Origin of the sequence: Paenibacillus artemisiicola (assembly GCF_017652985.1) — a bacterium.
GTDB lineage: Bacteria > Bacillota > Bacilli > Paenibacillales > Paenibacillaceae > Paenibacillus_Z > Paenibacillus_Z artemisiicola.
Map to the genome: position 1 here is coordinate 1 of NZ_JAGGDJ010000049.1, position 42,287 is coordinate 42,287.

The window sequence follows — 42,287 nt, forward strand, 5'->3', positions numbered from 1 at the left end:
CAGGTTGCCTACGTGTTACTCACCCGTCCGCCGCTAACCTTCCCCGAAGGGAAGATCCGCTCGACTTGCATGTATTAGGCACGCCGCCAGCGTTCGTCCTGAGCCAGGATCAAACTCTCCATAAAAGCGGATTGGTTTGCGTGTACAACCGAAGGTTGGACATGCGATATTCCGCTGAGATGAATTCGCTTGTTAGCTCATTCAAAAAACTAGCTTGTTCAAACCTTTTGACAGGTCGCTCATTGTTCAGTTTTCAAGGAACAAAGTCGTTACATTCATCGTCCGGCTCATGACCGGAATTAGAATATATCATATCTCGAAACAGTTTGGCAAGCCTTAATTTCGGGCTTGTTTCGTTTTCGATCACCGCGCCGTTTCTCGTTCGTCCCGGCCGGAATTAGAATATACCATAGTTCGAATGATATCTGCAAGCACTTTTTCGAAAAATGTCGAACGCAAGCCGCGTTTCTCCAACTAAATTCGCGAAGTATAAGAAAACAGCTGCCGGAGGCAGCCGTTTAGCGTTCATTTCTATAGCCAAGCCTACGCTAGCAATTTCAGAAATTCGCGCATAAAACCGGGCAAATCCGGCCATGCGTGACCGGAAACAAGTTTGCCGTCGACGTGAAGCGTCTCTTTGGCGTAGCTTGCACCAAGCCGTTCGACATCCAGCCGGCACGCATTGTAGGCCGTCATCGTCCGGCTGCGGAAGTAACTCGTGTCGCTCAACGCCGCAAAAACCTGAACGCCGTGGCAGATGGCCCCGACCGGCTTATCCGCTTCTAGGAAGTGGCTCAGTATGCGTGGAAGATCCTCGTTGCCCCGAATGTATTCGGGTGCCCGGCCGCCGGGAATCACCAAGCCGTCGTACTGGGCGGGATCGACGTCCGCGAACGCGATATGGGCCGGCAGCAAATGGGCCGGTTTCTCCGTGTACGTTTCCCAGCCTTCGACGAAATCATGCACCACGGTGTGAAGCACCTTTTTGGCCGGCGCCGCCAGAACGGCCTCGTACCCTTCCTCCAGCACGCGAAAATAAGGATAGTAGACTTCAAGTACCTCCGCGGCGTCTCCGGTGACGATGAGAATGCGCTTGGACATGCGTTTTCGTTCCTCCTCTTAATGGCTTGCCTACTCAAAATCAGTATGAATGAGCTTCCATAATGTGTAAACGGGAGGTTTTGACGCCTGATGTCGAACTCGCCGAAGATTCGCTCAAAACAAAAGACGCCGGGTCAGGCCCGGCGCCTTCGGGATAACGAGTTGCACGATATGCTGGATCAGCTTAATTGAAACTGGTCGAAAAATTGCGCCTTGTCCGCCCCGTCGATCGCAAGCGATCCATTCGCCGCGGTCGGGGACAGCTTGAAATGCGCGGCGTCGAGCTTTATCGCTTGAACGGCAACGGTGGCGTTTTGCAGCTGCCGATTCAGATCGGACACAAAAGCATCTATGCTGGCATATGCCCTTTTCAGTTGAATCGTCGCCGTATGGGCGCCGTCGCCGACCGTGAACGTCCGGTTCTTGCTCGTATCCTCGTCCGTGCCGGAGAAATGATTCGACCCGAACAGCGCGTCATACCCGCCGCCGAGCGTCACGGATGCTTGCGAGCCGGTCGCGAAGGTCGTGACGAAGAACGTATCCCCGAAGCCCATCGCCGCCAGCGTACGCTGTCCCAGATCGATGTGATGGTCGTTGCAATATTGTTGAATGAAGCTGTCGACCGCCGAGCCCACCGCCTGTCCGGTCGTGAAACCGTTCAGCGGGATGTTCCAGGTCAGGTCCACCGGAATCGTGACGTTGCCGTCGCTGATCGTAAAATGGACCGGATGGTCGCCGAAATTCGTGTCCGCGATTTGAAAGCTCTCGCCTCTTGCTTGCGTCGCGTATGCCGTACTGAAGTCAAACGACGTCACGGCCTTGCTGCCAATAAACCACAGCTCGGCGATCCGGGCTTCCGCCGCGGTCAGCTTGGCTTCGTTCGTCACGAGGACTTGCCGCGCGGACGTTAACCCGTCATATGCCGCGCGCGCCGACGCAACGGCGGTTTTGTCTGCGAGCGTGATGGCGTCCGGCGCCTGCAATGCGTCGATGAGCGCGATCACGGCGGCCGCGGCCCGCAGGTCGGCTTCGTGCTCCGCCTTCAATTGCCCGATCCGGGCGACCGCGCCGGTCAATTGGCTGTAGTTCGATACCAGCGCTTGCTGCGCGCTCGTCAAGGCCGCGTAAGCGTCGTTAGCGGCGTTGACCGCCGCTTCGTCGAATCGCGTCAACTGGGCGATCGCCGGAAGCGCCGCGATCTGCGCAACGACGGCGTCAGCCGCCGCCTTATCGGCTTTAAGCTCGACGATTCGGTCGGCGGCGGCCGTCAGAGCGTCGCGATTCGTGACCAGCGCTTGCCGGGTCGCCGTCAGGGAGTTGAACGCGTCGGCGGCCGCATTCACAGCCGTCTCGTCGGACAGCTTCAACTGCGCGACGGCCGGGAGCGCCGCGATGAGCGCGGTGACGGCGTCGGCCGCTTGGAGATCCTCCAGCGCAGCAATTCGTGCCAGCGCGTCCGTCAGCTTGGCCTGATTCGTCACCAGCGCCTGCTGCGAGACCGATAGCGCTTGGAAGGCCGTATTGGCCGCGACCACGGCCGGCTTATCGGACAGCTTGAGCTGGGCCGTGTCCGGCAGCGCGACGATCAGCGCGACGACGTCGTTGGCTTCCGCGATCAGCGCGTCGATCTTCGCCAGCGCGTCCGTCAGCTTGGCGTGGTTCGTTACCAACGCCTGCTGGGAGGCCGACAGCGCGTCGTAGGCGGTTTTCGCCGCGGCTACGGATGCTTGGTCGTCGAGCGTGATCGCCGCGTTCGAAGGCAGCGCGTCAATCAGCGCGACGACGTCGTTGGCCGCCGCGAGCAGCGAGTCGATCTTCGCCAGCGCGTCCGCCAGCTTCGCGTGATTCGTTACCAGCGCCTGCTGGGAGGACGACAGCGCGTCGTACGCGGACTTCGCCGCGTCCACGGTCGCTTGGTCGGCCAGCGTGACCGCCGAGGCCGACGGCAGCGCGTCGATCAGCGCGACGACGTCGCTCGCCGCCGCGAACAGCGCGTCGATCTTCGCCAGCGCGTCTGTCAGCTTGGCGTGGTTCGTTACCAGCGCCTGCTGCGAGGCCGACAGCGCGTCGAACGCGGTTTTCGCCGCGGCTACGGATGCTTGGTCGTCGAGCGTGATCGCCGCGTTTGAAGGCAGCGCGTAAATCAGCGCGACGACATCGTCGGCCGCCGCGATCAGCGCGTCGATCTTCGCCAGCGCGTCCGCCAGTTTGGCGTGGTTCGTCACCAGCACTTGCTGGGACGACGACAGCGCGTCGTACGCGGACTTCGCCGCGTCCACAGCCGCCTGGTCTGCCAGCGTGACCGCCGAGGCCGACGACAGCGCGTCGATCAGCGCTACGACGTCGCTCGCCGCCGCGATCAGCGCGTCGATCTTCGCCAGCGCGTCCGTCAGCTTGGCGTGGTTCGTCACCAACGCCTGCTGGGAAGACGACAGCGCGTCGTAGGCGGACTTCGCCGCGGCTACGGATGCCTGGTCGTCGAGCGTGATCGCCGCGTTCGAAGGCAGCGCGTCAATCAGCGCTACGACGTCGTTGGCTGCCGCGATCAGCGCGTCGATCTTCGAAAGCGCGTCCGCCAGCTTCGCGTGATTCGTCACCAGCGCCTGCTGCGAAGCCGACAGCGCGTCGTACGCGGACTTCGCCGCGTCCACGGTCGCTTGGTCGGCCAGCGTGACCGCCGAGGCCGACGGCAGCGCGTCGATCAGCAACACGACGTCGCTCGCCGCCGCGATCAGCGTGTCGATCTTCGCGACGGCTTGCGCCAGCTTGTCCTTGTTCGCGACCCGCGCCTGCTGAGCGGCGGACAAGGCGGCGAACTTCGCGTTCGCGTCCGCCACCGCGCCGCGGTCGGCGAGCGTCGCCGCGGCCGGCTCCGGAAGCGCCGCGATCAACGCCGCGACCGCGTCGGCGTCCGCCTTGCGCGCGTCGATCCGCGCCAGCGCCGCGGCCAGCTCGTCCGCGTTCGCCACGAGCGCCTGCTGCGCCGCGGTCAACGCGTCGAAGGCGCTCTTGGCGGCCGTGACCGCCGGCTCGTCCTCGAGTTGAACCGCCGCGGCGTCAGGCAGCGCGTCGATCAACGCGACGACCGCGTCCGCCGCGGCCTTATCCGCCTTCAGCTCGGCGATCCGGGCGACCGCGTCGCTCAGCTTCGTCCGGTCGGCCGTCTTCACGAGCGCCTTCTGCGACGCCGACAGCGCGGCGAACGCCGTTTCGGCGGCCTTCACGCCGGCTTCGTCGCCGGCCAGCGTCAGATCCGCGGTCGCCGGAAGCGCCGCGATCAGCGCCGTCACCCGGTCGGCCGCCGCGCGGTCGATCTGCTCCTGGCTCGGACCGGACGGGGGCGGCGGCGGCGGATGGATGACCGCGCCGGTTTCGTCCAGCAGCTTGTTCGGCTGCTTCTCGAAGCTGCTCGACTGCTGCGCTTCCTTGCTCATCGTGGCGGTTTCGATCGTGCCGCCGCCCGTGACCTTGACCGCCGCGTTCAGCACCAGGTCCACGATCTTCGCGCCGCTGCCGAGCGCGATGGCGTTGCCCGTCGCCTCGTCCGTGACCGTGATCTGCTCCACGCTCCCGCTCGGAATGTCGATGCGGACCTGGATGCCGGAAACGTCGACGTCGTCGAACGAGCCGAGCAGCGTGACCGTCGTCCCCTTCGGCAGCAGGCGGCTAAGCTGGACGTCGGTGAAGCCTTCCCCCGTCAGATCCGATTCCTCGAGCGTCGCGCCGCTCTGCATGACGGCCGAAGCGACCGTCGTCGTGCCTTCCGCTACGATCCGGACGAGCCCCGCCGCCTTGTCCACCACGACCGTGAGCAGCACGGAATCCTCGAAGTGAATGCTGTGCGCGCCGCCGCCCTGCACGAGCGTCGTGCCCTTCACCGTGACCTGCCGCAGCGCGGCGTCGCCCTCGCCGATGCCCGGGGCGAACGTCAGGCTGCCTTCGATGACCGTGTTCCGCAGCGTGACGCCCGGCGCGGCGATCACGACGTCGCCCTTGATCGTCTGCGTGCCGGTCTCCGGACCGTACGTCCCTGCTTTGTCGAATGCGATCGGCGCGGCCTTGACCTTCAGTGCGTGGCTCAAAATGACGACGGCTTCCGCGCGGGTCGCGTGATTCGCCGGGCGGAACGCATGATCCTCGTAACCGCGCATGATGCCGGCGTCCTCGACCGCGCCGACGGCGCCCTTGCTCCACGGCGGAATCGATGCCGCGTCCGCGAAGGCTTGGGCGCTAGCCGCCGAAGGTGTCAAGCCGAGCAGCCGCTGGGCGATGACCGCGATCTCCTGGCGCGTGACCGGCGCGTTCGGATGGACCGTCCCGTCCCCGTAGCCCGCGATATAGCCGGCCGCAGCCGCCTTCTGAAAATCCGCGTAGCTCCAATCGCCCGCTTCCAAATCGCCGAACGCCGCACCGCCGGTCCGCGCGAAACCGAACGCCCGGTTGACGAGCGCGACGAATTCCGCCCGCGTGACGGCCTTGTCCGGCCGGAAATTGCCGTCCTCGTACCCGCCGATCAGGCCTTGCGCGATCCATTGCCGGATCTCCTGCTCCGCCCAGTGTCCGCCGATATCGGCGACCGGGCCCGCGCCGCCCGCCGCGCCGTTCGCCGTGCCGAGCAGCGAGAGCGAAAGCGATCCGGCCAGCGTGAGACTGACCATTTTTTTGCCGAATGATGCCTTTCTCATTACTTGCCTCCCCGTTCTTGTCTAAGGCTTGACTTCCGCCGCCCAAAGCGATGAAACGCCAAGTCCACACTCATTCGACGAACGGGGCGGCAAGTCCTCCAGCTTTATCGAAAAATGTCGAAATTTCCCGCGCATTCGGGGCAACCCCTGTGAACGGGCTGCGAAAGTCCCGATCTTCATGGCCTCCGCTACTTCCGTTCGACCTGCAAATAGGCCACGTCCTTGACCGTGTACGTGTCCTTGAGCCGCTCTTCCGAGAGGACGCCGAGCTTCACGAGCTGCGCGATTTTGGCGGTGTCCGGGCTCGACAGCAGACGCCACAGCTCCAAATCCGGGAGCGCCTCGAACAGCTTCGTCTCGTCGTACTCCTTCCTCCGGTGCGGCACGACCTTGACGGCATAGCTGCCGACTTCGAGCGTCGTCGTCCCGTTCTCCGCGCAGTGCGCCAAGATTTCCTCCCGCAGGCCGGCCAGCTCCTGCTCGAGCTCCTTTTGTTTCTTCTTCAGCCGATAGTAGCTTCGGACCTTGTCGTTCACCTGTGCTCACGCTCCTTTACGCTGATATATATGCCGCCCGAAGGCGCATTAGAGCGAAAAGCGGCGTTCGGCCGGGCGGCGAGCGGAGACCTGCGCGATAACGCGAAAACCCTTCAAGCGCGGCAGGCCGGTTGGCCGAGGCGGCATGGCGCCCGCGATGCAAGCCGTTGCAAAGTCCGGCGTACGCGCCGCCCTGGCGACAGCGGATCCGATCAACTCCGCATTGCGACGCAAAAAAGGCTTCCTCCCCGAAAGGAAGAAGCCTCGCATCCGAACTTGGCCGCCGATTCGCGACGCGGCGCGCCTTACGTCCGGTATTTCTCGATCAGCGCCATCTTCAGCTCCCACGCCGTCTCGCTCAGGTTGACGCGGTACTCCGCCGGGTTCATCTTGCGCAGCACCTGCGGCCAGAAGAGCTTCAGCTGCTCGCGGTGATAGCGGCGGATGTCGTCGAGCGACGGCAGCTCGTAGACGAGCTCGCCGTCCGCGAAAATTTCCGCCAGCAGCGGCACGGCGTCATAGCGTTGGATAACCTTCTGAATGTAATGATGCACGGGATCGAACAGCCGCAGCGGTTCCTCGGTAAGCATCGGACCTTCCTCGACCAGCGTCACGTAGTCGCCTTCGGCGATGCCCGTCTCGCGGTTGACGATCCGGTATACGTCCTTGCGCCCGGGGGTGGTGACCTTCTCGGGATTGCCGGAAATTTTGATGACCGGCACGAACTCGCCGTCCTTCTCCCGCGCCGCCAGCTTGTAGACGCCGCCGAGCGACGGCTGGCCCGCCGAGGTGATCAGCTGCGTGCCGACGCCCCAGACGTCGATTTTGGCCCCCTGCGCCTTCAGGCTGAAAATCAAATCCTCGTCCAAATCGTTCGAGGCGACGATGCCGACGTACGGGAGCCCCGCTTCGTCCAGCATCCGCCGGGCTTCCTGCGACAAGTACGCCAGGTCTCCGCTGTCGAGCCGAATGCCGTTCATCCGCTTGCCCTGCTTCTCCAGCAGCTTCCCGACGCGGATCGCGTTCGGCACGCCGCTGCGCAGCGTATCGTACGTATCGACGAGCAGCGTCACCTGGTCCGGCAGCACCTCCGCGTATTGGCGAAACGCCTCTTCCTCGCTGTCGTGGCCCTGCACCCAGGCGTGCGCGTGCGTGCCTTTGGTCGGGATGCCGAACAGCATGCCCGCCCGCAAATTCGACGTCGCGTGAAAGCCCGCGATGTACGCCGCCCGCGCGCCCCAGACGGCCGCATCGGCTTCCTGCGCGCGGCGCGTGCCGAATTCCAACAGGCCGTCTTCGCCGGCGACCTGCTTGATGCGCGAAGCTTTCGTCGCGATTAGCGTCTGGTAGTTCACGAAGTTGAGAATCGCCGTCTCGATCAGCTGGGCCTCGAAAATCCGCGCCGTCACGCGCAGCAGCGGCTCGTTCGGAAACACGATCGTCCCTTCCGGCACGGCGTCCAGCCGGCCCGTGAACCGAAAGGCGCGCAAAGCGTCCAGGAACGCCTCCGCGTACCCTTCCTCCTGCGTCCGCAGGAACGCGATCTCCTCGTCGCCGAATCGGATGTTCCGGATATAGCCGACGACCCGCTCGAGGCCCGCGAACACCGCGTACCCGTTGCCGAAGGGCAGCTTGCGGAAGAACACCTCGAACACGGCCTGCTCGTCGTGCGTCCCCTGCACCCAATGGGCGTACATCATGTTGATCTGGTATTTATCGGTATGCAGCGTCAAATGCTCGTTCGTCATCTGCGTTCGTTCCCCTCTATGTCGAATCTAGGTCGTGACCGGCTTCCCGCCTCGCAAGAGCTCCGCGCCCAGCGTGTGCCGGAAGTGGCCCAGCGCCCAGTCGTGTCCCTGCGGATTGAAGGTCGCGACCGCGTCGGCGTGGACGGCGATGCGATAGCCCCGGTTGTACGCGTCCACCGCCGTGTGCAGCACGCAAATATCGGTGCAGACGCCGATGAGATGGAGCTCCGCAATGCCCCGCATGCGAAGCTGCAGCTCCAGGTCGGTGCCCGCGAAGGCGCTGTAACGGGTCTTATCCATCCAGTAGACGCGATCCCGGTTCGCCTCGTACGCGTCCTTCAGCTTCCCGTATAGTTCACGGCCGCTCGTGCCCGCGATGTTGTGCGGCGGGAAAAGCTTATGCTCCGGATGCAGGACGTCCGCTTCGCGGTGAAGGTCGACCGCCATGACGACGAAATCGCCCGCCTCCGCGAATTGGCGCGTCAATGCCGCCATCCGGTCCTCGATGTCGATGCCCGGCTGGCCGCAGGGCAGCTTGCCGACGATAAAATCGACCGTATAGTCGATCACGATAAGTGCTTTCATGGCGAAGTCCGCCTTTCCTAATAAAGTGGGAAATCGAGTCGGAGCCGCCCGCCCCGCGGGAGCGGAACGGCAGGACTAGCCGTAAATCGACAGCTGCGGAACGTAATCCGTGAACCGGTACAGCTGCGCCGCCCGCTGGGAATGGCGGTTGGACTGCTTCAGCTCGCCCTTGCTGTCGCGGACCTCCTCGATGATCCCCTTGCGGCTCTGCGTCGACGTGATCTTGCGGATGAAGTTCTTCTCTTCGAAATCCGGCACGACCGCTTCGATCACCTGGTACAGCTCGCCGATCGTGAATTCCTCCGGCAGAAACGAACGCGCGATCGTCGTGGTCAGCATCTTGATCCGGATCTGCTCCAGCGCGTCCTCGAGAATGCGCCGGTGGTCGAACGCGAGGTCCGCCGCCAGCGCCTCCTGCACCGGGAAGAGCCGCACGTCCGCGGCGTCGTCCGCCGCCCGCCGTCCGGCGAGCGCATGCTCGTGCACGAGCGCGAAGAAGGCGTGCGAGATCATCCAGCCGCGGGGGTCGCGGCCCGGCTCGCTGTAGACGCCGAAATATTCGATGTGCACGTCGGCGACGCCCGTCTCCTCCCGCAGCTCCCGCAGGGCGCTCTCGAGCATCGTTTCGGTCTCCTTGGAGAAGCCGCCCGGCAGCGCCCAGTGTCCTTGAAACGGCCAGCCCTTGCGCTGGATCAGCAGCACCTCCAGCCGCCGCAGGGGCAGCGATTTCTTCGCGGTGTTGCGTTCGGTCGACGTGATCGTGAAGATGACGATGTCGGCCGGCGCCCCGTCCGGCGTGCGATAACGGCCGGCGGAATAGGCCGCCGCCTCGTCAAGGGTCTCGTGCATCGCGGAATCACCTGCTCCGTTTTTTATATTGTCATTTTGACATAATTAAAAATAAAGTCAATAGGCCACGCAAAAAAATCCCCGTTCGGCGCGAACGCCTCCTTCATCAGCGTTCGCGGAACGAGGAAAATTATACGTGCCCGTTCGTTATTTGGCAGTGCCCGGGCCGGAGCCCTTGGCGCTTCCGGCACCGGACGCGACGGAATTCCCCGCGTCCTCGGGCTTCTTCGTGCCCTTGCTCTTGTACGGCTTCGGCGCGCTCTTCACGCGCCGCTCGCCCGCCTGCCAGCGGTTCCAGCCTTTCTTGTCCGTGCCGCGGCCCGTGCCGCCCTTGCCCTTGGCCATGGCCGGCTACCTGCCGGACAAGGACGCCCACGTCCGCTCGAGCCATGCGTCGAACTCGTCGTCCTTGTCTCCTTCGTACGTATCGTACACGTCGGAGCGCATGTTCTTCAGCTTCTCCTTGAACGCCGCGTAATCGTGGCCCGCGGGCAGGCTCTTCTTGATCCGGAGCAAAATCTTGCCCGTGCCCTTAATCGGCTCGCCCTTCCGTCGTTCCGGCGCCGCCGCTTCCACGCCGAGCGCCGTCAGCGCGCGGTACGCGGCCTGCTGCACCCGGTAGACGGGGTCGTTCTTCGCCAGACGCTCGAGCACGTCCACCGCGGGCTGGCCGCCCAGCTCGCCGAGCGCTTCCGCCGCCTTCGCCCGCTCCCGCCAATTCGACATGCGGCCGGCGGCTTTCTTCAGCTCGTCCAGGCTTGGCGCCGCGTCCGTCATGGATTCCGTATGTTCCACGTTCATCAAACTCCCTTGGTCGACCGACGTTCTTCGTCAACCCGCGCGAACCGGCGCGGGCGCGAGGCATCCGTCGTCTTCGTATCATTCCTTACCACGCTACCGTTTATCGCCGCGAAAGTCAATTCCGCCGGCAGGCGCGCGGTCGGCCGCAGTCGCCGGTCGACTGCCGCGATGCGCCCCCAAAAGCAAAGAGCCCGCTCCGGTCTCCCGGTGACGGGAGCCGAAACGGGCGCTGATCGTTCGCGGCCGCGAACGGCTATCCGTCCGCCGGGACGCCATCCGCCGCGGGGCGCGGTGACCGCGCCGACCGCGGCAAGGCCGCGAACCGGCCGCCGGGCATGCCGTCGCAGCATCGGCGCAGGTTCCGCTAGCCGAGCGGGATCCGGTACGCCGAACGTTCCTCGACGATATGCTCCCCGCCCTGGCCGAAGACCCAGCGGAATTCGAAGACGTCGCCTTCGTAGCCCGTCCGGCTGCGGATGTCCGGCAGCACGGCCGCCTCGAAGTGGTCCAGCAGCTTCTGCTGCAGCTCGTTCAGGCGCAGCTCGTTGGCATCCCGCTGCCGCAGCGCCTCCTCCTGCGAGACCGCCGTCTGCAGGAAATACGCCAGCGCGACTTGATCGGCCGTCAGGTCCTCGGGCAGCGGCTGCCCGGAGCCCCGGAACACCTGCTTGACCGTCTCCACCCAATCGCCGTACAGGTCGATCGCGATCTGATGATTCATCGTGCGGCACGCCCCTTTCTTCATCTTCTTCGTTACCGTCCATTGTAGGGGGAAGCGCCGCCGGCCGCAAGTGCGGCTCGCTCGATCCCTTCAAGAACGATCCGCGAAACAGGCGGGACGGCAGTCTGCCGGGGAAGCGGCGGTTTTCGTTAATCGGCGCGGGATCGCGGGCTTACTTGACCGCGCCGGCCGTGATGCCGCTGGCGATTTTGCGTTGGAAGACGATGTAGACGAGCAGCACGGGCACGATCGTGAAGAACAGGGCGGCGAACAGCGGTCCCCATTCGGTGCGGTACTGCATCTCCGCCTGCATGACGCCGATCTCCACGGGCAGCGTGTACTGCTTCGGGTCGTTGACGAGAATCGTGCCGACGATGTATTCGTTCCAAATATTCAGCACGTTGACGATCGCCACCGTGATGAGCCCCGGCTGGGACAGCGGCAGCATGACGCGGAAGAACGTGCCGAAGTACGACGCGCCGTCCATGATCGATGCTTCCTCGAGCTCCTTCGGCAGCGATTTGAAGAAGCCGACGAGCACGAAGATGCCGAACGCCAGCACGCTGGACGTGTAGACGAGGATGAGGCCGATCTTCGTATTGATCAGGTGGAACGAATTCATCAGGAAGAACAGCGGGATGAGCGCCAGGATGAACGGCACCATCATCGACGCGATGTAGAGCAGGTAGAGCGCGCCGCTGCCGCGGAACTTGTAGCGCGCGAGCACGTACGCGGTCGTCGCCGCGAGCAGCAGGCCGAGCAGCGTCGAGCCGGCCGTGACGACGATTGAATTCAGGAAGTACGCGTCGAAATTGTATTTGTTCCACACGTACGAGAAGTTCGACCACAGAAGCGGCGCGTCGGGAAGCGCCCACGGCAGGTGGCGGAAGAACTGGTCGTTGTTCTTGAGCGCGTCGAGCAGCGTCCACAGCAGCGGATAAAGCACGGAGACGCTCCAGACGATCAGGACGGCGTAGGCGCCGTAGCGCAGGATCGGGTTGCGGATGCCGTTGTTCATGGTGAAGTCCCCCTTAGCTCAGCTCGACCGTCTCATGACGAAGCAGCCGCTGCAGCACCACTGTCGTTATAAGCGAGAGCACCAGAATCAGGACGCCGATCGCGGCGCCGAAGCCGAAATGGTATTGGCGGAACGCCATTTGGTACAAATACGAGCCCATGACCTGCGTGCTGTTGTCCGGCCCGCCCTCGGTCATGATCCAGACGATGACGAAGGAGCCGTTCAGCGTCGTCATCATGATGTTAATGACGGATACCTTCATCTGCTCCCAGATGAGCGGCACGGTGATGTCCTTGAACTGCTTCCACTGCGACGCGCCCTCGAGGTCGGCCGCTTCGTAGTAGGAGGCCGGGATGTTCTGGATCGCGGCGATGAGCAGGATCATGTAGAAGCCGATGCCCGCCCAGACGGCCGGCGGCAGCAGCATCCAGATCGTATGGTTCGTGAAGCCGAGCCACGTGATCGTCACCTTCTCGTCGGTGAACAGGGACAGGAACGCGTTCAAAAAGCCGATTTGCGGATTGTATATGAAATTCCACAGCACGCCGATGACGACGACGGAAATGACGTTCGGAATGAAGAAGATCGACCGGAAGAAGCCGGCCATCTTGAATTTGAACCGGGTCAGCGCGACCGCGAAGAACGTCGCGAGCACCATGATGCCGACGATTTTGCCGACGACGAGGAAGTAGTCGTTGCCGATCGCCCGCCAGACGATGGGATCCTTGAACATGTCCTTGAAATTGCCGAGCCCGATGAAATCCTTCGTCTGCGACATGCCGGACCAGTCGAACATCGAATAATAGAGGCCTTTGACGACGGGATAAATCGTGAAGACGCCGAAGAACACGAACGTCGGGATGATGAACGTAGCGATGAATAGGTTTCTCTGCCACTTGGCGCTGCCTGCTTCCATGACGCGACCGCCCTTCCTGTAAATTCGCGAAAGGATGACCGGGTGCGGTCCGGCCATCCTTCGCTTTTGTCATCTGTGAAACCGCCGATAGGGCTTAAGGGGCGTTTGCTTATTTCGCGACTTTTTTGACGACGTCGGTCACGCGCTTGATCCAACCGTCCGGATCGATCTTGCCGATCGTCAGGGCGTCGGTCGCGTCCTGCATCGCCTTGTCGACGTCCGCGTTGAACGTGATCGTCGGGATGACGACGGTGTTCGGGTCCGTCAGGTACTTGGCCGCGTCCTTGACGAAGTTCGGCGCGTTCGACGCGCTGATGTCGCCCTTGATGTTGGACGGCGCGCCGCTCAGCTCGGCCCATTGGGACGCCTGCGCCTTGGAGAAGACGAACTGCAGGAACGCTTTGGCCGCGTCCTTGTTCTTCGCGTTCTTCGCGACCGCGACGGTAGCCGTCGACGTGTTGGCGACGATCTTCTGGCCCGCGTCCTGCGTGATCGACGGGATGAAGCCGAAGTCGAAGCCTTGCGGAATGTCCTTGGACATCTCGTTCGGCAGCCACAGGCCGTTCGGGATGAACGCGTCCTTGTTTTGCAGGAACAGCATTTGCGAGTCGGTGTGGTTGATTTGAATCGACGCTTTATCGATGAAGCCTTTGTCGCGCAGCGTCACGATCTTGCCGAGCGCCGTCTTGACCGCGTCGCTCTCGAACGCTTCAAGCTTGTTCGCCGCCATGTCCTGCAGGACGGTGTAGTCGCCGTTATTCGCGGAGACGATCGCCGGGTACAGGAAGGCGCCGTTGATGTAGTACGGGTATTTGCCGGTATGGATGAAGGGCGTGACGCCGGCCGCTTTGATCTTGTCGCTCACGTCGAGGAACTGCTGGAAGTCCTGCGGCTCCTGCCAGCCCTTCTCCTTGAAGAGCGCCTTGTTCCAGAAAATGCCCCACGAGTTCAGGACGAGCGGGATGTTGTAGATCTTGCCGTCGTACTGCTGAGGCTGCTGCGCCAGCATATCGAGGATTTTATCGCCGTCGACGTTCTTCGCATCCTTGATCCAGTCGGTCAGGTCTTCGAGCTGGCCGTCTTCGACCATCTGGCGGTCGTTCAGCTCCGGGCCGTCGATGTAAACGAAATCCGGCGGGTTGCCGCCGATCCAGCGCGGTTTGTTTTGTTCGTTGATTTTCGGGCCGCCGAGCGCTTTCACGTGCAGATCGGGGTTCGCTTTTTGGAAATCGTCGATGACCTTGGTCCACCACTTGTCGCCGTAGCCGCCGACGAAGTACTGAATCTCGAAATCGCCGGTCAGCTTGGGCGTATCCGTCGCGCCGGCGTTCGCGCCGCCCGCGTCGGTGCCGCCCGCGTTCGCGGCATCGCCGTTTGTCGCGCCGGCGTTCGCGGATCCGCCGTTCGTCGTGCCGCCGTTCGTCGTCGTCCCGTTGTTCGTCGACGCGGCATCGTTCCCGCCGCCGTTGTTGTTCGAGCCGCAGCCCGCGAGCGACAGCGAGGCGAGCAAGACGGCCGCGCCCATCGCGGCGTATGTTTTCTTGTTCATCATGAAGCGTACCCTCCTACTAGGTGTGGTTGGAGCGCCGGGGCCGGTGCGTCCGATCCCTCGTGCAGCCTCGCTGCAGCGCTTGTATTCATCATAGTGGGCGGGGGCGTTTCGCTGAATCGAATATCTTCCATGAATTCTTTATTATTTTCTTCTTGTAAAAAATGCAGGCTTGGAGGACAGGGCGTGCTGGAGGGCTAAGGGGGCTGGTTGGGTGTGTAAGCGATTGGTTGAGGGGCGAAGCTGAGCCGGGAGTGCGGGGGCTAGCCGGAAGCGCACGCCAGAACCGCGGCGCGAGGCGCGAGGGGTACCCGAGTGTGAAGGGCTAGACGGAAGCACACGCCAGAACCGCGGCGCGAGGCGCGAGGGCTTGTCCCAAGATGCGAGAGGCTGGCGGAGGTGCGATTTTAAAGTGACGGGTGCTGAAGGAAGGTGCCGAATGGCTACCATATACCGTATCTGATTCCGTGCCTGCTCTCTTGACCGCTGAACTCCCGGTATGTACCGTACTACGTACCCTTCTTGCGTTCAAAATCGCCGATTTTTCGCTATGTACCGTACTACGTACCGCTCTTGTACCCAAAATCGCCAGATCTCCTTCATGTACCGTACCTGGTACCGCTCTTGCGCTTAAAATCACCGAATTCCCGCTATGTGCCGTACTACGTACCGCTCTTACGTCCAAAAACGCCGGAGCTCCGCCATGTACCGCACCCGGTACCGTTCTTGCGGACGTGCCTTCCGGTTCTTGCGGACGCACCTTCCGCCGATTTCGAGACGGCGGCACTGGCCGCCACCCGGGTTAGCCGGCTCCGTTCGGCCGGCCAGACCCGGCCGGCCGCCGCCGGCGCGCATGCCGAGCGGCGCGCAAAAAACCGGTCCGCAATATTCGCGGACCGGTTACGTGCGCCTCCGGCTAAGCCTGCGGCTACGGCTGCCGCCGCAGCGCGGCGGCCGCGGCGGCCTGCTGCTTGCTGCGCGTCTCGGCGAAATGCTGCAGCTCGTCCAGCGCCGCCTTCGGCGCGAGGCCGTCGTACAGGACGGCGTCGCCCAGCTTGCGCGCGTAGTCCATGACGGCCTGCCAGGCCGGCTCCTGCACGGGGTAAAATTTCGCCCGGGTGAGCGCGAGCAGGTTCGCTTTCATCGCGTCGTCCTCCGCGGCGAGCTTCGCGCCGACCTGGGAGTTGGCCGGCAGGAACCCTTCGCGCCGGATCATCTCGAGGTAGGACGGATCGTCGTAGAGGAAGTCCAGAAACTTGGACAGCGCCTCCTTGTCGGTATGGTCCGTCTTGAAGGAGACGAGCACGTCGTGCACGCCGAACGAGATCGGGGCGCTGCCGTCCTTGACCGGAATCGGCCCGGAGCCCCACCGCAGGTTCGGGTATTCCTTCGGCACGACGGACGAGAAATAATTGCCGCTGATCATCATCCCGAGCTTGCCGTCGCCGAGGATGCGCTGCTTCTCGTCCCGGGTCGTGACCGTCGGCTCGGGGTCGGTCAGCCCCGCGTCGTACAGCTGCTTCAGGAACGTCAGCCCCTCCACGTTCTCCGGGGAATCGATCGTCCATTTGCCGCTCTGGATCCATCCGCCGCCCGCGCCGAAGAAGAAGTACGACAAGTACGCCTGCGTCTCGTTGTCGGTCAGGTCGACGCCGAAGCCGTACGCCCCGCCCGCCCGCTTGATCCGCTCCGCGTCGGCCTTCAGCTCGGACCAGGTGCGCGGCGGCGCCTGGATGCCGGCCCGGTCGAAAATCCCCTGGTTGTAATACAGGCTCCGCAGCGTCGCGACGTACGGGATCGCGTACTGATGGCCATCGATCTGATCCATGCTCATCAGGTTCGGATACAGCTTGTTCCGCAGCTCGGGCGAGAGGATGTCGTTGAAGTCGTTCAGCAGCCCGTCCTTGGCGAAATGGGCGTACACGTTCGTGTTCAGCAGATCCGGCGGCTGGTTCTGGCTGATCATCGTCGTGTAGATGCCGTCCAGAATATCCCAATTCGCCACCTGCAGTTCGATGTCGATCAGCGGATTCTTCAGCTCGAACTCCTTCACCAGCTTCTCCAGGATCGGCTTCGTCTCCGTGCTGTACTCCGAGGCGACGAACCGGATCAATGACCGCTTCTCCGGAGGCGGCGCCGTCCGGCCGCCGTCCCCGCCGCCGCACGCCGCGAGCAGCGCGGACAGCGCGAGCAGCGCCGCGGCCGCGGCGATCGGCCGCCTCGTCCAACCCGGTTCTCTCATGTAATGGCCCCCTTGTGCGCGTGTGGCATGCTTATTGAATGACGGCCAGCGGGAACATGAGCCGCTGGATGACGGGATCGTTCATGTTCGCCTTGGTCACGACGGTCGAGCCGATCAAGGTCGTCTTGTCCGCCTTGCGGCCGTCGATGAGGCCCGCGGCCGTCTTGACGCCCAGGTAGCCGACGTTGAACGGCTTCTGGACGAGCAGCGCGTTCACGGTGCCCTCCTCGAGCAGCTGTATCTCGTAGATCGAGCTTTCGAAGCCGATCAGCTTGTAGACGTCCGTCTTCTTCGCTTCCTTGATCGCCTTGGCGACGCCGAGCGTGGCGCTCTCGTTCAGCGCGACGAAGACGTTCACCTTCGGGTTCGAGCGCAGCAGCGCGACGGTGAACTCGTACGCCAGCTGCTCCGAGTCGCCGCTGTAATACAAGCCGGCGACGCGGCCGCCGTGTTCCTGCGCCGACTGCCGGATGCCCTCGATCCGCTTGACCGATACGGACGACCGCGGCGCATCGCTGAAGACCGCGACCGCCGGGGCGCCGTTCGCCGCGCGGGCGGCCGCGTCCCCCGCGAGCCGGCCGGCCTGCAGGTGGTCGTTCGCGACGAAGACCGGCGGTTCGGCCAGCGTCAGCGGCGTATCCATCACGACGAGCCGGATGCCCGCCTTGCGGACGTCGTCCAGCAAGACCGGCATCCGCGGGTCGTCGTCGGGCGCCACCGCGATCGCGTCCGGCCTGCGCCCGATCGCGTCGCGCAGCGCCCGAATCTGCCCGTCCGCGTCCGATTCCTGCAGCGGACCTTGGACGTCCAGCTTGGCGCCGAGCTCCTTCGCCGCCGCCTGGGCGCCCGCGATCATCGTCTGCCAGTAGTCCGAACGGACGTTCAGCGACTTCAGCACGACGGTGACCGTCTTGCCGCCATGGTCTGGCGCCGGCAGCAGCTTGGCGAAGAAAGCCGCGTAGACGGCGAGCGTCAGCAGCGCGAGTATGAGCAGTAGCGTAAGGCGTGGCTTGCGCATGGGGCGTTCTTCCTTTGGCTTAGAGTGTGGGAATCGTAATCGTCACGCAGGTGCCGGCCTCGAGCTCGCTGCGGATCTGGACGCCGTACTCGCGGCCGAAATACAGCTTGATCCGTTCGTTGACGTTGCGGATGCCGATGCCTTTGCGGCTCTGGCCGTCGTCCGGCAGGAACAGCCGCTGCAGCTGCTCCGGCGTCATGCCCTGCCCGTTGTCCTCGACCTCGAACACGACGTTGTCGCCCTGCCGCGAGCCGCGAATCGCGATCCATCCTTTGTCCGCGCTGCCCCGGATGCCGTGATAAATGGCGTTCTCGACGAACGGCTGCAGCAGCAGCTTGAGCGTCTTGTGGCGCAGGATGTCGTCAGCGATGGCGATCTCGTAGTCGAGCTGGCTGTCGTAACGCATCTTCTGGATGAGCAGATAGTTCGCGATATGCTCCGCTTCCACGCGGATCGGGACGATCTCCTGGTCCTTCGTGATGCTCGCCCGGAACAGCTTCGCGAGCGCGGACGTCATCAGGACGACCTCCTCGTGCTGCTTCTGCTCCGCCATCCAGACGATGGAATCGAGCGTGTTGTACAGAAAATGCGGGTTGATCTGCGCCTGCAGCAGCTGCAGCTCGCTCTTGCGCTTGCTCTCCTGGTTCTGGATGATCTCGTCCATGAGCGTCTTGATGCGTCCGACCATCATGTTGAACGTCCGGCCGAGCTGCCCGATCTCGTTCATCTGCCGGATCTCGGTCTGAATGCCGAAGTTGCCGCGCTCGACGAGCTTCATGTCGGCCTGCAGATTGCGGATCGGCCGCGACAGCCGGTACGACAGCCAAAACGAGATGAGCAGCGAGACGCCGAGACCGAACAGCGCGTACAGCAGAATCGAATTGCGCAGCGCGCCTTTGCTCGCGATCAGATCATCCGTATAGGCGACCCCGACGATCTTCCAGCCGAAGTTCGTGTCCCGGATCGAATAGATCCGCTTGCCCTCGGCGTCGTCGGCGATGAAGGACGTGCCGCTCGGCGACCCGGTGACGCGGGAGATCAGCTCCGTCCGCAGGTTGCCGTTGATAAGCTGCTGCTGCGGATGATAGACGAGGTTGCCCTTCTGGTCCACGATGAAGACGTAGCCGCGCTTGCCGAGGTTGATGTCGCTCGCCAGGTCGTTGATGACGCTGAGGTTCAGGTCGACGAGAAACACGCCCTCCGCCGTGATGCCGTCCGTGCTCTTCAGCTCGCGGCTGAGCGAGACGACCCAGCGGTATTCGTTTTGGATGATATTCTGGATATGCGGCGCCGAGATGACCGACTTGCCGCCGGCCGCCTTCGCGTCCTTGTACCACGCCTGCTCCGCGATGCCGGCGTTCGGGTTCAGGTCCGTGATCCGGCGGTCGGAGACGAACCGGCCGTTGTAGCCGAACACCATGATGTTCGCGATGTCCTTGCGCGTGTAGAGGATCGCTTGAAACAAATCGGATATCCGCTTCTCGTACGGCCGCCGCTCCTCCGCGCTGATGAAGCTGTTGTCCGAGATGTAATATTTGACGTCCTTGCTCGTCATCGCGAGCAGGGAGATGTTCTCCATGTTGTCGACGTAGGACTGGATGTTCGTGTTCACCTGCTTGATGATTTCCTCGATGTAGCCCTGCGAGTTCTTCTCGACCGCGTGCACGGACAGCCGGTAGCTGATCAGGCTGATCGCGACGATCGCCGCGAGAATTACGCACGAGAACGCGAACGAGATGCTAGACTGGATGCTCTTGAGCGGAAAAATCGGCAGGCGCAGCGCGCGTTCCTTCGCCATCTTAAGCACCGCTCTCCTTCGCGAGCCGTTCCCGGTACTCCTTCGGCGTCATGCCGGCCCGTTTCTTGAACAGGAGGCTGAAATAATTCGGGTCGCCGTAGCCGACCTGCGCCGCGATCTCGTAAAACTTCAGGCCCGTCGCCTGCAGCAGCTCCTTCGCCTTGGCGATGCGGACGCCGGTCAAATACTCGACGAACGTCTCGCCCGTATGCTGCTTGAACACGAGGCTGAAGTAGCTGGTGCTCATGTGCACGTGGCGGCATAGGTCCTGCAGCGACATTTTGTCGTCGGCATAATGCGTCTCGATGTATTCGACCGCCCGATGCATCTGCGCGTTCGCGAAATGATTCCGGTTCTCCGCGATCTCCGTCATGACGGCGCCGACGACCTGCTTGAGCCACGCCTCGATCTCGTCGAGCGTCTTGAACTTGTATACTTCCATCAGCATCATCTGGCTGTCGATCGACGCTTCGCGGTCGTGCGCCACGACCTCCTGGATCGCGTTCATGAGCGCCAGCACGACCTTCTGCATCTGCAGGAAGCACGTCTCGATCGGCACGCGCGAGCGCTTCAGCTCCGCGATGCCGTCCTCGATCAGCGTCTGCGCCTCGTGGACGGAGCCGGTCTTGACGGTCGAGACGAGCTTCCGGTCCCACGCGGCGTTCGCGAGCGGCTCGCCCTCCGGCCGGCCCTCCAGGTCGAGGATGCCGAGCACGCGGTTCTTGCCGTGCAGGAACCGGTAGTCGAGCGCGGACAGCGCGCCCTTGTAGGAGGCCGGCAGCAGCTCGGCGGACGGCACGACGCGCCCGACGCCGAACGTCGCCGTGAAGCTGAGGAACTTCTCGATGTGGTAGCGGACCTCCTCGGCGTACCGGAAAGCGGTTTCGTAAAGGTCGCTGCCGTCCCCTTCGCCGGCGAGAATCGCGACCATCCGCTCCTCGCGCGTGCGGAAGGCGATCGCGCCCTGCCGCTCGGCGACTTCCTCGAAAATATCGAACGCGGCGAACCGCAAAAATTCCGCGTCGTGCTCGTACGACGGCAGCTCGCGGTCGCCGAAATCGTCGATGTCCGCCACGACGGCGACGGATCCGGCGGCGAGCGGCGCCAGGCCGAAGTACGCGAAACGGTCCGCGATCTCCGCCTTGCCGAGGCCGACGGCGACGAGCCGCTCCAGAAAGCGCTCTCGTAAAATCGGCAGGCTTTGCTTCAGCTGGCTCTGCAGCCGGCTCAGGTCCTCCCGGCGTTCCCGCTCTTCGTCCATCTCGGCGCGGACCTTGTCCAGCAGCCCCCGGATCTCGCGGGCGGTAATCGGCTTCAGCACGAAATCCGATACCTTCAGGCGCAGCGCCTGCCGGGCGTACTCGAATTCGTCGTAGCCGGTCAGAATGATCACTTTGATATACGGATAATTGGCGGCGATCAGGCCCGCCAGCTCCAGGCCGTCCATGAACGGCATGCTGATGTCGGAGATGACGAGGTCGGGCTTGCGCTGCTCGATCGCCTCCCAAGCGTCGCGCCCGTTGGCGTAGTCGCCGATCAGCGCGAAGCCGTGCTCCCGCCAGTCGATCGTGTTCTTCAGGCCGATGCGGACGACGGCTTCGTCGTCGACGATGATTGCGTTGTACATCTGCTCCCCCACCTCCCGCTTTTCCTAGATTAGCCGATCGGGACGGGAATCGTCCATGCCTTTTCTTCTTCCAGCCCGTGACGATTCGGCGAACGGGTCGGAGTACGACCCAATCTATGAAGGCGAGGCGCCGCCGCCCGCGCGAAGAAAGTAGTGCATGCGCCGTGCCTTGCGCCGATGTCCGCTCATATCCTACAAAGAACGCCTAAGGAAGCGAAACGATGCTTTCATATACGCCAAACGGAGATGACGACCCATGATTACCGTAGTCACCTGCACGATCCGCCGGAAGTGCATCGATAACGTGTTCGCGAACTACAGACGGCAGCGATGGAAGAACAAGCGAATGATCATCGTCCTGAACAACGACAAGCTGAACATCAAGCGTTACCGGAAACGGGCGAGGCGCTATAAGAAGAACGAAATCCGGGTGTACCGGCTTTCCCAGAAATACAAGCTCGGGAAATGCCTGAACTACGCCGTCAAGCGCGCGAGCAAAGGGCTCGTCGCCAAGTTCGACGACGACGACTATTACGGCCCGAAGTTCCTCCGGGAAGCCGCCCGCGCGATCAAAGGGGGCAAAGCGGGCATCGTCGGCAAGCATACGTCCTACGTCTACTTCAAAGCGAAACGGGCGCTGATGCTGTACCGTCCCGGCGGCGAATGGAGCTATACGCGCAGCCTGAAGGGCGGGACGCTCGTCTTCCGCCGGTCGGTTTGGAAGCGGGTGAAGTTTCCCGAGTTCAAGAAGTCCGGCACCGATGCCGGCTGGCTCGGGCGCTGCCATCGCCGCAACATTCGGATCTACTCCCTGTCCAAGAAGCATTACGTCTGCGTCCGCGGCAAGAGCAGCAAGGGCCATACGCAGAAGAAAAGCATGCGCCGCTACATGTCGCAGTGCAAGATGGTGAAGCGCACGAAACGGTTTCGCCGGTACGTGAATTAGCCGCCGCGCGGCTCCGCGGGACGGAAACGCAACGAAGGCAGCCTTGGTTTAGGCTGCCTTCGTTGCGATGCGTTTGTGCTGCGTTTGCGCTCACGCTGCATGCGCGATGCGCGCGAGCCGGGTTCGTCGTGCCCGCCGGGATCGTCGGCCGCGCCGAGCTCCGGCTGCGCGCGGCTCCCGGGAGCGGGAGCCGCGCGTCCGTTTGCCGTCGACGTCCGCTTGCCGCCGGCGCCCGTCCGCCTGCGGCGCGGCGCCTCCCGCCGTTCATTCCTCCGAATCCCGCAGCAGGAACCGGTACCCGATGCCCGGCTCCGTCTCGATGAACGTCGGCCGCGTCGGGTCCTCCTCCAGCTTCTTGCGCAGATGGCCGATGTACACGCGCAAGTAGTGGCTGTCGGATTCGTGGTGATGGCCGCCCCACACCTGCTGCAGCAGATGGCGCTGGGTGACGACCTTGCCCGCGTTGGACGCCAGCACCTTCAGCAGCTCGTACTCGGTCGGCGTCAGCTTCACCCGGCTCCCGTCCAGCTCCACGAGCCGCTGCGCGAGATCGACGACGAGCCGGCCGAAGCGAAGCACCGGCTCCTGCTGGGCGTTGCCCGCGTGGCGCAGCGCCACGCGGATGCGGGCCACCAGCTCGCCCATGCCGAACGGCTTCGTGACGTAATCGTCCGCGCCGCTGTCGAGCGCTTCGATCTTGTCGGCCTCGCGGTCCTTCGCCGTCAGCACGATGACGGGCGCCCGCGACCATTCGCGGATGCGGCGCAGCACCGTCATGCCCGGCACGTCCGGCAGCCCCAGGTCGAGCACGATCAGATCCGGGCGGCCGATGCTCGCCTGGTAGATGCCGTCCTCGCCCGTCGCCGCCTCCAGCACCTCGAAATGATGCGCCTTCAGCGTCACCTTCAGCAGCTTGATGATCTGCGGCTCGTCGTCCACGACGAGAATCCGCGCGCCGCCGGTCGTTGTCATGTCAAGCTTCCTCCTCCTTGCGCGTCCGGTCCTCGGTCGGCGGCTCGCCCGCCGGCAGCGCGATCGTGACGACCGTCCCCTTCTCCGCCCGGGGCGACGCCGTGATCGTGCCGCCGTGGGCTTCCACGATGCCCTTGCAGATGGCGAGCCCGAGCCCCGTGCCGGTCGTCCCGCCGCCGTTCTGCCCGCGGTAAAACTTCTCGAAAATCCGTTCGCGGTCGGCCTCCGCGATGCCGATCCCCTGGTCCGCCACCGAGATGCGCACCCACGGTCCCGTCTGGCGCGCCGCGATCACGATCTCGCTGCCGTCCGGCGAATACTTGATCGCGTTGCTGACGACGTTGACCAGCACCTGCTCCAGCAGCACCTCGTCGGCGGGAAAATAAACCGCCGGCTCCGGCAGCTTCGCGATCAGGCGCCGGTTCTGCTTGAAGCCCTTCACCTGCGCCAGCGCGACGCCGACGATGTCCGCGGCGTCGCACCAGTCGCGGCGCAGCGCCAGCATGCCGCTCTCGAGCTTCACCATGCCGAGCAGGTTGGTCACGAGGCGGTTCATCCGCAGCGCCCCGTCGCGGACGGTGCCGAGCAGCTCCAGCCGGTCCGCGGACGAGAACACGTCGTCGCTCTCCATCAGCGCCGTCGCCGAGCCGATGATGGTGGCGAGCGGCGTGCGCAGCTCGTGCGACACGGAGTCGAGCAGCGCCGTCCGGATCCGCTCCGACTCCGCCGTCAGATGCGCGAGCTTCGCTTCCTCGCTCAGCTTCACGCGGGCGATCGCGGTCGCGGCCAAGCCGCCGTACGCCTCGAGCAGCCGGCGGCTGTCGGCATGCGGCGCCTCCTCGGCGCGCACGGCGAGGACGCCGTACGTCCGCTCCTCCGTCCGGAGCGGGACGAACAATCCCGGGAAGGCGCCCAGCGTCCCCGTCCCTTTGCCCGCCGGTTCGCCGTGCTTGAACGCCCAATCGGCGATGGCCATGGGCGGCTCGCCTTCGCCGAAGCCGTGCTCGCCGGGCGACCACGCCGCCCGCTCCAGCTCGCCCGCGGCCCCCGGCAGGTAGATCGCGATCGGCGCCTCCAGCGTCGCGGACACCTGGGACGCGATATTTTCCAGCAGCGCCCGGAGATCGCCGATCGCCGTCATCTGGCGGCTCAGCGAATAGAGCGCCGCCGTCAGCGCTTCCCGGTCCTTGGCGTGCTTCGCCTGCTGCTTCAGCCGGCTCGCGAGCGTCGCGGTCAGCGCCGCCACCGCGATATAGACGGCGAAGGAGAGCAAGTACCGCAGGTCCTGGACCGTAAAACTAAGAAACGGCGGAACGAAAAAATAATCGAACGCGAGCATGCCCGCCGCCGCGGCGAAGACGGCGGGAGCGAGGCCCCAATAGACGGCGCTGAACAGCACCGGAAATAAATAGATAAGGGCAATGTTGACGGCATCGAACGCCGAACCGACGACGTGGAGCGCGGCGGTCAGCGCGGCGATGCCGAGCATGGTCCAAGCATAAGGCCGGTAAGCCGGCCTTGCCGGGCGGTCAGCGGCTGCGACGCTCCTCACCTTCTTTCCCCCCGTAATCCGCGACGACCAAGATATCCCGGTACCGGGACAAGGCGATCAGCTTCTTCACGACCGAGCCGTACCGGAAGGCGCTCCACCACGGCAGCTTCGACTGCCCGATGATCAGCTGCGTCGCCTCCGCTTCGTCCGCCTTCGCCGACAGCACGCCCGCGATCGCCTTGCGCGACTCCGCGCGGTGCACGACGAACGTGCCCCCGAGCTTGACGGTCAGCAGCTCCAGCGTCTCCAGCTGGCGCCGCTCCCGCTCGCCGAGCGAGGAGCCGACCTGCACGTAGTTGACGCACCACGGCGCCTTGAGCCGGTAAGCGGTCCGGAAGCCGCGGCGGACGAGCCGCTTGGCGTAGGGCGTGTTGTTGACGCAGACGAAGATCGCCTCGCGCCGGCGCCACGGGCCGCGCAGCGAGCTCTTCCGCTCCAGCGATTCGAGCCGCTCGTCGACGTCGTCGGCGATCTCGCGCAGGGCCAGCTCGCGCAGCGCGATGAGGTTGCCCGTCTTGAAGAAGTTCGAGAGCGCCTGGTCGACCTTGGCCATCGCGTAAATTTTGCCCTCGCGCATCCGGTTGCGGAGCGCTTCGGGCGCCACGTCTATCAATTGTACTTCATTCGCCAGCTGCAGAATACTGTCCGGCACCGTTTCGCGGACGCGGATGCCCGTGATCTGTTCCACCGCGTCGTTCAGGCTCTCCAGATGCTGCACGTTCACGGTCGTGATGACCGAGATGCCGGCGTCCAGTATTTCCAAGACGTCCTCGTACCGCTTTTTGTTGCGGCTGCCCGGCACGTTCGTGTGCGCCAGCTCGTCGACGAGCACGACCTCCGGGCTCGCGGCGATGATCGCCTTGGTATCCATCTCCTCCAGCTCGACGCCCTGGTACAGGATCCGCTCTCGCGCGACCGACGGCAGCGTTCCGACCTGCTCGATCGTGTCCCGGCGGCCGTGCGTCTCCAAGAGGCCGATTCGCGCGTCGATGCCCTTGCGCAGCAGGTCGTTGCCTTCGCGCAGCATCGTATACGTCTTGCCGACGCCGGGCGCCGCCCCGATATAGACCTTGAACCGGCCGCGCTTGATCTCGCCGATCCGCTCCGTCACCTCTTGCTCGCTCAGCCGCCGGTACGGCTGCGGCGGCGCGGCCGGAGCGATGTTCGCGGGCAGCACCCGCTCGCCCTCCCGCTCCGACCGGTCGGCCACGAGGAAGACGTCGAGGCCGGTGGCGCGCTTCAGGATTTGGTTGACGACCGAGCCCTGCAGCAGCTCCTGCCAGCGGGTATGCTTCGTGTGCCCCATGACGATGCGGGTCACGCCGTGCGCGGCGGCGTAATCGACGATCGTCTTCGGGATTTGCCGGCGCGAGCGGAACGGCAGCTCCTCGAACTCGCCGTCGACCTTCTCCGCCAGCTTGATGATGCTCCGCCGGAAGACGGCCGCCTCCTTGGACAGCGCGCGCTTCATGTTGCGGAACGTCACGACCAGCAGGTCCCCGTTCAGCCGCTTCGCGATCTGCTGCCCGCGGCGGACGTAGATCGACCCGTTCCAATGATACTGGGCCGATACCAGGATCCGCTCTCCCGTGCCGGCCGGACCGTCCAGGCCCAGCTCCTCCCGGTGCTCCCGCAGCGAATCGCCGACGTCCTCGGCGACGAGCCGCAGCGCCAGCTCGCGCAGCACGCCCAAATTGCCCCGTTTGAACAGCGGCAGATCCGTGCTCCCGTTCAAGTGGCCCTCCGCCAGCCGGTTCAGGATCGTCTCCGGCGTGACGTCGATGAGCCGGACCTCGTCCGCCAGCTCCAGCGTGTCCGCGGGCACCGTATGCTTCACCTCGATGCCCGTCAGTTTCTGAGCCAGCTCCGTATACCCTTCGAGCTCGTAGACGTTGACCGTCGTGATGACGCTGATGCCGTGGCCGAGCAGGAACTTGATGTCCTCGAGCCGCGTGCGGAACCGCGCGCCCTCCCGGTTGCGGTGCGCCAGGCCGTCCACGAGGACGACCTCGGGATTGCGCTCCAGCAGCGCGTCGAGGTTCAAATCCTTGCATTCCATCTGCTCGCGGTACCAGTGTATGCTCGGCACCCGTTCCAGCTCCCCGAGCTGCTCCACCGTCTCCTTCCGCTGCAGCGTCGACACGGCGCAGATGACGACGTCGACGCCCTGCTGCAGCAGCGTCTGGCCTTCCCGCAGCATATGGTACGTTTTGCCCGAGCCGCTGACGGGACCGATGTAAATTTTCAGCGTGCCCCGGTGCAGCTTGGAGATCGACTGCAATATTTCCTCCGGCGTCTTGCGCCTGAAGCCTCCCACGGCTGTCTCCTCCCTCCGTAACCGGTCGTCCTTAACGCAGACAAAGCCGCCCCCCGTTGCCGGGAGCGGCCGCGTCCGTTACAGCTTGATGCGTTGCAGCAGCGCTTCGTTAAGCGCGTTGACGTTCACGCGGGGCTCGCCGAAAATCCCCAGCTGCCGGCTCTTCGTCGTATCGTCGATCAGCTTGTTCAGCTCGTCGGCGCTCAGGCCGGTCGCCTTGCTGATGCGCGATACCTGCGCCTTCGCCGCCTCCGGCGACAGATCCGGGTCGAAGCCGGAGCCGGAGGAGGTGACCAGGTCGGCCGGCACGTCCGTCATGCCGGGGTTCTCGGCCTTCACGGCGTCGACGTTCTTGCCGATCTCCGCCACGTAATCCTCCGTCGCCACGGCGCGGTTGGAGCCGACCGTCGCGGTCGGATCGAACTTCGCGACCGACACCCGCGGGTGGAACAACTTCGGCGATTCGAAGCCCTGCGCGATGATCTCCGAACCGGTGACGGTTCCGTCCGCCGCCTCCATCAGACTGCCGTCCGCCTGTTTCGGAAACAGCACCTGGGCGAACCCGGTCGTCACGAGCGGATAAATCAAACCGCAAACCAGCATCATCACTATCGACACGCGCAAAGCGGTAACAATCGTTCTCATGTGAAGACTCCTCTTCTACCAAGTTTAGGCCAAATGCAAGCCGTGCAGGATCAAGTCGATGATCTTGATTCCGATGAACGGCACGATCACGCCGCCGATGCCGTACAGCAGCACGTTGCGCGTCAGCAGCCGGTCGGCGCTCATGGCGCGGTACTTGACGCCCTTCATCGCGATCGGAATGAGCAGCGGAATGATGATCGCGTTGAAGATCAGCGCGGACAGGATCGCGGATTTCGGCGACGCCAGATCCATGATGTTGAGCGATTGCAGCTGCGGCATCGCGATGATGAACATCGCCGGAATAATGGCGAAGTACTTGGCGATGTCGTTGGAGATCGAGAACGTCGTCAGCGCGCCGCGGGTAATGAGCAGCTGCTTGCCGATGGACACGACGGACAGCAGCTTCGTCGGGTCGGAATCGAGATCGATCATGTTGGCCGCTTCCTTCGCGGCCATCGTGCCGGAGTTCATCGCCAGGCCGACGTCGGCCTGCGCCAGCGCCGGGGCGTCGTTCGTGCCGTCGCCCGTCATCGCGACGAGCTTGCCTTCCTGCTGCTCCCGCTTGATGACGGCGATCTTGTCCTCCGGCTTCGCTTCCGCGATGAAGTCGTCGACGCCGGCTTCCAGCGCGATCGTCGCGGCCGTCAGCGGATTATCGCCCGTGGCCATGATCGTCTTGATGCCCATGGCGCGCAGCTCCGCGAACCGTTCCTTCAGGCCCGGCTTGACGGTGTCCTTCAAGTAGATGACGCCGTAAATCCGGTCGCCGATCGCGACCGCGAGCGGCGTGCCGCCCGCCTTGGCGATGCGGTTCGAAATCTCTTCCAGGTCGCCGGGAAGCGTGCCGCCCTGCGCCGCGACGTACCGCTTGATCGCGTCCACGGCGCCCTTGCGGATCTTCGTGCCGTCCGGCAGGTCGAGGCCCGACATCCGGGTCTCGGCGGTGAATTCGATCGGCTCGGCGCGGCCGTATTCGCTCTCGGCGAACGACTCGCCGAGCTTCGTCGCCAGCTCGACGATGGACCGGCCTTCCGGCGTTTCGTCCTTGACGGACGCCTTCAGCGAGGCCAGCGTCATCTCCTTGGCGGTCGTGCCTTTCACGGGCAGGAATTCGGACGCCATCCGGTTGCCGTACGTGATCGTGCCGGTTTTGTCCAGGATGAGCGTGTCGATGTCGCCGGCCGCTTCGACGGCCTTGCCGGACATCGCGAGCACGTTGAACTGCGTGACGCGGTCCATGCCGGCGATGCCGATCGCGGACAGCAGCCCGCCGATCGTCGTCGGGATCAAGCAGACGAGCAGCGCGATCAGCGTCGCGATGTCGAGCTGGACGTTCAGGTAATTCGCCATCGGCACCATCGTGAGGATGACGATCAGGAAGATCATCGTCAGGACGGCGAGCAGCGTCGTCAGCGCGATTTCGTTCGGCGTCTTCTGGCGCTTCGCGCCTTCGACGAGCGAGATCATCCGGTCGAGGAACGATTCGCCCGGGTCCGTCATGACCTTCACGATAATGAAGTCGGACGCGACCCGCGTGCCGCCGGTGACGGACGAGAAGTCGCCGCCGGCTTCCTTGATGACCGGCGCGGATTCGCCCGTGATCGCCGATTCGTCGACGGACGCGAGCCCTTCGATGATCTCGCCGTCCGTCGGAATGATCTCCCCGGCGTCGACGCGGACGATGTCGCCCTTGCGCAGCTGCGTCGAGGAGACCTGCTTCAGCGAGCCGTCCTTCTGAAGCAGCTTCGCCGTCGTGTCGGACTTGGTCTTGCGCAGCGTATCCGCCTGCGCCTTGCCGCGGCCCTCCGCCAGCGCTTCGGCGAAGTTGGCGAACAGCACGGTGAACAACAGGATGAAGAACACCGCGAGATTATAGCCCCGGCCCGCGCCGGACGATCCGAACAGATCCGGCTGGATGGACAGCAGCAGCGTGATGAGCGTGCCGACTTCCACGATGAACATGACCGGGTTCTTGATCATGACGGCGGGGTTCAGCTTCTTGAACGCGTCCCCGACCGCGGGAAGGACGAGGTCCTTCGATAACGTTTTTTTGCTTGCAGCCATATAGATCCTCCCTTAAATGCATAACGGAAAGCGAGTGCGATACGGTAACGCCCGGGGCGTTACTTCGGCATGGCCAGATGCTCGGCGATCGGTCCGAGGGCGACCGACGGGAAGAACGTGAGCGCGCCGATGACGAGAATGATCACGACGAGAATGCCCGAGAACAGCGCCGTGTTGGTGCGCAGCGTGCCGGTCGTGACCGGAATGACGCGCTTGACGGCCAGCGAGCCGGCGATCGCGAGCATCGCGATGATCGAGACGTACCGGCCGAGCAGCATGACCACGCCGATGCCGATATTGTAGAAGTCCGTATTGGAGGTCAGGCCGCCAAATGCGGAGCCGTTGTTGGCCGCGCCCGAAGCGAACGCGTAGAGCACTTCCGTCAAGCCGTGCATGCCGCCGTTCGCGATCGACGACTGCGCGTTCGGGCTGAGGAACGCGATCGCCGTCGGCACGAGAATGACGAGCGGATGGATCAGCAGCGCGATGCACGCCAGCTTCACTTCTTTGCCTTCGATCTTCTTGCCGAGGAACTCCGGCGTCCGGCCGACCATCAGGCCGCATATGAAGACCGACAGAATCAAGTACAATAACCCGTTGAGCAGCCCGACGCCCTTGCCGCCGAACACGTTGTTCAGCATCATTTCCGCCAGCGCCGTGAAGCCGCCGAGCGGGGTCAAGGATTCGTGCATGTTGTTGACGCTGCCCGTCGTGGCCGCCGTCGTGACGGTCGTGAAGAGCGCCGATTCGGAGATGCCGAAGCGGACTTCCTTGCCTTCCATGTTGCCATGAACGCCCATGGCGTCCAGCGCGCCGACGCCTTTATATTCCGAAACGAATACCGTAACCAGCATGACGAGAAAAATAAAGCTCATCGCGCCGAACACGGCCCAGCCCTGCTTCTTGTTGCGGATCATCAGGCCGAACGCGTAGACGAGCGCCGTCGGCAGCAGCATCATGCACAGAATATGGACGAGATTCGCGAGCGCCGTCGGGTTCTCGAACGGATGCGCCGCGTTCGTGCCCATCCAGCCGCCGCCGTTGGTCCCCAAGTGCTTGATCGATTCCAGCGAGGCGATAAGCCCGCGCACGATCGTCTGATCGCCGCCTTCGAGCGTGGTGGCGTGCACGGCGCCCATCAGCGTCTGAGGCACGCCCTGGAACACCAGGAACAGCGCGACGATGAAGCTGATCGGCAGGAATACCCGCGTGATCGTACGGGTCATGTCGACGTAGAAGTTGCCGAGGTTGTCCTGGCGGCCGATCAAGCCGCGGATGAACGCGACCGCGATGGCGAAGCCGGTGGCCGCCGACGTGAACATCGGGAACGTGATCGCGATCAGCTGCGATAAGTAGGACAATCCGTTCTCGCCGCTGTAGGACTGCCAGTTCGTGTTCGTGATGAACGACGCGGCCGTATTGAACGCCTGCCCCGCGGGCATGTTGCCGATGCCGTCGGGATTGAGCGGCAGGTAGCTCTGCAGCCGCAGAATCAGATAGATCAGCAGCAGCATGACGAAGTTGGAGAGGAGCACGGCGCCCACGTACGCGCGCCAGCCCATCGACTCGCCTTCCCGCACGCCCATGATCCGGTAGAGCAGCCGCTCGACAGGCCCGAACGCGCGATCGAGTCCGGTTTTTTCCTGCGAGAAGACTTTGACAAGATAAGCGCCGACCGGCTTCACCAAGAGCATGATAATGACCAGCGTGACGGCGACTTGAACGAATCCCATAGCCATAGCGATATTTCCTCCTCAATTAATGAAACGGCGATCCAAGGTTTAAAACTTCTCCGGCTTCACCAAGACGAAACCGAGATATACGATCAGGGCAATGGCGATAATCCCCATTACGACCATGGTTGACCCTCCTTCGCGTAGTGTGGGCCGCGTTCCGCGTCCGGCCGTTCCGCCGGTCCGCTCAAGCGCCCGGGCGCCGCCGGCTCAGGCGCGTCCGCAAAATGCCCGGAAGCCCCAAAAGAGTCCGAAGACGACCGCAGCCAGGAGCACCATCGTAAAATCGTTAACCATCCGTACACCCTCCTCCGCTACCTTTCCCTTGCCTACTGATACTTTCTTCCAAAGTAAACCTTTTTATGCTACTCCAGCAGAGAGCCGAGGCCGCCCGTCTGGACATGCACGATATGGTCGGCGCCGAGCCCCTTGTAGATCAGCCGCCCGTGCGTGCGCCCCGTGACGACGTACACCGGCTGGTCGGTCCACTTGCGGATCATGCGCAAATACCTGCAGCACAGCGACAAGCTGCTTTCGAACAGAAACGCCTTCCCGACGGGGCGGTCCGGCCGCTCCCACGTGTCCGGATCGATCGTGTTCACCAGCAAAATCGACTGGACGCCGAGCTTGGCGAGCTGCTGCCGTTCGGCGACGCTGTTCGTGACGGCCGTAAACGGCAGTCCCTTGACGAGCAGCTGCTTCATGAACTGCTCGCCGGCCTTGGTCATGGCCGACACGACGATCGCTTGCGCCGTCTGCTGCGCGGACGTTTGCGGCGCGGCCGTTCGCTGCGCGGTTGCTTCCCTTTCGTTCACGTCTTCATCCCTGCTCCCTTCTTTCGCACATCGTCATCTTAACGCCGTTTCCCATAAATTCGGGGTAAAGAGTGCGGGGCCGCGCGTAAAAAAAGCATAAAAATGACGGCTGCCGCCACTACCGCCTCCTAAAAAATGACATACGCCTGCGCATGCTCGAAGCAGTACGCGTGATCGTGCAGGCTGACGAACAGCGGCTCGTCCGGCGCGGCGGTACGGCCCGCGGCCAGCTCGCGCAGCGCGTTCTCCGCCGCGAGCGACCGGACGTCGCCCCAGACGTCGTGCTTCAGGCTTGCCTCCAGCAAGCCTTCGCCGACGGTATGGTGCTTGAACCCTTGGAACGCGCACGCCCAGCGGATGAAATCCCCCTTGAGCGCGCACTCGCGAAAGACGCCGATCCCGAGCTCGCCCGTCGCCGAGCCGAGCATGAGGATCCCGCAGCAATCCTTGACCGTGGAATCCGGCAGCAGCAGCCGCGCCGACTCCCGGTCGAACCGGAAGCATTCGATCCGTTCGATCGTTACCTTGTCCATTCGTTCCCGCCTGTGCGTGGCTTCCGTTTGCACCGCTTGCATGTTCGTCACTCCTATAAATTGGTATAAAAAAGAAGCCGGGAGAAGAGATGTCTCTGCTCCCGGCTTCATGGGCAGCGCAAAGAAAAGCAACGCTTTGCGCGCGTTCGGCCTGGTCGTCTCTCTTGTCCGCTTGCGAGGTTAGCTGCCGGATTCGGGCCAGAGAATGCCCTACGCGAGCAAGCTGAGCCTGCCCGCGATTCACCCCGTGAAGCCGGTCCTGGCGACAGGCCGCTTCGATGGTTCCCCCGCTCCCTTGATGGGATTCAGCGTTCGGTAAGTTGTGTGGTGATGCTTCTAATCGTAGTCCCGGCCGGGAAAATTGTAAAAAGCCGCCGCGCGCGCCATGACGCGGGCTGCGGCGAATTCGCGCGATGAAAACGCGCTCATTCCGTTCGTTTGCGGACGAACCCGCCAATTGCTCCGGAAAGCTTCTTTTTTCCGGCTTGGCGGCGGACGGCGGCGGATGGACGCGAACGCCGGAAAGACGGCGGGAACGCTGCCGGACGCGCCGCCGGACGCGCCGTGCGTTCCGGATTCGCAATGCCGACTATGCGAATTGAAATGGAAGGCTTTATGGAGTAAAGTGGAACCATGGATTTCGCTTCCGGTACCGCGAGAACGGAATCCCGCTGCCCGCATTCAATCGCCCCTTATCCCTTTATATCCGATGATGCATAAGGAGGAATTCACGATGACCACCGATACGGCGAAAGCGCTGTTCGAACCTTTCCGCTCCCCGAAGCTGTCGCTCGACAACCGGATCGTCATGGCCCCGATGACCCGCGGCTTCTCGCCCGGCGGCGTCCCGGGCGACGACGTGGCCGCCTACTACCGGCGGCGCGCGGAGAACGGCGTCGGCCTGATCGTCACGGAAGGCACGCTGATCAACCATCCCGCGGCGGGCGCCAGCACGAAGTGGCCGCACTTCTACGGCGAGGAGGCCTTGAACGGCTGGGCCGGCGTCGTCCGGGCGGTCCACGAAGCCGGCGGCAAAATCGCGCCGCAGCTCTGGCATGTCGGCATGGCGCGCAAGGCGGGCACGGGCACGCATCCGGACGCGCCGTCCGTCGGCCCGTCCGGGCTGAACCTCGCCGGCGAACGGGCCGGCGAGCCGCTGACCGAACGCGAAATCGCCGATCTGATCGCGGCGTACGCGCAGGCGGCCGGCGACGCGAAGCGGCTCGGCTTCGACGGCATCGAGCTGCACGGCGCCCACGGCTACCTGATCGACCAATTCTTCTGGGCCGTCACGAACGTCCGCACGGACGCATACGGCGGCGACATGCTGAAGCGGACCCGCTTCGCCGCCGAGGTCATCGCCGCGTGCCGGCGCGCCGTCGGCCCGGATTTCCCGATCATGCTGCGGTACTCGCAGTGGAAGGACGGCGCGTACGACGCGAAGCTCGCGGCGACGCCGGATGAGCTGGCCCGCTTCCTGGAGCCGCTCGTCGACGCCGGCGCGGACCTGTTCCACTGCTCGACCCGCCGGTTCTGGGAGCCCGCGTTCGACGACGGCGCCGACCTGAACCTCGCCGGCTGGACGAAGAAGCTGACGGGCAAGCCGACCGTCACCGTCGGCTCCGTCGGGCTCGACCTGGAGTTCACCCGCTTCTTCAAGGAGCGCAAGGGCGCCGGCACGGCCGGCATCGAAGGGCTGCTCGAGCGGCTGGCGCGCGGCGAATTCGATCTCGTCGCCGTGGGGCGCGCGCTCTTGAACGACCCCGAATGGGCCGTCAAGATCCGCGAAGGGCGCGACGACGAGCTGCGCGCGTTCGAGCTGGAAGCGACGCAGCGGCTGTATTAACGCGGATCGGGCGCGCAGGATGCGCCAACGGAAAAAGGCTGTTCCCGCCCCGCCGGGAACAGCCTTTTATGCGCTTCGGACCGCGTTCGGCCTCGCAAGCGATCATGCGGATCGCGCGCGGCGGCGCGGCATTGGCGCGTACGCCTTCGCGCGTTCGCTATCCGTACGGCGCGAGCCCGACGAGACCGGGGCGAATACGTGCGCTTGGAGCTGAGCCGACAGACGAATTGCCCCTCCGGCCGCGCTTACTGCCGCGTGAACTTCTCCAGCATCTCGCCCGCCGTGGACGCGACGTGCCCGAACGCCGCGTCGAGCTCCTTCACGCTCTCCGCGTGATGACCCATGTCGCGCTTGATCCGGTCGATGTCCGCGCTGATCGCCTTCAGCCGCTCCTGCATCGCGCCGAGCTGCTCGCGGATGTCCTGGGAGGCGTCGCGGCTCTGGGCCGCCATCCGCCGGATCTCGCCGGCCACCACCGAGAAGCCTCTGCCGAATTCGCCGGCGTGCGCCGCTTCGATCGACGCGTTCAGCCCGAGCAGGTTGGACGTGTCCGCCAGCTCCTGCACGACGCCGATGATGGACTGGATGCCGTCGATGTCGCGGTTCAGCGCCTCCGACTTGTCCGCCAGCGCGCCCATCTCGCCGCTGATGGCCCCGAAAGCCGCCGCGATGCCGTTCGACGTTGCCGTCATCTCCTGCACGGACGCCGCCAGGCTTTCCGAAGAACCGCGGATCGTGTCCAGCCTGCGGTTCAGCACGGCGGACGTCAGCACGCCGACGACCTCGCCCGCGAGCCGCAGCGGCACCGCGGTACCGACGTAGGACACGCCGAACCGCTCCGGCCCGCGCTCCTCGCGGAACGCGCGGCCTTGCTCGAAGGCTTTCTCCGATATCGTGCCCGCCAGCGCCGAACGGGGCGTGCCGATCGGGACCTCCACGTCGATGCCCGAGGACCGGTAGGCCCGCACCTGCGTCTCGTCGATCAGAATCAGCGTCGCTTCTTCCGGAAACACGCTCAGCATCGTGTCCATCATCCCGGCGATCGCTTGCAAATAGGCTTCTTTGTCATGGGTCATGCTCGTTGTCCAGCTCCCTTGTATGTCCGCGCTCGGCGGAATGGTCATCCCCTCCTTATATCGGCAAAAGAACGGCCGATAATATGGGCGCGCCGCATAATCGCGGTGCCGAACGCAAAAAAAGGCCCGCCATCCTAGGCGAACCCCATGGTCACGACAGGTTATCCCGTTCGGCGGCACGGCACGATCCGGCGTACCAACCGAAACGCCGCGCCGGACCGCCTTGCTTAAGACCGAAGCGCCTCGCCGGGGCGCCTTGCTTAGGAAGGAAGCGCCCCGCTTAGGCGCCGTCCGCGTTATGCGCCGCCGCGAAGCCGCCGATCTGGTTCCACGCCGAGCCGTAGGGATGCGCCCCGCCGCCCCGGTAAGGCAGCGTCAGCACGCCGGCCTCGCAGCGGACGACGCCCTTGAAGCCGCCGCTGACGATCAGCCCCGTGTCGTCGAACAGCGTGTCGGCCAGCTGGTAGGCGTCCGCCGCGCGGTACGAGAACACGAGCCCCCGCCGCGGGCGGCCGGACGCGTTCGCCGCCGAGCCGTGCAGCGTCAGCGTGTGGTGGATGCTGATGCCGCCGGTCTTCGGCGTCACGTAGACGAGATCGTCCGGATTGTCCGGCGACTCCCAATACCGGCTTTCCTGGCAGCCCCAGGCGAAGCGCCCGTCCTTCATATGGTCGAGACAGCCGAACTTGTGGCTGCCCCGGACCATTTGCATGCAGCCGTTCTCCGGCGTGGCGTCGTCCAGCATGACCATCACCGACAGCATATTGGTGTTCGTGTGCGGATAATACGCGAAGTCCTGGTGCCAGGCGAACGCCCCGACGCCCTTCGTCGGCGGCTTCGTCGCCAGCTTGGAATGCTGCAGCTGGATATCCTCGCCCATTAGGCACCGCAGCTTCGCCACGATCGCCGGATGCTTCGCCAGCTTCAGGAACGCCGGATGCAGCGACGTGATGCCGAGCGCGTGCACCGTGACCGTCTCGTAGTCCTTCTGCGACCGCAGCCCCGTGATTTGCGGCGCCTCGCAAGCCTGCCTCAGCTCTTCGACCTCCTCGTCCGTCAAAATGCCGTCGAAGACGAGGAAGCCGTCCTCCCCGTATCGCTTGATTTCCTGCTCGCTCAGCCCGGTTTCGAGCCCGTTTGCCATGCCTCATCACTCCCGTGCAAGAATGGTTGCCGCTTCACTCTCATCATAGGGTCGACAGGCCCGCGCCGCTATAATAGACTGGGGATAAAATAGCAGGATTCGGCGAAAGGCGGGCGGGCGGCATGAACGGCAAGCTGGATTTCTTCTTCTACAAGTCTTATGAAGCGGGGACTTACGTGGATTATCATAAGCATAGCTGCTACGAGCTCGTATATTACGTTTCGGGGAGCGGAGCGATGAACCTGAACGGCCGGACGCTCGCTTACGCGCCCGGCACGATGACGCTGACCCGCCCGGACTACATGCACGACGAGCGGCACGACGAAGCGACGGACGTCCTCTTCTTCGGCTTCCGGTACGACGACGTTCCCGTCCGGCTGCGGAACGGGCTGATTCCCGACACGGCGGAGCGGACGATTCACGCGCTCCTGCTGACGATGAAGGAAGAGCTGCTCGGGCAGAAAGCCCACTACGCGGCGCGCGCCGACCTGCTGCTGAACGAAATCGTCCTGCTGCTCGGCCGGCAGGCGGAGCCCGCGGCGGAGGACGGCCGGCGGCCGGAGCGGCTCTTCTACGCGCGGCGCTACCTGGACGAGAACTTCACGCAGCCGGTGCAGCTGCGCGCGCTGGCGGAGCTGTCCGGCTACGGCGAGGATCACTTCCGCCATTTGTTCAAGGCGCAGACCGGCTGCTCGCCGGGCCGGTACGTCCTGCGCAAGCGGCTGGAGGCCGCCCGCGAGCTGCTGCGGCATACGACGATGACGGTCAGCGCGATCGGGCTGGAATGCGGCTTCTCGACGACGTCGCAGTTCATCGGGCTGTTCCGGCGCGAGCTCGGGATGACGCCGCTGCAATTCCGGAAGGAGAATTAACGCCGGGCTTTCGTCTGCCGGGCGCTCTTCCGGCCCGATGCCCCCCATCCGGCTCACTTCCGGCTCTTTTTTGGTTCTCTTCGGGCTCTTTTTTATCGGCTCAGCTCCGTAACGCCAAGTAAAAAGGAGCGCCCGCAGGCGCTCCTCTCCCCGAATCGGGCCGTCTTCCGCGAATCGCGACAGACGCGCGACCGCTTACTTCCACAGCTCCATCCGTTTGTTGTAGTTGTCGGTGTAGATCTTCTCGAGCTTCGAGACGCCCGCGGTTTCGAGCTCCTTCATCATCTTGTCGTACGTGGCGACGGCTTCCGTCTCCGACGCGGCCATGACCATGCGCGGGAAGTACTTCGACGTCGTCTCGTTGACCTTCTGCTGGATGATCGCCTCCGGCGTGCCGCCGCTCGGGCCGAGATTGTCGAACGGCGCCGTGTCGAACGACGTGTCCGCCAGGTTCTTGATCGCGAGCGCGGATACCGGATCGGTCTGATAGCGGCCGATCAAGTCGTACGGCGTGCCGTCGGAGCCCGGGCCGTTCTTGATCGTCCACGTCCATTTGCGGATGCCGGTCTGCTTGGAATAGCCGTCCCAGTCCTTCGCGAACCCTTCCAGCGTCTCCGGCCGCGGCACGTGCTTGCCGTCCTTCATGTCCCAATCCTTGCCTTCGATGCCCCACATCATCAGGTACTGCCCTTCCTCGCTCGCGAGGAAGTCGAGGAATTGGATCGCGCGCACCGGATCCTTGTTGCTCTTCGAGATGCCGATGCCGTCCCAGCCGAGGGAACTCTTCGGCCCGTACGTCGCCTTCGACGGCTCGACGCCCGGCGCCAGCACCTTGTACGGATAGAACTGCGCTTCGTCCTTCTTCGCCTGGTCCTTGGCGCCGTCCTTCAGAATCGTGTTCGGCTTGCCGAGGTTCCAGAAGGCGTCGGCCGTGGCGAAATAGCTGCCGCTCGCCAGCTTCTGCTCGTACTGCTGCGTCTTGTTGGTCGCCCATTCCGGATCGATCAAGCCTTGCGTATACAGCGAATTCATGAATTTGATCATTTCGAGGTAGCGCGGATCCTTCACGTCCGTCTTCAGCTCGCCGCCGTCCTGGTAGTACGGCATGATGCCGAACATGCCCTTGAACGAGCCCGTGATCGCGCCCATGTTCTCCCCGTTGAAGGTGATCGGCACCGTCGGCTTGCCGTTCGTCGTCGGGTACTTCTCCTTGTACTTCTTCAGCAGATCGACGAATTCGTCGGACGAGAACGGCTCGCCGTTGTTCGTCTTGTCGCCGACGCCGAGCTCCTTCATGACGTCCATCCGCATCAGGAAGCCGAACACCGGATACTGCTCGAGGCCGTACCAGTTGGCGAGGTAGTAGTTCTTGCCGTCCGCGCTGCGCGTCTTCTTCAGCATGTCGCCGTACATCTCCTTGATGTGCGGGCCGTACTGGTCGATCAGGTCGTTCAGCGGGACGAGCGCGCCCGCCGCGATGTATTTCTCGAGGATGTCGCCGCGGCCGATGTCCATGATGTCCGGCAAATCGTTGCTCGCGAGCATCAGGTTCAGCTTCTCGGACGGATTGCCCGTCGGCTGCTGGATCTCGAGCATGACGTTCGTCTTCGCCGTGATCTCCTTCGCGACCGGGTTGTCGAACGAGTCGCCGACGTTCGCGTCGAAGAAGGTGAACGTCACCGGCTTATTGCCCGCCGGGGCGTTCCCGCCGTCCGCCCCGTTCGTGCCGGCCGCGTTGCCGGCCGCCGGCGCGTTCCCGCCGTCCGCGCCTTCGTTCGCGGCCGGCTTGTCGTTGCCGCCGCAGCCGGCGAGCATGGATGCCATCAGCACCATGGCGACCGTGAACCGAAACTGTCCTTTTTTCCACATGCCTCTCTTGTCCCCCTATGCCGAATTGGCGAATGTTGCGATGGCAGCGATTTCATATTTCCGCCCGGACCGGCCGGTTCCGTTGCGGACCGAACCGCTGACGCCTAGATTTATTGTAGACACCCGCTTCGCCGCGTTTCCATACCACTTTGCATTCAAACGTGCCGGAAAACGACTTACATCCCCGCTTCACCGCGTCATCGGCATGCGAATGTGGACCGACGTCCCGATGCCGAGCCGGCTGTAGACGCGCACGCCGTAGCGCTCCCCGAAGGCGAGCTGGATCCGCTTGTGCACGTTGTAGATGCCGTAGCCCGCCGACTGGTCCGGCTTGTCGCGCATCCGCTCCATGACGTCCCGCGGGATGCCCATGCCGTCGTCGATGACCGCCAGCACCAGATCGCCCCCGTCCGCCGCCAGCCTGATGACGATGCCGATGCCCTTCTCCTCGTCCCACATGGCGTGGTTGATGCAGTTCTCGAGGAACGGCTGCAGGATCAGCTTCGGCGTCGTGTAGTGCAGCAGCGACTCGTCGAGGACGAACCGGACGTCGAACAGCCCCTCGAACCGCACCTTCTGGATCGCGAGGTAATGCTCGGTCAGGCGCAGCTCCTGCTCGATCGGGATGCTCTTCTTCCCCTTGCTGAGCGAGATGCGGTAGAAGCGCGCCAGGTCGTCCGCCATCCGGTGGCTCTGCCTCGTGTCGCCCGCGACGGCGAGCGCGGAGATCGACGCGAGGGTGTTGTACAGGAAATGCGGCGAGATTTGGGCCTGCAGGCTGTCCATCTCCGCCTCCTTCTGGGCGATCTCCTTCTTGTAGACGTCGTTGATCAGCTCCTGGATCGTGACCGCCATCTTCTTCAGCGCGAACGAGAGCTGCCCGACCTCGTCCGTGCCCATCCGCCGCAGATCGACGTCGAAATGCCCGCGTTCCACCTTGCGGATCTGCTGCAGCAGCGACTCGAAGCGCTTCGTCATGAGCTGGCTCGTGCCGTAGATCAGCACGACGGCGACGGCGATGCAGGCGAGCGAGATCAGGAGCATTTTCCGCGAGGCATCGGACGCCTGGTCGATCAGCTCGTCATAGGGGAGGACGACGACCGTCCGCCAGCCGTTCGAGAGCCGCTTCTCCACGAGGATGGACGGCTCGCCGCCGATGTTCGCGTAGACCGGCTGCCCCGCGTTCAGCGCGTCCGCATGAGCGCCGCCCGGCAGAAGCTCCGCGACGTTCCGGTACGCCGGCCGCCGGACGCTCGACGTGATGACGTCGCCGTTCTCGTCCGCCACGTAGATCGTCTTGTTCTTGTTCTCCTTCTCGATCAGGGAGTAGAGCTCCCAGTCGGAAATCTCCATCGTCAGGATGCCGTACGGATAGTTCAGGCTCAGGTAGTTCAGCGAGCGCGCCAGCAAAATGACTTTCCCGTTGGCGGAATCGTTCTGGTAGAAGCTCGTCAACCGGCCCTCCGCCTGGAACGAGCGGTCGCGGAGCGTCTGCGGCAGATCCTCCATGTGCTTGATGAAGAAGCCGTCCGAGTTCAGCGATTCGTTGTCCGAATAGATCGTGATCGCCTTCAGGTTCGGGTTCATCGCCATGATCTTGTACAGCGACTTGTTGATGTAGTCGAACGCGTCGAGCACGTACACGTCGTTCTTCTTGTACGGGTTGACCAAATAATTGCGCAGCTCCGTGTCCAGGTAGATCAGCGTGGAGATTTGCGCGTAGAGGTCGAGCTTGTTCTCGATGTTGTTGTCGAGCTGCGCCATCGTGCCGCCGACGTTGTCGACGGCCTGGCGGACGAGCTGGTCCTTGATCGCGTGGTACGCGTACGCGACGAGGAAGGACACCGGGACGATCGTGACGAGCAGGAACACGAGGAACAGCTTGCTCCGATACCGCCGGTTGACCAGCTTCGCGTAGAACGGGCGCAGCGGCCTATAAAAACTTTTTGCGATACTCATTGGGCGTGACTCCCTGCGTTTTGTAGAAGAACGAACAGAAGTAGGAGGTGTTGTCGTACCCGACGCGCCGGGCGACGTCGTGGATCTTGAGCGATTTGTCCTTCAGCAGCTCGAGCGACTTGTTCAGCCGGATCCGCGTCAAATATTCGTGCACGGTGCAGCCCTTCTTCTCCTTGAACAGCACGCGCAGGTAGTTCGGGGACAGGAACACCCGGCCCGCCAGGTCGTCGATCGTGAGCGACGCGCCGTACTCGTCCTCGATGATCCCGGCCACCTGCTGCACGAGCTGCAAATGCCGGTCCGGCTGCCGGCCCGCGAGCGCCCCGCCGATGGCGCCGGCGAGCGCCAGCAGCAGCTCCCGCAGCTCTCCGAGCGTCTCCGCGCGCTCCGCCGCCCGCGCCCAGTCGGCGGGGTCGCCGGCCTCGGCGGCGACGGGTTCCCCGTACTTCGCCCGTTCGGCGGCGATCGCGCCGAGCAGCGCCCGCGCGCCCGCCAGCACGCGCGCCTTGGTGGCGCGGAGGCGGACCATCAGCTCGAAGAACCGGCCGATCGCCTCGGCGGTGCCCGCCCGGTCCGCCAGATCGAGCTTGCCGGGCAGGTCGTCGCCGTCCCCTTCGCCGAGGCCGAGCTCGAGCCGCGCGGGCAGGCTCGCGAACCGCGTCACGCGGCCGGGCCCGTCGAAGAAGCGCTCCTCGGCCGCTTTCCGGGCTTGCGCCAGCAGCGCGCCGCCCTCGCGCAGCGTCGCCGGGG

Annotated in this window: 33 protein-coding genes, 1 rRNA gene and 1 riboswitch; of the genes, 3 read left to right on the plus strand and 31 right to left on the minus strand. The window is 64.0% G+C overall.

What is annotated here, in order from left to right; genetic code table 11:
• From I8J29_RS28585 to I8J29_RS28665, 17 genes are all read right to left on the minus strand, one after another.
• Positions 1–125: ribosomal RNA gene (locus I8J29_RS28585) — 16S ribosomal RNA — on the minus strand; the annotation flags it as partial.
• A gap of 418 nt (positions 126–543) precedes the next feature.
• A complete protein-coding gene (locus I8J29_RS28590) occupies positions 544–1,101 on the minus strand; it encodes a DJ-1/PfpI family protein (protein ID WP_208850752.1) in 558 nt (185 codons plus the stop codon).
• A 179-nt stretch (positions 1,102–1,280) separates the two neighbouring features.
• Positions 1,281–5,786, minus strand: coding sequence for an S-layer homology domain-containing protein (locus tag I8J29_RS28595; RefSeq protein WP_208850753.1), 4,506 nt, complete (start codon positions 5,784–5,786; stop codon positions 1,281–1,283).
• Between the two features lie 188 nt (positions 5,787–5,974).
• On the minus strand, positions 5,975–6,322 hold the full coding sequence (locus tag I8J29_RS28600) for a hypothetical protein (RefSeq protein ID WP_090648560.1): 348 nt from the start codon (positions 6,320–6,322) through the stop codon (positions 5,975–5,977).
• Between the two features lie 305 nt (positions 6,323–6,627).
• Positions 6,628–8,070, minus strand: coding sequence for a nicotinate phosphoribosyltransferase (locus I8J29_RS28605; protein ID WP_090648557.1), 1,443 nt, complete (start codon positions 8,068–8,070; stop codon positions 6,628–6,630).
• 27 nt (positions 8,071–8,097) lie between these two features.
• Positions 8,098–8,655 carry a cysteine hydrolase family protein gene (locus I8J29_RS28610; protein ID WP_208850754.1) on the minus strand — a complete coding sequence of 186 codons (558 nt, stop codon included), beginning with the start codon at positions 8,653–8,655 and terminating at the stop codon, positions 8,098–8,100.
• Between the two features lie 75 nt (positions 8,656–8,730).
• Positions 8,731–9,504, minus strand: a complete 774-nt coding sequence (locus I8J29_RS28615) for an NUDIX hydrolase (protein ID WP_208850755.1) — start codon at positions 9,502–9,504, stop codon at positions 8,731–8,733.
• 147 nt (positions 9,505–9,651) lie between these two features.
• Complete coding sequence (locus I8J29_RS28620; RefSeq protein WP_208850756.1) at positions 9,652–9,849, minus strand: DUF3934 family protein; 198 nt, start codon at positions 9,847–9,849, stop codon at positions 9,652–9,654.
• A gap of 6 nt (positions 9,850–9,855) precedes the next feature.
• A complete protein-coding gene (locus I8J29_RS28625) occupies positions 9,856–10,299 on the minus strand; it encodes a HEAT repeat domain-containing protein (RefSeq protein WP_420831171.1) in 444 nt (147 codons plus the stop codon).
• Positions 10,300–10,669: 370 nt separating this feature from the next.
• Positions 10,670–11,026: a hypothetical protein gene (locus I8J29_RS28630; protein ID WP_208850758.1), complete on the minus strand. Its 357-nt coding sequence runs from the start codon at positions 11,024–11,026 to the stop codon at positions 10,670–10,672.
• Positions 11,027–11,198: 172 nt separating this feature from the next.
• Positions 11,199–12,044 carry a carbohydrate ABC transporter permease gene (locus I8J29_RS28635; protein WP_090648542.1) on the minus strand — a complete coding sequence of 282 codons (846 nt, stop codon included), beginning with the start codon at positions 12,042–12,044 and terminating at the stop codon, positions 11,199–11,201.
• Positions 12,045–12,057: 13 nt separating this feature from the next.
• Complete coding sequence (locus I8J29_RS28640) at positions 12,058–12,960, minus strand: carbohydrate ABC transporter permease (protein ID WP_208850759.1); 903 nt, start codon at positions 12,958–12,960, stop codon at positions 12,058–12,060.
• A 109-nt stretch (positions 12,961–13,069) separates the two neighbouring features.
• A complete protein-coding gene (locus I8J29_RS28645) occupies positions 13,070–14,512 on the minus strand; it encodes an ABC transporter substrate-binding protein (RefSeq protein ID WP_208850760.1) in 1,443 nt (480 codons plus the stop codon).
• Positions 14,513–15,437: 925 nt separating this feature from the next.
• The gene (locus tag I8J29_RS28650) at positions 15,438–16,751 is read right to left on the minus strand and encodes an extracellular solute-binding protein (RefSeq protein ID WP_208850761.1); all 1,314 of its coding nucleotides are present in this window, start codon (positions 16,749–16,751) and stop codon (positions 15,438–15,440) included.
• Positions 16,752–16,782: 31 nt separating this feature from the next.
• Positions 16,783–17,769: a substrate-binding domain-containing protein gene (locus I8J29_RS28655; RefSeq protein ID WP_208850762.1), complete on the minus strand. Its 987-nt coding sequence runs from the start codon at positions 17,767–17,769 to the stop codon at positions 16,783–16,785.
• A gap of 19 nt (positions 17,770–17,788) precedes the next feature.
• The gene (locus tag I8J29_RS28660; protein WP_208850763.1) at positions 17,789–19,567 is read right to left on the minus strand and encodes a cache domain-containing sensor histidine kinase; all 1,779 of its coding nucleotides are present in this window, start codon (positions 19,565–19,567) and stop codon (positions 17,789–17,791) included.
• A gap of 1 nt (position 19,568) precedes the next feature.
• Positions 19,569–21,194: a response regulator transcription factor gene (locus tag I8J29_RS28665; protein WP_208850764.1), complete on the minus strand. Its 1,626-nt coding sequence runs from the start codon at positions 21,192–21,194 to the stop codon at positions 19,569–19,571.
• Between the two features lie 256 nt (positions 21,195–21,450).
• On the opposite strand from I8J29_RS28665, the gene I8J29_RS28670 reads away from it, so the two are divergent.
• Positions 21,451–22,140 (plus strand): glycosyltransferase, encoded by a 690-nt coding sequence (locus I8J29_RS28670; protein ID WP_208850765.1) that lies wholly within the window; start codon positions 21,451–21,453, stop codon positions 22,138–22,140.
• Between the two features lie 264 nt (positions 22,141–22,404).
• Here the strand turns inward: I8J29_RS28670 and I8J29_RS28675 are convergent, their stop codons facing one another.
• The 9 genes from I8J29_RS28675 to I8J29_RS28715 all read right to left on the minus strand — a co-directional run bounded on the left by I8J29_RS28675 (position 22,405) and on the right by I8J29_RS28715 (position 32,813).
• The gene (locus tag I8J29_RS28675; RefSeq protein ID WP_090648526.1) at positions 22,405–23,112 is read right to left on the minus strand and encodes a response regulator; all 708 of its coding nucleotides are present in this window, start codon (positions 23,110–23,112) and stop codon (positions 22,405–22,407) included.
• A 1-nt stretch (position 23,113) separates the two neighbouring features.
• On the minus strand, positions 23,114–24,664 hold the full coding sequence (locus I8J29_RS28680) for an ATP-binding protein (protein ID WP_338113310.1): 1,551 nt from the start codon (positions 24,662–24,664) through the stop codon (positions 23,114–23,116).
• Complete coding sequence (locus I8J29_RS28685; protein ID WP_208850766.1) at positions 24,642–26,981, minus strand: universal stress protein; 2,340 nt, start codon at positions 26,979–26,981, stop codon at positions 24,642–24,644. The genes I8J29_RS28680 and I8J29_RS28685 overlap by 23 nt, the downstream gene beginning before the upstream one ends.
• 78 nt (positions 26,982–27,059) lie before the next feature.
• A complete protein-coding gene (gene kdpC, locus I8J29_RS28690) occupies positions 27,060–27,626 on the minus strand; it encodes a potassium-transporting ATPase subunit KdpC (RefSeq protein WP_208850767.1) in 567 nt (188 codons plus the stop codon).
• A 24-nt stretch (positions 27,627–27,650) separates the two neighbouring features.
• On the minus strand, positions 27,651–29,690 hold the full coding sequence (gene kdpB / locus I8J29_RS28695) for a potassium-transporting ATPase subunit KdpB (RefSeq protein WP_208850768.1): 2,040 nt from the start codon (positions 29,688–29,690) through the stop codon (positions 27,651–27,653).
• A gap of 59 nt (positions 29,691–29,749) precedes the next feature.
• A complete protein-coding gene (kdpA, locus tag I8J29_RS28700; RefSeq protein WP_208850777.1) occupies positions 29,750–31,423 on the minus strand; it encodes a potassium-transporting ATPase subunit KdpA in 1,674 nt (557 codons plus the stop codon).
• Positions 31,424–31,471: 48 nt separating this feature from the next.
• The gene (locus I8J29_RS34690; protein ID WP_090648601.1) at positions 31,472–31,549 is read right to left on the minus strand and encodes a potassium-transporting ATPase subunit F; all 78 of its coding nucleotides are present in this window, start codon (positions 31,547–31,549) and stop codon (positions 31,472–31,474) included.
• A gap of 239 nt (positions 31,550–31,788) precedes the next feature.
• Positions 31,789–32,238 (minus strand): hypothetical protein, encoded by a 450-nt coding sequence (locus I8J29_RS28710; protein ID WP_338113311.1) that lies wholly within the window; start codon positions 32,236–32,238, stop codon positions 31,789–31,791.
• Between the two features lie 128 nt (positions 32,239–32,366).
• Entirely contained in the window at positions 32,367–32,813 is a 447-nt protein-coding gene (locus I8J29_RS28715; RefSeq protein ID WP_208850769.1) for a hypothetical protein, read from the minus strand.
• A gap of 112 nt (positions 32,814–32,925) precedes the next feature.
• A riboswitch (cyclic di-AMP (ydaO/yuaA leader) is annotated at positions 32,926–33,092 on the minus strand.
• Between the two features lie 412 nt (positions 33,093–33,504).
• On the opposite strand from I8J29_RS28715, the gene I8J29_RS28720 reads away from it, so the two are divergent.
• A complete protein-coding gene (locus I8J29_RS28720) occupies positions 33,505–34,617 on the plus strand; it encodes an NADH:flavin oxidoreductase (RefSeq protein WP_240546557.1) in 1,113 nt (370 codons plus the stop codon).
• A 245-nt stretch (positions 34,618–34,862) separates the two neighbouring features.
• Here I8J29_RS28720 and I8J29_RS28725 read toward each other — a convergent pair whose 3' ends face one another.
• Both I8J29_RS28725 and I8J29_RS28730 read right to left on the minus strand, forming a co-directional pair.
• The gene (locus I8J29_RS28725) at positions 34,863–35,693 is read right to left on the minus strand and encodes a methyl-accepting chemotaxis protein (RefSeq protein WP_208850770.1); all 831 of its coding nucleotides are present in this window, start codon (positions 35,691–35,693) and stop codon (positions 34,863–34,865) included.
• A 280-nt stretch (positions 35,694–35,973) separates the two neighbouring features.
• On the minus strand, positions 35,974–36,837 hold the full coding sequence (locus I8J29_RS28730) for a phytanoyl-CoA dioxygenase family protein (protein WP_208850771.1): 864 nt from the start codon (positions 36,835–36,837) through the stop codon (positions 35,974–35,976).
• A 122-nt stretch (positions 36,838–36,959) separates the two neighbouring features.
• Between I8J29_RS28730 and I8J29_RS28735 the strand changes: the two genes are divergently transcribed.
• Positions 36,960–37,709 (plus strand): AraC family transcriptional regulator, encoded by a 750-nt coding sequence (locus tag I8J29_RS28735; protein ID WP_208850772.1) that lies wholly within the window; start codon positions 36,960–36,962, stop codon positions 37,707–37,709.
• Between the two features lie 195 nt (positions 37,710–37,904).
• Here I8J29_RS28735 and I8J29_RS28740 read toward each other — a convergent pair whose 3' ends face one another.
• From I8J29_RS28740 to I8J29_RS28750, 3 genes are all read right to left on the minus strand, one after another.
• Positions 37,905–39,578: an ABC transporter substrate-binding protein gene (locus I8J29_RS28740; RefSeq protein ID WP_208850773.1), complete on the minus strand. Its 1,674-nt coding sequence runs from the start codon at positions 39,576–39,578 to the stop codon at positions 37,905–37,907.
• A 189-nt stretch (positions 39,579–39,767) separates the two neighbouring features.
• A complete protein-coding gene (locus I8J29_RS28745; protein ID WP_208850774.1) occupies positions 39,768–41,537 on the minus strand; it encodes a sensor histidine kinase in 1,770 nt (589 codons plus the stop codon).
• Positions 41,512–42,287, minus strand: a 776-nt coding sequence (locus I8J29_RS28750; protein WP_208850775.1) for a helix-turn-helix transcriptional regulator, incomplete at its 5' end; no start/stop codon positions are given. The genes I8J29_RS28745 and I8J29_RS28750, both read right to left, overlap by 26 nt.

Excerpts from the sequence above, each read along its gene's own strand:
- kdpC (WP_208850767.1), bottom strand. The coding sequence starts at position 27,626 with ATGAGAACGATTGTTACCGCTTTGCGCGTGTCGATAGTGATGATGCTG.
- I8J29_RS28620 (WP_208850756.1), bottom strand. The coding sequence starts at position 9,849 with ATGGCCAAGGGCAAGGGCGGCACGGGCCGCGGCACGGACAAGAAAGGC.
- I8J29_RS28615 (WP_208850755.1), bottom strand. The coding sequence starts at position 9,504 with ATGCACGAGACCCTTGACGAGGCGGCGGCCTATTCCGCCGGCCGTTAT.
- I8J29_RS28590 (WP_208850752.1), bottom strand. The coding sequence starts at position 1,101 with ATGTCCAAGCGCATTCTCATCGTCACCGGAGACGCCGCGGAGGTACTT.
- I8J29_RS28670 (WP_208850765.1), top strand. The coding sequence starts at position 21,451 with ATGATTACCGTAGTCACCTGCACGATCCGCCGGAAGTGCATCGATAAC.
- I8J29_RS28635 (WP_090648542.1), bottom strand. The coding sequence starts at position 12,044 with ATGAACAACGGCATCCGCAACCCGATCCTGCGCTACGGCGCCTACGCC.
- I8J29_RS28675 (WP_090648526.1), bottom strand. The coding sequence starts at position 23,112 with ATGACAACGACCGGCGGCGCGCGGATTCTCGTCGTGGACGACGAGCCG.
- kdpA (WP_208850777.1), bottom strand. The coding sequence starts at position 31,423 with ATGGGATTCGTTCAAGTCGCCGTCACGCTGGTCATTATCATGCTCTTG.
- I8J29_RS28745 (WP_208850774.1), bottom strand. The coding sequence starts at position 41,537 with ATGAGTATCGCAAAAAGTTTTTATAGGCCGCTGCGCCCGTTCTACGCG.
- I8J29_RS28605 (WP_090648557.1), bottom strand. The coding sequence starts at position 8,070 with ATGACGAACGAGCATTTGACGCTGCATACCGATAAATACCAGATCAAC.
- I8J29_RS28665 (WP_208850764.1), bottom strand. The coding sequence starts at position 21,194 with ATGTACAACGCAATCATCGTCGACGACGAAGCCGTCGTCCGCATCGGC.
- I8J29_RS28640 (WP_208850759.1), bottom strand. The coding sequence starts at position 12,960 with ATGGAAGCAGGCAGCGCCAAGTGGCAGAGAAACCTATTCATCGCTACG.
- I8J29_RS28650 (WP_208850761.1), bottom strand. The coding sequence starts at position 16,751 with ATGAGAGAACCGGGTTGGACGAGGCGGCCGATCGCCGCGGCCGCGGCG.
- I8J29_RS34690 (WP_090648601.1), bottom strand. The coding sequence starts at position 31,549 with ATGGTCGTAATGGGGATTATCGCCATTGCCCTGATCGTATATCTCGGT.
- I8J29_RS28630 (WP_208850758.1), bottom strand. The coding sequence starts at position 11,026 with ATGAATCATCAGATCGCGATCGACCTGTACGGCGATTGGGTGGAGACG.
- I8J29_RS28715 (WP_208850769.1), bottom strand. The coding sequence starts at position 32,813 with ATGCAAGCGGTGCAAACGGAAGCCACGCACAGGCGGGAACGAATGGAC.
- I8J29_RS28610 (WP_208850754.1), bottom strand. The coding sequence starts at position 8,655 with ATGAAAGCACTTATCGTGATCGACTATACGGTCGATTTTATCGTCGGC.
- I8J29_RS28645 (WP_208850760.1), bottom strand. The coding sequence starts at position 14,512 with ATGATGAACAAGAAAACATACGCCGCGATGGGCGCGGCCGTCTTGCTC.
- I8J29_RS28740 (WP_208850773.1), bottom strand. The coding sequence starts at position 39,578 with ATGTGGAAAAAAGGACAGTTTCGGTTCACGGTCGCCATGGTGCTGATG.
- I8J29_RS28735 (WP_208850772.1), top strand. The coding sequence starts at position 36,960 with ATGAACGGCAAGCTGGATTTCTTCTTCTACAAGTCTTATGAAGCGGGG.
- I8J29_RS28720 (WP_240546557.1), top strand. The coding sequence starts at position 33,505 with ATGACCACCGATACGGCGAAAGCGCTGTTCGAACCTTTCCGCTCCCCG.
- I8J29_RS28725 (WP_208850770.1), bottom strand. The coding sequence starts at position 35,693 with ATGACCCATGACAAAGAAGCCTATTTGCAAGCGATCGCCGGGATGATG.
- I8J29_RS28660 (WP_208850763.1), bottom strand. The coding sequence starts at position 19,567 with ATGGCGAAGGAACGCGCGCTGCGCCTGCCGATTTTTCCGCTCAAGAGC.
- kdpB (WP_208850768.1), bottom strand. The coding sequence starts at position 29,690 with ATGGCTGCAAGCAAAAAAACGTTATCGAAGGACCTCGTCCTTCCCGCG.
- I8J29_RS28655 (WP_208850762.1), bottom strand. The coding sequence starts at position 17,769 with ATGCGCAAGCCACGCCTTACGCTACTGCTCATACTCGCGCTGCTGACG.
- I8J29_RS28730 (WP_208850771.1), bottom strand. The coding sequence starts at position 36,837 with ATGGCAAACGGGCTCGAAACCGGGCTGAGCGAGCAGGAAATCAAGCGA.
- I8J29_RS28595 (WP_208850753.1), bottom strand. The coding sequence starts at position 5,786 with ATGAGAAAGGCATCATTCGGCAAAAAAATGGTCAGTCTCACGCTGGCC.